General features: G+C 50.4%; 48 protein-coding genes, 2 tRNA genes and 2 pseudogenes (1 of these 52 only partly in view). 20 read left to right on the top strand and 32 right to left on the bottom strand.

Annotated features, from left to right (window positions below):
• Together ACX9GT_RS09425 and ACX9GT_RS09420 are read right to left on the bottom strand one after the other, a co-directional pair.
• On the bottom strand, positions 1–3,233 hold the 5' portion of the coding sequence (locus tag ACX9GT_RS09425) for an FKBP-type peptidyl-prolyl cis-trans isomerase N-terminal domain-containing protein (RefSeq protein WP_473190828.1). 388 nt of this gene lie to the left of the window's left edge; the window shows 3,233 of its 3,621 coding nt (coding positions 1–3,233); the start codon lies at positions 3,231–3,233; the stop codon falls past the left edge of the window.
• Positions 3,230–3,670, bottom strand: coding sequence for a hypothetical protein (locus tag ACX9GT_RS09420; protein ID WP_473190827.1), 441 nt, complete (start codon positions 3,668–3,670; stop codon positions 3,230–3,232). Before ACX9GT_RS09420 ends, ACX9GT_RS09425 begins: the two co-directional genes overlap by 4 nt.
• Before the next feature lie 1,051 nt (positions 3,671–4,721).
• Here ACX9GT_RS09420 and ACX9GT_RS09415 point away from each other — a divergent pair.
• Positions 4,722–4,797 (top strand) — tRNA-Asn (locus tag ACX9GT_RS09415).
• A 48-nt stretch (positions 4,798–4,845) separates the two neighbouring features.
• On the opposite strand, the gene ACX9GT_RS09410 is transcribed toward ACX9GT_RS09415, so the two are convergent.
• Positions 4,846–5,406, bottom strand: a complete 561-nt coding sequence (locus ACX9GT_RS09410) for a histidine phosphatase family protein (protein WP_473190826.1) — start codon at positions 5,404–5,406, stop codon at positions 4,846–4,848.
• A gap of 18 nt (positions 5,407–5,424) precedes the next feature.
• Complete coding sequence (locus ACX9GT_RS09405) at positions 5,425–6,435, bottom strand: zinc-dependent alcohol dehydrogenase family protein (protein WP_473190825.1); 1,011 nt, start codon at positions 6,433–6,435, stop codon at positions 5,425–5,427.
• 142 nt (positions 6,436–6,577) lie between these two features.
• Between ACX9GT_RS09405 and ACX9GT_RS09400 the strand changes: the two genes are divergently transcribed.
• The 3 genes from ACX9GT_RS09400 to ACX9GT_RS09390 all read left to right on the top strand — a co-directional run bounded on the left by ACX9GT_RS09400 (position 6,578) and on the right by ACX9GT_RS09390 (position 9,856).
• Entirely contained in the window at positions 6,578–7,474 is an 897-nt protein-coding gene (locus ACX9GT_RS09400; protein ID WP_473190824.1) for a LysR family transcriptional regulator, read from the top strand.
• Positions 7,475–7,718: 244 nt separating this feature from the next.
• On the top strand, positions 7,719–8,891 hold the full coding sequence (locus ACX9GT_RS09395) for a p-hydroxyphenylacetate 3-hydroxylase oxygenase component (protein ID WP_473190823.1): 1,173 nt from the start codon (positions 7,719–7,721) through the stop codon (positions 8,889–8,891).
• A 20-nt stretch (positions 8,892–8,911) separates the two neighbouring features.
• Positions 8,912–9,856: a p-hydroxyphenylacetate 3-hydroxylase reductase component gene (locus ACX9GT_RS09390; protein WP_473190822.1), complete on the top strand. Its 945-nt coding sequence runs from the start codon at positions 8,912–8,914 to the stop codon at positions 9,854–9,856.
• A 71-nt stretch (positions 9,857–9,927) separates the two neighbouring features.
• Here the strand turns inward: ACX9GT_RS09390 and ACX9GT_RS09385 are convergent, their stop codons facing one another.
• Complete coding sequence (locus ACX9GT_RS09385) at positions 9,928–11,163, bottom strand: Bcr/CflA family multidrug efflux MFS transporter (protein ID WP_473190821.1); 1,236 nt, start codon at positions 11,161–11,163, stop codon at positions 9,928–9,930.
• A 275-nt stretch (positions 11,164–11,438) separates the two neighbouring features.
• Between ACX9GT_RS09385 and ACX9GT_RS09380 the strand changes: the two genes are divergently transcribed.
• A complete protein-coding gene (locus ACX9GT_RS09380; RefSeq protein WP_473190820.1) occupies positions 11,439–14,132 on the top strand; it encodes an AAA domain-containing protein in 2,694 nt (897 codons plus the stop codon).
• A 67-nt stretch (positions 14,133–14,199) separates the two neighbouring features.
• Here the strand turns inward: ACX9GT_RS09380 and ACX9GT_RS09375 are convergent, their stop codons facing one another.
• From ACX9GT_RS09375 to ACX9GT_RS09325, 11 genes and pseudogenes are all read right to left on the bottom strand, one after another.
• Entirely contained in the window at positions 14,200–14,484 is a 285-nt protein-coding gene (locus ACX9GT_RS09375; protein ID WP_473191546.1) for a FimD/PapC C-terminal domain-containing protein, read from the bottom strand.
• 51 nt (positions 14,485–14,535) lie between these two features.
• A pseudogene (locus tag ACX9GT_RS09370) lies at positions 14,536–16,631 on the bottom strand (fimbria/pilus outer membrane usher protein); the annotation flags it as partial.
• Positions 16,632–17,103: 472 nt separating this feature from the next.
• Positions 17,104–18,690 carry an IS66 family transposase gene (gene tnpC, locus ACX9GT_RS09365; protein WP_473191545.1) on the bottom strand — a complete coding sequence of 529 codons (1,587 nt, stop codon included), beginning with the start codon at positions 18,688–18,690 and terminating at the stop codon, positions 17,104–17,106.
• A gap of 42 nt (positions 18,691–18,732) precedes the next feature.
• Positions 18,733–19,113 (bottom strand): IS66 family insertion sequence element accessory protein TnpB, encoded by a 381-nt coding sequence (tnpB, locus tag ACX9GT_RS09360; protein WP_473189059.1) that lies wholly within the window; start codon positions 19,111–19,113, stop codon positions 18,733–18,735.
• Complete coding sequence (gene tnpA / locus ACX9GT_RS09355) at positions 19,100–19,432, bottom strand: IS66 family insertion sequence element accessory protein TnpA (RefSeq protein WP_473189060.1); 333 nt, start codon at positions 19,430–19,432, stop codon at positions 19,100–19,102. The genes tnpB and tnpA overlap by 14 nt, the downstream gene beginning before the upstream one ends.
• A 71-nt stretch (positions 19,433–19,503) precedes the next feature.
• Complete coding sequence (locus ACX9GT_RS09350; protein WP_473190819.1) at positions 19,504–20,235, bottom strand: fimbrial biogenesis chaperone; 732 nt, start codon at positions 20,233–20,235, stop codon at positions 19,504–19,506.
• 66 nt (positions 20,236–20,301) lie between these two features.
• Complete coding sequence (locus ACX9GT_RS09345; RefSeq protein ID WP_473190818.1) at positions 20,302–20,829, bottom strand: fimbrial protein; 528 nt, start codon at positions 20,827–20,829, stop codon at positions 20,302–20,304.
• A gap of 83 nt (positions 20,830–20,912) precedes the next feature.
• Positions 20,913–22,000, bottom strand: a protein-coding gene (locus ACX9GT_RS09340; RefSeq protein WP_473189156.1) for an IS3 family transposase whose coding sequence is annotated in 2 segments (ribosomal slippage) — positions 20,913–21,748 and positions 21,748–22,000 — 1,089 coding nt in all. Because the reading frame shifts where the segments join, the coding sequence is not laid out codon by codon here.
• A 268-nt stretch (positions 22,001–22,268) separates the two neighbouring features.
• Entirely contained in the window at positions 22,269–22,796 is a 528-nt protein-coding gene (locus ACX9GT_RS09335) for a fimbrial protein (protein ID WP_473190817.1), read from the bottom strand.
• A gap of 601 nt (positions 22,797–23,397) precedes the next feature.
• The gene (locus ACX9GT_RS09330; RefSeq protein WP_473190816.1) at positions 23,398–23,700 is read right to left on the bottom strand and encodes a monooxygenase; all 303 of its coding nucleotides are present in this window, start codon (positions 23,698–23,700) and stop codon (positions 23,398–23,400) included.
• A 44-nt stretch (positions 23,701–23,744) separates the two neighbouring features.
• Positions 23,745–24,479 carry a DsbA family protein gene (locus tag ACX9GT_RS09325; RefSeq protein ID WP_473190815.1) on the bottom strand — a complete coding sequence of 245 codons (735 nt, stop codon included), beginning with the start codon at positions 24,477–24,479 and terminating at the stop codon, positions 23,745–23,747.
• Positions 24,480–24,624: 145 nt separating this feature from the next.
• Here ACX9GT_RS09325 and ACX9GT_RS09320 point away from each other — a divergent pair, with 145 nt between their 5' ends.
• From ACX9GT_RS09320 to ACX9GT_RS09295, 6 genes are all read left to right on the top strand, one after another.
• Positions 24,625–25,560, top strand: a complete 936-nt coding sequence (locus tag ACX9GT_RS09320; RefSeq protein ID WP_473190814.1) for a LysR family transcriptional regulator — start codon at positions 24,625–24,627, stop codon at positions 25,558–25,560.
• A 636-nt stretch (positions 25,561–26,196) separates the two neighbouring features.
• Complete coding sequence (locus tag ACX9GT_RS09315; RefSeq protein ID WP_473190813.1) at positions 26,197–26,721, top strand: fimbrial protein; 525 nt, start codon at positions 26,197–26,199, stop codon at positions 26,719–26,721.
• A gap of 54 nt (positions 26,722–26,775) precedes the next feature.
• A complete protein-coding gene (locus tag ACX9GT_RS09310; RefSeq protein ID WP_473190812.1) occupies positions 26,776–27,516 on the top strand; it encodes a fimbrial biogenesis chaperone in 741 nt (246 codons plus the stop codon).
• 52 nt (positions 27,517–27,568) lie between these two features.
• Positions 27,569–30,184: a fimbria/pilus outer membrane usher protein gene (locus ACX9GT_RS09305; protein ID WP_473190811.1), complete on the top strand. Its 2,616-nt coding sequence runs from the start codon at positions 27,569–27,571 to the stop codon at positions 30,182–30,184.
• The gene (locus tag ACX9GT_RS09300; protein WP_473190810.1) at positions 30,169–31,560 is read left to right on the top strand and encodes a fimbrial protein; all 1,392 of its coding nucleotides are present in this window, start codon (positions 30,169–30,171) and stop codon (positions 31,558–31,560) included. The genes ACX9GT_RS09305 and ACX9GT_RS09300 overlap by 16 nt, the downstream gene beginning before the upstream one ends.
• Complete coding sequence (locus ACX9GT_RS09295; protein WP_473190809.1) at positions 31,557–32,288, top strand: fimbrial biogenesis chaperone; 732 nt, start codon at positions 31,557–31,559, stop codon at positions 32,286–32,288. Before ACX9GT_RS09300 ends, ACX9GT_RS09295 begins: the two co-directional genes overlap by 4 nt.
• A 72-nt stretch (positions 32,289–32,360) precedes the next feature.
• Here the strand turns inward: ACX9GT_RS09295 and ACX9GT_RS09290 are convergent, their stop codons facing one another.
• Complete coding sequence (locus ACX9GT_RS09290) at positions 32,361–33,548, bottom strand: sugar transporter (RefSeq protein ID WP_473190808.1); 1,188 nt, start codon at positions 33,546–33,548, stop codon at positions 32,361–32,363.
• Between the two features lie 218 nt (positions 33,549–33,766).
• Entirely contained in the window at positions 33,767–34,180 is a 414-nt protein-coding gene (locus ACX9GT_RS09285) for a hypothetical protein (RefSeq protein WP_473190807.1), read from the bottom strand.
• A 374-nt stretch (positions 34,181–34,554) separates the two neighbouring features.
• On the opposite strand from ACX9GT_RS09285, the gene ACX9GT_RS09280 reads away from it, so the two are divergent.
• Positions 34,555–34,630: transfer RNA gene (locus tag ACX9GT_RS09280), tRNA-Asn, on the top strand.
• A gap of 131 nt (positions 34,631–34,761) precedes the next feature.
• On the opposite strand, the gene ACX9GT_RS09275 is transcribed toward ACX9GT_RS09280, so the two are convergent.
• The gene (locus ACX9GT_RS09275; protein ID WP_473190806.1) at positions 34,762–35,400 is read right to left on the bottom strand and encodes a YybH family protein; all 639 of its coding nucleotides are present in this window, start codon (positions 35,398–35,400) and stop codon (positions 34,762–34,764) included.
• A gap of 130 nt (positions 35,401–35,530) precedes the next feature.
• Between ACX9GT_RS09275 and ACX9GT_RS09270 the strand changes: the two genes are divergently transcribed.
• On the top strand, positions 35,531–36,682 hold the full coding sequence (locus ACX9GT_RS09270; RefSeq protein WP_473190805.1) for a porin: 1,152 nt from the start codon (positions 35,531–35,533) through the stop codon (positions 36,680–36,682).
• Between the two features lie 81 nt (positions 36,683–36,763).
• Here ACX9GT_RS09270 and ACX9GT_RS09265 read toward each other — a convergent pair whose 3' ends face one another.
• The 6 genes from ACX9GT_RS09265 to ACX9GT_RS09240 all read right to left on the bottom strand — a co-directional run bounded on the left by ACX9GT_RS09265 (position 36,764) and on the right by ACX9GT_RS09240 (position 42,205).
• The gene (locus tag ACX9GT_RS09265; protein WP_473190804.1) at positions 36,764–37,414 is read right to left on the bottom strand and encodes an ABC-type transport auxiliary lipoprotein family protein; all 651 of its coding nucleotides are present in this window, start codon (positions 37,412–37,414) and stop codon (positions 36,764–36,766) included.
• A complete protein-coding gene (locus ACX9GT_RS09260; RefSeq protein ID WP_473190803.1) occupies positions 37,411–38,352 on the bottom strand; it encodes an MlaD family protein in 942 nt (313 codons plus the stop codon). The genes ACX9GT_RS09265 and ACX9GT_RS09260 overlap by 4 nt, the downstream gene beginning before the upstream one ends.
• A gap of 3 nt (positions 38,353–38,355) precedes the next feature.
• Entirely contained in the window at positions 38,356–39,156 is an 801-nt protein-coding gene (locus ACX9GT_RS09255; RefSeq protein ID WP_459399099.1) for an ABC transporter ATP-binding protein, read from the bottom strand.
• Positions 39,150–40,295 carry an MlaE family ABC transporter permease gene (locus ACX9GT_RS09250; RefSeq protein ID WP_473190802.1) on the bottom strand — a complete coding sequence of 382 codons (1,146 nt, stop codon included), beginning with the start codon at positions 40,293–40,295 and terminating at the stop codon, positions 39,150–39,152. Before ACX9GT_RS09250 ends, ACX9GT_RS09255 begins: the two co-directional genes overlap by 7 nt.
• A 372-nt stretch (positions 40,296–40,667) precedes the next feature.
• Complete coding sequence (gene tmaR, locus ACX9GT_RS09245) at positions 40,668–40,985, bottom strand: PTS system regulator TmaR (protein ID WP_473190801.1); 318 nt, start codon at positions 40,983–40,985, stop codon at positions 40,668–40,670.
• Positions 40,986–41,146: 161 nt separating this feature from the next.
• Positions 41,147–42,205 (bottom strand): FUSC family protein, encoded by a 1,059-nt coding sequence (locus ACX9GT_RS09240; protein WP_473190800.1) that lies wholly within the window; start codon positions 42,203–42,205, stop codon positions 41,147–41,149.
• 192 nt (positions 42,206–42,397) lie between these two features.
• On the opposite strand from ACX9GT_RS09240, the gene ACX9GT_RS09235 reads away from it, so the two are divergent.
• The gene (locus ACX9GT_RS09235; RefSeq protein ID WP_473190799.1) at positions 42,398–43,144 is read left to right on the top strand and encodes a S24 family peptidase; all 747 of its coding nucleotides are present in this window, start codon (positions 42,398–42,400) and stop codon (positions 43,142–43,144) included.
• Between the two features lie 32 nt (positions 43,145–43,176).
• Here ACX9GT_RS09235 and ACX9GT_RS09230 read toward each other — a convergent pair whose 3' ends face one another.
• A complete protein-coding gene (locus tag ACX9GT_RS09230) occupies positions 43,177–44,286 on the bottom strand; it encodes an SDR family oxidoreductase (protein ID WP_473190798.1) in 1,110 nt (369 codons plus the stop codon).
• Positions 44,287–44,611: 325 nt separating this feature from the next.
• On the opposite strand from ACX9GT_RS09230, the gene ACX9GT_RS09225 reads away from it, so the two are divergent.
• Both ACX9GT_RS09225 and sbcB read left to right on the top strand, forming a co-directional pair.
• Positions 44,612–44,800, top strand: a complete 189-nt coding sequence (locus tag ACX9GT_RS09225) for a DNA polymerase III subunit theta (RefSeq protein WP_473190797.1) — start codon at positions 44,612–44,614, stop codon at positions 44,798–44,800.
• 100 nt (positions 44,801–44,900) lie between these two features.
• Positions 44,901–46,328: an exodeoxyribonuclease I gene (sbcB, locus tag ACX9GT_RS09220; RefSeq protein WP_473190796.1), complete on the top strand. Its 1,428-nt coding sequence runs from the start codon at positions 44,901–44,903 to the stop codon at positions 46,326–46,328.
• 59 nt (positions 46,329–46,387) lie between these two features.
• Here the strand turns inward: sbcB and ACX9GT_RS09215 are convergent, their stop codons facing one another.
• The 3 genes from ACX9GT_RS09215 to ACX9GT_RS09205 all read right to left on the bottom strand — a co-directional run bounded on the left by ACX9GT_RS09215 (position 46,388) and on the right by ACX9GT_RS09205 (position 50,008).
• Positions 46,388–47,758 carry an APC family permease gene (locus ACX9GT_RS09215; RefSeq protein WP_473190795.1) on the bottom strand — a complete coding sequence of 457 codons (1,371 nt, stop codon included), beginning with the start codon at positions 47,756–47,758 and terminating at the stop codon, positions 46,388–46,390.
• Between the two features lie 488 nt (positions 47,759–48,246).
• On the bottom strand, positions 48,247–49,665 hold the full coding sequence (locus ACX9GT_RS09210; RefSeq protein WP_473190794.1) for a glutamine synthetase family protein: 1,419 nt from the start codon (positions 49,663–49,665) through the stop codon (positions 48,247–48,249).
• A 172-nt stretch (positions 49,666–49,837) separates the two neighbouring features.
• A complete protein-coding gene (locus ACX9GT_RS09205; protein ID WP_473190793.1) occupies positions 49,838–50,008 on the bottom strand; it encodes a hypothetical protein in 171 nt (56 codons plus the stop codon).
• 53 nt (positions 50,009–50,061) lie between these two features.
• Between ACX9GT_RS09205 and puuR the strand changes: the two genes are divergently transcribed.
• Positions 50,062–50,619, top strand: coding sequence for an HTH-type transcriptional regulator PuuR (gene puuR, locus ACX9GT_RS09200; RefSeq protein WP_473190792.1), 558 nt, complete (start codon positions 50,062–50,064; stop codon positions 50,617–50,619).
• Between the two features lie 320 nt (positions 50,620–50,939).
• Positions 50,940–52,925 carry a ligand-gated channel protein gene (locus ACX9GT_RS09195; RefSeq protein ID WP_473190791.1) on the top strand — a complete coding sequence of 662 codons (1,986 nt, stop codon included), beginning with the start codon at positions 50,940–50,942 and terminating at the stop codon, positions 52,923–52,925.
• A gap of 203 nt (positions 52,926–53,128) precedes the next feature.
• Here the strand turns inward: ACX9GT_RS09195 and ACX9GT_RS09190 are convergent, their stop codons facing one another.
• Both ACX9GT_RS09190 and ACX9GT_RS09185 read right to left on the bottom strand, forming a co-directional pair.
• Complete coding sequence (locus ACX9GT_RS09190; RefSeq protein WP_473191544.1) at positions 53,129–53,314, bottom strand: DUF6201 family protein; 186 nt, start codon at positions 53,312–53,314, stop codon at positions 53,129–53,131.
• Between the two features lie 51 nt (positions 53,315–53,365).
• A complete protein-coding gene (locus ACX9GT_RS09185) occupies positions 53,366–53,986 on the bottom strand; it encodes a DUF6402 family protein (RefSeq protein ID WP_473190790.1) in 621 nt (206 codons plus the stop codon).
• Positions 53,987–54,403: 417 nt separating this feature from the next.
• Between ACX9GT_RS09185 and ACX9GT_RS09180 the strand changes: the two are divergent.
• Positions 54,404–55,436 (top strand): annotated as a pseudogene (locus ACX9GT_RS09180) (IS630 family transposase).
• Between the two features lie 68 nt (positions 55,437–55,504).
• Positions 55,505–56,536 carry an IS630 family transposase gene (locus ACX9GT_RS09175; protein WP_473187389.1) on the top strand — a complete coding sequence of 344 codons (1,032 nt, stop codon included), beginning with the start codon at positions 55,505–55,507 and terminating at the stop codon, positions 56,534–56,536.
• Positions 56,537–56,608: 72 nt separating this feature from the next.
• Here the strand turns inward: ACX9GT_RS09175 and ACX9GT_RS09170 are convergent, their stop codons facing one another.
• A complete protein-coding gene (locus ACX9GT_RS09170; RefSeq protein ID WP_473190789.1) occupies positions 56,609–56,983 on the bottom strand; it encodes a DUF3289 family protein in 375 nt (124 codons plus the stop codon).
• Between the last annotated feature and the right edge of the window lie 688 nt (positions 56,984–57,671).

The following is a 57,671-nucleotide window of genomic DNA, read 5'->3' as shown; positions in this document are numbered from 1 at the left end:
ATATATTTTTTGCCTGCTTGTTCATTCTTTGTTTTCACTTGCTTGTGCTGGGTATTTAACTCCAACTCACTTTCATACAGCGCTTTAGCGATTTGCTCTTTATTCATTTTAATCTGACCACTGAGCGTATCGGCAACGCCCGCCAACGCCAATTGCCGATCAACATCAACACCCTGCGACTTTTTGCTCTCAAGCAAACTCACAATGTCGTTACCCAATGAAGTACCGATAGCATAATCACGTTTTTCCTGATCGGTTTTAGGCTCCGATAAGGTAGCTACGCTTGCAGGCGGCGTTTTCTGCTCACCATTTTTGCTCTGTGCCGTCAGTTGCTCTTGCAACTTGGCACTCGCCTGCTGGCTTTCCTGCACGGTTTGTTGCAACTGTGCCAACTGCTGTGCTTTCTGTTCGCTGTCTTTGGTTTGTGCCGTCAACTGTTCTTGCAACTTGGCACTCGCCTGCTGGCTTTCCTGCACGGTTTGTTGCAGCTGTGCCAACTGCTGTGCTTTCTGTTCGCTGTCTTTGGTTTGTGCCGCCAGTTGCTCTTGCAGTTTGGCGCTCGCCTGTTGGTTTTCCTGTAGCGTTTGTTGCTGCTGTTTCACCTGCTGCGCTTTCTGATCGCTGTCTTTAACCTGAGCGGCAAACTGCTCCTGTACTTTAGCTAGCGACTGCTGGTTTTCCTGCAACGTTTGCTGCAATTGTTTCACCAACTGAGTTTTCTGATCACTGTCTTTGGTTTGCGCAGCGAACTGCTCTTGTAACTTAGCCAACGCCTGTTGGCCCTGTTGCAGTTGTTGCACCTGCTGAGTCTTCTGCTCATTATCCTTGACTTGCGCGGCCAGTTGTTCTTGTAGCTTGGCGCTCGCCTGCTGATTTTCCTGTACAGTTTGCTGTAGTTGTTTCACCTGCAATGCTTTCTGTTCGCTGTCTTTGGTTTGCACCGTCAGTTGATCTTGCAGCTTGGCCAATGACTGTTGACCTTGTTGCAACTGTTGTACCTGCTGAGTCTTCTGCTCATTATCCTTGGTCTGCGCGGCCAGTTGCTCCTGAAGTTTGGCGCTCGCCTGTTGGTTTTCCTGTAGCGTTTGCTGCAACTGTTTCAATTGCTGGGCTTTCTGTTCGCTGTCTTTGGTCTGCATGGCAACCTGCTCTTGCAACTTGGCCAGCGCCTGTTGACCCTGTTGCAGCTGTTGCACCTGCTGAGTCTTCTGCTCATTATCCTTGGTCTGCGCAGCCAGTTGCTCCTGAAGTTTGGCGCTCGTCTGCTGATTTTCCTGCAACGTTTGCTGCAACTGTTTCAGTTGCTGAGCTTTCTGCTCACTGCCCTTGGTTTGTGCCATCAGTTGCTCTTGCAGCTTGGCCAATGACTGTTGACCTTGTTGCAACTGTTGTACCTGCTGGTTTTTTTGCTCGTTATCCTTGGTCTGCGCGACCAGTTGTTCTTGCAGTTTGGCCCTCGCCTGTTGGTTTTCCTGTAGCGTTTGCTGCAACTGTTTCAGTTGCTGCACTTTCTGCTCACTGTCCTTGGTTTGTGCCATCAGTTGCTCTTGCAGCTTGGCCAGCGCCTGTTGGCCCTGTTGCAGTTGTTGTACCTGCTGGTTTTTTTGCTCGTTATCCTTGGTCTGCGCGACCAGCTGTTCTTGCAGTTTGGCGCTCGCCTGCTGACTTTCCTGCAACGTTTGCTGCAACTGTTTCAGTTGCTGCACTTTCTGCTCGCTGTCTTTGGTTTGCGCCGTCAGTTGCTCTTGCAGCTTGGCCAATGACTGTTGGCCCTGTCGCAGTTGTTGCACCTGTTGAGCTTTCTGCTCGTTATCCTTGGTCTGCGCGGCCAGCTGTTCTTGCAGCTTGGCGCTCGCCTGCTGACTTTCCTGCAACGTTTGTTGCAACTGTTTCAGTTGCTGCGCTTTCTGATCGCTGTCTTTGGTTCGCGCGGCGAACTGCTCCTGCAACTTGACCAGCGCCTGTTGGCCCTGTTGCAATTGTTTCACCTGCTGCGTCTTCTGCTCGTTATCTTTGATCTGCGCAGCGAGTTGATCTTGCAACTTAGTCAGCGCCTGCTGATTCTTTTGCTCGCTATCCTTGGCCTGTGCGACCAAGTTTCCCTGCAGCTTGGTATTGGCCTGTTGGCTTTCCTGTAGTGTCTGTTGCAGTTGCTTGACCAGCAGCGCTTTTTGCTCGCTGTCTTTGGTCTGTGTCGCCAATTGTTCTTGCAGCTTGGCCAACGATTGCTGACTTTGTTGCAGTTGCTTCACCTGCTGGGTTTTCTGATCGTTATCTTTGGTTTGCGCCGTCAACTGCTCTTGCAGCTTCGCGCTGGTTTGCTGTTTTTCTTGCAACGCTTGTTGTAACTGTTTTAACTGCTGCGCTTTTTGATCGTTATCTTTAGATTGCGCCGCCAATTGTTCCTGTAGCTTGGTTAGCGCCTGCTGATTTTGTTGCAGTTGTTTCACCTGCTGGATTTTCTGATCGTTATCTTTGGTTTGCGCCACCAATTGTTCCTGGAGCTTGGCACTCGCCTGTTGCTTTTCCTGCAATGCTTGCTGCAACTGTTTCAGTTGCTGGGTTTTCTGCTCGCTGTCTTTGGTCTGTACCGCCAACTGCTCTTGCAGCTTAACCAGCGACTGCTGATTTTGTTGCAGTTGTTTCACCTGCTGAGTTTGCCGATCGTTCTCTTTGATTTGTACTGCCAATTGTTCTTGCAACTTGACAATGGTCTGCTGATTTTGTTGCAGCTGTTTTATCTGCTGGTTTTTTTGCTCACTCTCTTTGATTTGTGCTGCAAGCTGCTGCTGTAATTGAGCATTTTCCTGTTGGCTTTGCTTTATCTCCTGCTTCAACTGCGAGAGTTCTGCGGCAGATGATTGTTGCTGGGATTGTGCATTGCGCAAATGCTCAAGAGTCGCTTCCTGCCCACTGATCTTTGCCTTTAATTGGTTGATCGTGGCCTGCAATGCCTTCATTTCGCGGATGCGCCCACCACTACTTTCACTCGGCGATTTTGCCAGCACATTCGGTTTGCTGGCATCTTCATTTCTCGTTCTCGCAGGTTCTGCTTTCTCTATCTGCGAAGGCGTCAGAAACAGCAGTGCCGGTGCTTCATCCACCTGGCGTGTAATAGTGTCCAGTGAATTTAGCGTATTGGCCTCAGAAGCACCCGCTTCTTCCGCCTGCACCACCCCCAGCGGTAACGCCAGGGTCAGCAAGGCACTGCAATAGATCCTGCGCTTTCTCATTTCACGCTTTCTCCTCGTTGGATCAAGCCTTGTAGGACGTCACGCTCAATATCGGCACAAAGCTGGTTGGTTTTATATTTATACAAGGCATCGAGGGTTTCTTTGGTATCCGTGTTCACATCACCACGCACGGCGCTATAAACGGAGGCGTTGCTCACCAGGCGATCAAACAGGGCTTTCTTGGCGGCGTAGGCTCTAGGGCTGACTTGTCTCAGTGAAGCCAATTCGCTCTGGCACAAACCAATTTTGTTCGTTTTGGTTTCAGGTGGGGCTGGCGGTGGCGACACGCTAATCTGTTGAGGAGGAGCCTGTACGTTTGTAACTGGCGGTTGATTCTGTGATACCGTTCTTTTTGCCTGATTATTCTGGCAACCCGCCAGCAACAGGCCGCTACATAGTAACACACCTAAACAAAGGCTCTTTTGGCTGCTTATCATCAAAAATTCCTTTCAAAAAATTCCGTTATCGGTATGTCGAAGCAGACGCTACCGGATATGACCCTGATGAATATGCTGTAAATTTTTCAACGCTGATGGACAAGACATTGAGTGGCGATAGCACTTCAGTAAAGTATCCCCTGGAATGATACTTAGAGTGTTTTTCGCTCAGTTGAGTCGAATTCCCGCTATGTTTGTTACCGTTTATTGACTCAATGGATGAATCATCCAATCCTTGCCGACACTCAACGATGATTGGATAAATAGTCCCAAACATCGGTTCCACAGCATACAACGGTTAGAAGAGCGAAATAATACTGATATTTTTGATATCCAGCAACCATCCGGGAGCACTTACCTACTGAAATGACGTATAAAAAACGGTACTCTCTCGATAGAAAAATTGATATCTAAAATCCAGAGGGTGGGTTCTCAATCATTTCTCATTGCCGCAAAATAAACTGCCCCAACCGGTATTAATCAAAATAAAACCTTTTATTACAGTTAGATAAAAAAACCTTCCTGAAGCCAGTGAGTTATCTCTATTCTCCGTATCATTCTACCCCGAAGCGGCGCTCATAAAGGATCATGTATAGATATTTATTTCTCCATAGCTATAATTAATAGTGATTAATTCCATAACAGGCACGTTAACCTATACGAATGGTATAGATTAGCCAAGAAACATCTGATAATTTTCCACGATATGGCAAAATAATGCCCTACCAACAATTTGATTATATTTGGCTTATTTTATCTAATTAAGATAATCACAAAAAATAACTAGATTTATCCTAATCAATATTCTTAATTTGTCCAATACGCTTTTCTGGCTTTCCCTAAAGCGATTTTTACGCGTTACGTACAAATAACGGTGGCAAAGCGCTGCTAAATTGCCTCAGCCAATGGGAGTAGAGTCAGGATTTGAGATGAGTCTAACCTGCTAGAAAACAAGACGATTTGTTCATTACATCGGCAATCGAAACATTTACACACTTTCATACTTTACAAGGCCTATAGGCACCGTTATTATTCGCCCCGTTCACACGATTCCTCTGTAGTTCAGTCGGTAGAACGGCGGACTGTTAATCCGTATGTCACTGGTTCGAGTCCAGTCAGAGGAGCCAAATTTAGAAAAGCCCGCTTAGGCAACTAAGCGGGCTTTTTGCATTATGCTATTGGAAGTGAAAAATAGTGTGTTCCCAATACTTTCTGGGTGGTTTTCCTGAACATCGCCACCCCATTTTTTTGAGTTCTCTGGCAATGAACCAGTTTAATGTGCCATGCCCAACAAACAATACGGCACCATGAGAGGAAGCCATTCTGGCCAGATGCTCGGCACAACGGTGCGCCCTCTCTTTAGCGGTTTTAAATGACTCTACATTTGCTGAATACCCCAATCCCCAGGCAAGCCGAAAAAATGCCGACCACAATGGTATCGAGAGTTTTGGGAAACGCCATGCTGCATGGGGCATTTCCATCTCACGGAACATCGCGTCACAAACATCTATACGCTCGGCACCCAGAATTTTCGCTGACTCCAACGAGCGTACAAGGTTGCTGCACACGGTAAATGCGCATTGTTCGATCTGCTCAACGGCTGTCTGTGGTGGTGCGTACTTCTTATTGATACTCGCAATATTGTATTTCTCAACCCAAACGCCGAACTCTGCAGCATTCAATGTGCTTTGCCTGTCAATTTGAGGCTTTCCATGTCTCATCAGAACGATTTTCAATCAAGATCTCCCGCTATGTTAATGACTGATAACAACTTTTCCCACCTGCTGGCGTGAATTAAAACGCTGCCAGGCCAGTTTCGCTTCGGCAAACGGAAAGACGCTATCAATGACGGGTATGATTTTATGCTGCGTCAGCGCCCGGTTCATCTGTTCAAAATCTTCACGCGAGCCCACGCTGATCACCCGAAAGCGAGCGGCGCTTTTAAACAGGCTGAAAAAGTCTATGGCAACCGCGTCCTGAGCGACAAATCCAATCAGCGCCAGTTCGCCACCCATACCGATGGAGAGAATGGACTGATTCAACGTGCCCGGCCCCCCGACTTCGATCACCCGCTTAACCCTTTTTCCAGCGGTTAAGCGTAGAACCTCCTGACTCCAGTCAGGGTATTGGACATAGCTGATAACCTCATCAGCACCCAGCGCCTTTAACTGTGCGGCTTTGGCTCCGCTAGAGGTGGTGGCAATAACTCTGGCCCCCATTGCTTTTGCCAGTTGGATTGCAAACAGTGAAACGCCACCAGAGCCTAAAGTTAATACCGTTTCACCGGCTTTAATCGGTCGATCACCGTTCAGTGCCGCCCAAGCGGTGACTGCGGCACAGGGAAGGGTTGCGCCCTGTTCGAAGCTAAGATAGTCGGGTAACAATAACAGTGACTCCTCGCTGACGACTTTATATTCCGTCAGCCAGCCGTCGCGGTCACTACCGTAAAGTTCATCGCGGGCTGAAGCCTGAAAATCTCCACCAAACCAGCGCGGCATAAAGGTATTCACTACCCGATCGCCGACCTTAAAGCGCTCAACCCGTTTGCCTACCTGTATCACTTCACCGGCGGCATCGGATAACGGGATATTTCCAGGGCTGGCTGGTAACGTGTATTGACCGTTGATAATGGCCAGATCGCGATAGTTAAGCGATGTGGCGCGCACCCGAACCAGCACTTCTCGCGCCTGAGGTACCGGCATCTCTTCCTGATGAAGCGTTAAGTGTTCAAGATTGCCAAACTGTTCGAAACGATAACTTTGCATGATGATGTTTCCTATTGCGGTAAATGTTGTACCCATACTCCGGCGGGAAAATACGTTCATAACGGCGAGAGAGAAAGTCTAGACAAGGCTGATTAATGAAACTAGATTGAAAAATATAATCTTAAATTCCGAATATGAAATCATGCTGGATGAATTAGCGCTATTTGTGAGCATTGTAGAAACAGGCAGTCTGCGGGCAGCGGCGGAAAAAGCGTCGATTCCGGCACCTACGCTGACGCGTCGCTTGCAGAAGTTAGAGCAGCACCTGGGTTGCCGCCTGCTGCACCGTAGCGCCCGCCGGATGACACCAACCCGTGAAGGCTGGCAATACTACGAACAGTGCCGCCCGCTGGTACATTCTCTGCAACAGGCAACGGCGAAGCTGAATGTGACGCTGCATCAGGTCAGCGGCCTGATCCGGGTACTGGCTCCGGCAGATTTAGCCAACGACAATCTGGCTCCGGCCTGGATGTCGTTTTTGACGCAGTACCCGGAAATCCGGCTTGAGCTGGAACTGAACAATTACACGCAGGATCTGATCGGCAGCGGCGCAGATGTGGCGATCCGCGTGGGCGCTCAGCCTGATTCATTACTCAATATGCGAAAACTGGGGCAAAGCCAGGAAGTGATGCTGGTGGCCTCTCCTGATTATCTGGCGAAGAACGGCATGCCTGAATCGATGGAAGCGCTGAGGCTGCGGGATTTAGTGGTCAGCGCGCCGTTATCAACCTGGGCGATCCGACACAGCCAGAGTGGGGAAACCGTATGCTGGCAACCACAGGGGAAATTTTGTGTTAACGGCGTTTATCTGGCACTGCAAGCAACGCTGGCAGGATTAGGGATTCTGTTTTGCCCTGCCAGTTTGTGTCATAACCCACTACAGCGTGGTGAACTCGTCCAGGTATTACCGGAATGGCAGGGTGCCCAACGGGAAATTTATGCAGTATGGGCGCAGCAGCGGTATGTTCCAGCCAGAGTCAGGGCGCTGATTGAGCATCTGGCGGATTTTTGTCGACAGCATCCCCAGTTGATGATGTGAGTCTTTTGCAAAGCGAGACTCGACAACGTCAATAGCGCAGGTGTTGCCAGATCACGCTTTCGATATTTAACATGAAAAGTACAATTTTTTACCTGAATGTTACATTCCATTAAAATATCTTTATCGCATACTCGTCGAATGACCGCCATATGGGCTTAACACCTTATCCCGTTTCCTGAGCAGCTTTACAGGACGGTTGATGAAGGATCAGTTGCCGTATATCTGCCATTCCTGAGGGAGTTCGATGATGAAAACGCCTAACCCAATGCTGGAAAAATTACTGCCCATTCTGCCACTGATCGCTGCCAATGCCGCAGAGGCAGAAAGAGAGCGAAAAGTGCCTGACGAAAATATCCGGTTATTAAAAGGAATAGGTATGCACCGTGTTTTCCAGCCGAAACAATACGGTGGGCTGGAAATATCCCTGCCGGAGTTTACCGATTGTGTCGCCGCACTGGCTGGTGCCTGCGGCGGCACCGCCTGGGCTTTCAGCTTGTTGTGTACCCACAGCCATCAGTTGGCGATGTTTTCCGCCAAGCTACAGCAAGAGGTTTGGGGAGAAAACGCGGACGCCACCGCCAGCAGCAGCATTGCCCCTTTTGGCCGGATTGAGGAAGCCGAGGGCGGCGTTTATCTGAGTGGCGAAATGGGCTGGAGCAGCGGCTGCGATCATGCCGAATGGGCGATTGTCGGCTTTCGCCGCAAGAATGCCGCCGGTGAACCCATCTATAGCTTTGGCGTGATCCCACGTAGCGATTACGAAATCCGTGATGACTGGTATGCGGTAGGCATGCGCGGCAGCGGCTCCAAAACGTTGATTATCAACCAGGCCTTCATTCCCAATCACCGCATTGAGGCCGCTCAAGACATGATGCAGGGGCGTTCTTCGGGTTATGATCTCTATCCTGACAGCAATATTTTCTACACGCCTTATCGCCCCTATTTTGCCTGCGGTTTTGCCGCTATCAGCCTGGGCGTCGCCGAGCGCATGCTGGTGGCATTTAAAGAGAAAACTCAAAACCGTGTGCGCGCTTACACCGGAGCCAGCGTAGGCACGGCCACCCCGGCGCTGATGCGCCTGGCAGAGTCGACCCATCAGGTTGCCGCTGCCCGTGCCTTCTTGGAGAAAACCTGGGAAGAACATGCCGAGCACGGCAAACGCCATCAATATCCTACTCACAACACCTTGACTTACTGGCGTACCAATCAGGCTTATGCGGTGAAAATGTGTATTGCGGCAGTGGATCGCTTGTTCAGCGCAGCAGGAGCCACCAGTTGGATGGAAAACAATGAAATTCAGCGTCTGTTCCGCGACTCGCATATGACCGGGGCACACGCTTATACCGATTACGATGTCTGTGCGCAGATCCTGGGCCGCGAACTGATGGGGTTAGAACCCGATCCAACCATGGTGTAACAAGCCGGAGAACCTATTTGATGACACATCACACAGACAATGCCCTGGATCCCCGCGCATTTCGCCGTGCGCTGGGTAACTTTGCCACCGGTGTGACGGTCGTGACCGCTGCAACCCCGGATGGCACCCGCGTAGGCATGACAGCCAACAGTTTTAACTCAGTGTCGTTGGATCCGCCGCTGGTGCTGTGGAGTATTGATAAACGCTCCGGCAGCTATTCAGTCTTTGAGCAAGCCAGCCACTTTGCCATTAACATCCTGGCCGCCGATCAGGTGGATTTGTCCAATCGGTTTGCCCGCCCCAGCGAGGATAAATTTGCTGGCGTAGAGGCTGAGATCGGTGCAGGCGGTGCGCCTTTGCTGGCCGACTGTGCCGCACGTTTTCAGTGTGAAAAATACCAGCAAGTTGACGGCGGCGATCACTGGATCCTCATCGGCAAGGTGGTAGCGTTTGACGATCTGGGCCGTGCTCCGCTGGTGTATCACCAGGGGGCTTATTCCATGGTACTGCCTTATCAGCAAGTGTCGGAACGCGCTGCGGATAACCCGGTGGGTAGCGCCAGGCAGGAGCGTCTTAATCAAAATGTCTACTATTTACTTACGCAGGCAGTGCGCAGCTACCAGGCCAGTTACCAGCCCAAGCAACTCTCTACCGGACTGCGTATCAGCGAAGCCAGAATGCTGCTGGTGCTGGACAGCGATGCCTGCCTTGATATGACGGGCCTGATGGCGGAAGTGGCCATGTCGAGCAGGGAGATCGAAGAGGCACAGGAAACCTTGCGTCGTAAAGGGCTGATATCGAGCACTGAGAACGGCTATCACCTAACCGCCGCCGGTGAACGTCAGGCCAATGTGTTAAGAGATATCGCCGCCAAGCAGCAGGAACAGATGTTGGCCGCTTTCTCTGCCGATGAAGTCGAAGTCTTGAAAAAACTGTTGCGCGGGATCATTGCCAGCGCCAATTAAAAACACCGGGCTATGCCATCATTCGTCCTAACCAGCACGGCGAATGATGGCGCGATCGTCACCAATCCCTGTCACTTACCCTCTTTTTCAGCACTGACCGAATGCACTTGCGGGCGTAAGCGAGCCACAGACAATCGTTGCCCTATCCAGCCAAGCGCGGCGCAGACTGCCATCACCAGCGTCATGGCAAACGGCGTGTCATCCTGTAACCAGGAAACCGCCAGGCTCGCTAACGCCCCCATGCCAAACTGTAGCGAAATCGCCAATGCGCTGGCGCTCCCCGCCTGTTGACCACGCTGTTGCAGCAATAACGACAGGCTGTTGGTGCCAATAGCATTCACCAGCGACATAAACAGGACAATCAGGATCACCAGAACCGTCAAACTCTGTTGATGGAATACCAGTAACAGCAGGCCAAACAGAACCTGAGCACTGCTCTGGATCATCAATAAGCGTGGCAGGCTGTAAACTTTCAGCATCCGCACGTTGAGCAACAGCACGGCGATCATGCCGATAATATTGCAGCCAAACAGCAGCCCGTAATATTGCGCGGGAATATGAAAATAGCTGATGTAGACAAAGGGGGAACCACTGATAAAAGCAAACATACCCGCAAAGGAAAACGCCAGGGTGGCGATAATGCCCATCGCCTCTCGATCCCTCACTAGCAGGCAGTAACTGTGAAACGCCTTCAGGATGTTGCCTGAATGCTCGGGTCGGGCTTTTAATGTTTCAGGCAATACCCATAACACCAGTAAGCCACTGATACAGCCAACCACCGCCAACAACATAAAGATGGCTTGCCAGTCAAAAAACGTCAGCAAAGCGCCACCCAGCAACGGGGCCAGCAATGGCGCAATCATGGTGACGAGCGTCATTAACGATAGGACGCGCGGTAGTTCGTCGTGGGTGTAAACATCCCTGGCAATGGCACGCGCCATGACTACGGCGGCCCCGCTGCCAAAGGCCTGTAAAGCGCGTAAAGCCACCAGTTGCTCAACCTGCGTCACCTGCGTCACCTGCGTACACAGCACGCTGGCAATCACAAACAGCAACATGCCACTCAACAGCAATTTCCGCCGCCCCAGCCAATCGCTAAGCGGCCCATACAGCAACATACCGACGCAAAAACCGGCGAAAAACGCCCCCAGCGTATATTGCATCTGCCCTTGCGTTGCCTGTAACTGTTGCCCCATAGCGGGTAAGGCGGGCAAATACATATCGATCGACAGCGGGCCAAAAGCCACCAGCGATCCGAGCAGCGGGATCAGCCAGCGTGGTGGTCGACTAGCGAAGGCAGACGGCATAGCCATTCCTCATCATATACAACCCCTTATAACCTAATGATATAGTTTAGAAAGATAGTTTGTTAATATATTAACAATCTATCTACACAATAAATACCTTTTGATCAAATCGCAAGATTCCATTCGCGCATCTATAACAATATTTTTACCAATCAATCCGTCATTCATTCTGTGCCGGTACGCAGCCTGGATGGTTTATTACCGTATAACTTTTAAGCAGCATAGCCATTGGGTATAGTAGCCAAGCGTTAAAATAACTTATGGATAAGAGAGTTATGGTTTCTGTATACATGAACGGCGAGAACAAAACCGGGAAGATGGCTAAGTGGACACTCAGGTATGACGATCAGCAGAATGAATTACTGCTGACTTGCCATTTTCATTCCCGCAAGACCTATACCCAGCCAATAACAGAATGTGAAGTTATCCCCACAGAGAAAGAGCACGGAAACCTTCTGGTTAGAAAGGGAAACGCTGTGGTGAGCACCATCGAACAGGCAACAACCTATGGCAAAAAATACACCGTCGTGTATTACCCCGGCAATCCTAAGCCCTATGTCATGAAAACCAATGGCATAGAGCTTCTCTCTGCAACCGATATCAAAGATGGCGCAATCTTTAACTATTTCTTCTCCGTGGCAGAAGCTCGCATAGCACATTCAGCAGGGAACGATAAAAACATCGCCATAAATGTGCTGCGCCAACTGAAAAAGGTGATTCCCCACCCGGATACCGCGCTACAGGCTTACTGTTTAGGACAAAACCACTCACGGAAACCTGCACCACATTTTATTTATCCGTTTGGTACTAATGCAAGCCAACTGAAAGCGGTAGAACAAGCCTTCTCTTCGCAAATCAGCCTGATTGAGGGGCCGCCAGGCACCGGGAAAACCCAAACAATATTAAACATTATTGCCAACGCCTTATTACAGCAGAAAACGGTGGCCATTTTGTCCAACAACAATGCGGCAGTGGATAATGTTTATGAAAAATTAGGCGAAGCGGGGCTGGATTACCTGGTTGCTAAACTGGGGAGTTCGGATAATCGAAAACAATTTTTTGCCCAAGCCGCAGGTGCGCCATCTGAGCAACCCATATCCGTGCCCGATATTCAGCATATCAATGCCACATTACAAAAGTTGAAAACGCATCTTTATGCCCAAAATCAGGTAGCACTACTGCAAGCCGAGATCGATGAGCTAGCCATAGAGCAAAAATATCTCTTGCAGTGGCAACGCGAAAATATAGCCACAACGCCTCAACCGCTCGAAAGATATAAGTTATCGCCACAGAAAATCACCGATTTGATGGCTTACTTAAGCTATCTGACGACCAAGCGTATCGCACTGAGGGATAGAATCGAACTGTTACTGCACTTTAAGATCCTGCGGGTAAAACCCATGGATGATTGGGAAAAACGCAAGTCTCTGATTTATTCTCTGCAACTTCACTATTATGAAAAAACGTTGCTGCACAAAAGAGCATCGCTGGCGGCGTATCAGCAAGAATTGCAGGATAACCAATTCAATACGCTATTGAAAAACCTGACCAGTGCATCAATGAGCTACCTGAAAAACCATCTTTATCAGCATATTCCGCGTCAGGAAAAATTTGATGAAAACAATTACCCTAATAAATTCGATACGTTTATAAAGCGTTATCCGATTATTGGCAGCAGTACGCACTCAATTATCAATTCGATTGCCAAAGGCGCACTGCTTGATTATGTGATCATTGATGAGTCATCGCAGCAGGATATTGTTCCCGGCATACTGGGGCTGGGGTGTGCTAGAAACCTGGTGATCGTCGGCGACCGAAAACAGCTTCCGCATGTTCCCAGCGAGCTTGATATTACGCCCCCCAGCGAATATTACGACTGCGTTAAATACAGTTTATTGGACTCGTTTGTCGGCGTATTCAAGGATAGGATCCCGATGACGTTGCTGAAAGAGCACTACCGCTGCCACCCTAAAATCATCCAGTTCTGCAATAAGCAGTTTTACAAAAATCAGCTCATCCCTATGACACAGGATAAAGGGGAAGAGGCGCTATCGCTGATTATCACGGCCAAGGGAAATCACACCCGTAAGTTCTCTAATCTCAGAGAGTTGGAGTCCTTGGGGCCACTCGCTTGGGATGAGCAACTGAATCGGGGATTTATTGCGCCTTACAATGCTCAGGTGAACCTTTCACAGGCACATCTTCCTGAGAATTTTATCAAAGCCACGGTGCATAAATTTCAAGGAAGAGAGTGTGACGAGATTGTTTTCTCCACCGTATTAGATAAGAAATGGAGCAGTCAAAAAAATGTGGATTTTGTCGATGACCCCAATCTGGTTAATGTGGCGGTTTCCCGCGCCAAAAAGAAGTTTACGCTGGTGACGGGTGACAATGCTTTTGCTAAAAATAATAAACATATCGCGGCGTTAATTCGCTATATCGAATATTATGCGGATGATGAGCAGATTCATCGGAGCCCGGTAATTTCTGCTTTTGATCTGCTCTATAAGGAATACGATCAATCCTTGCAGAGGCTCAATGCCAGATTAAACCCGAACGATTCCAGATTTAAGTCAGAGCAGATTGCCGCCCGATTGCTGCGTGACATTTTGTCCCAAGATGCCTACCAAGCAATCACCTTTTATTCGCAGGTCGCCCTTATCCAGCTGGTTTCATTAAAAAACGGCAGCTTTACACCGCGCGAACTGACATTTATGAAACATCGCGCCAGCTGTGATTTTGTTCTCTATTTCAACGTGGGAAAAACGCCGCTGGGAGTGATTGAAGTCGATGGAGGCCATCATGATACGGAGCAGCAAACTGAGCGTGATGAGGTAAAAAATAATATTCTGCGCAAAAGTGGTATTCCTTTACTCAGATTAAAAACGATAGACAGCAATATTGCGGGTAAAATCGAGGTGTTTTTAGCCGATAGTCTTAACCGCGTTACCGATCTCAACGCTATATGATCTGCTCTGCGGTAAATAAGGAGCCCAATTCGGCCGCTACTGAATCCCATGGCGGCCGAATGTTGCGTCACGGCCTGGTGCACGGCAATTCCAGCCGATGCAACGACTGTTTCATATCCTGGCCGCGTAAATCATAGCTCAGGGTACACTGCTCGCTGGCAGAATCGCCCCATTTCACCAGCAGTTGCCCCTGCATCCCGCTCGCGCGAGCATAAATCTGATTCCCCTGCCCCACCAGCCCGATGACGGTGTTATTACTGTCATAAACGTTGCTGCCCAACGGCAAACCATCATTTTGTTCATCACGAACTTTGATCAGCAAGGCATAACCTTCCAGCGTTTTGAAGCGCACTTTAACCACCGAACCGGCGTAAGGTGCTACGCGCTGCTGGTTCTCGGTCAGTTCGGCACTCGAGTTTTCTATTCCCTTGGCGTTCAGGCTGACATCGTTGTAGCGGTAAGGAACTAACGAAGGAACAATAGCATAGCCAAAGCGATTCACCTTCGACCCAGTTCCGTTCATCACTTCAGCGCCTTTTACCCCTTCAGCTTCGATCAGCCCAAAGGTATCGCCCAGATAAGGACCAAACGTCACACCACCGCTGTGCAACACCGCAGCACCACGGGCACTGGCTCCCCCCTGGGTGTAGGTTCTGCCTTGTGAAAAGCTGCCACCCACGGTGACCACTGGCAGCTGTTTAGTCATATTCGCCCCTAGGCTGGCTCCCTCACCGCCGGAGTTAAAGGCTCCGTTAACGCTGTAACTCAGGCTTTGGTTCTCACCGAGTGTTCCAGCAATTGCCGTCTGGTAGTTAGTGTTACCGCCGGTTTCATGCGTGACGCCCACAGAGATCAGCGGTGAACGGGAACCCGCCCCCCACGGCACAGAGACCGAAAACATGATGACGTTCTGCGTGCGGCCATTATCCACCTCGTTTTCTGCTACCACCCCGGTTGGCGTGCGGCCGGTCTGCTGGCGGCCCAGTGACAGGTTATAGCTGACGCTGTTGTAACTATGCGAATACGCCATCTGGTATTGAGTATCTCGCCCACGTCCACCGTGGTAAGTGCTGGTTGAACCGGAAAAATAAACCTGACCATATTCCCCCAGGCTCTGACTGACGGTGAGCACCAGCTGATTACTCTGCTGATAGGTGTTGGATAACCACACTTCATTGCTGTCACTGGCCTCACGCAAACCCAACACATCGCTCAGATCGCGATAGCCCTCGTAGAATAGCGATAACCGGCCAGTGCCAGCGTAGTCGCCGTTGGGGCAAAGGTACGGCTGTAAGTGGCCCCGACACGCCACCCATTAAGGTTTTTGCCCCACATATCCGCCCGTGAATAGGTGGCATTGACGCCCAAGGCGCCCAGTTGGCTAGCAAGCACGGCACCACCAAGCAACGCCTGGTAGCCCTCGGAAATACGCACTCCCGTATTCGCCGTAATAGCGTTGGTCACCCCGGTCTGATAGGTGAGATCGCTAAATGCTGCATTGCTGTTACCGATGTTGCGGACCTGCCCGGCAGAAAAGCTCACGCGTGAGTGCCCTGGCCGCATCGAATCGGACACGGCAGAGAACGGTACGGTAAAGGAAGAAACGCGGCCGTCGGCTTCCAGCACCTCCACCACCAGATCGCCCTGATAGCTGGTCGGATACAGGTCATCAATCACAAACGCACCGGGTGCCACCGTGGTCTGGTAGATCTGCACGCCTGATTGGCGCACGCTGACTTTGGCTGTCGTTGCCGCCACGCCACGAATAGTCGGCGCGTAACCCCGTTGCGATTCCGGCAGCATACGATCGTCGGTTTCCAGTTGAATACCACGGAACCCCATACTGCTGAACAGACTGCCGGAGGTAAAGCTATCGCCCAGCGTCAACTGACTGCCGATCGACGGCAGCGGGCGCTGCACATAATTGCGAATTGAGTTCCATTGGCTGTTACTTGGGCTATTGTCGCTGGTATAACGCGTAAAACTCGATTGCTGGCGGAATTGCCACAGGCCAAGATTGATACCCGAGTTTAGCCCCAGGTAAGTAGATTCGGTGGTATTACCGGAAGCCTGCGTCCGGTAATAGTTGGTATCGTAATTGGCAAACGCCACGGTTTCACCCACAGATAAATCTTTGGTCGAGACCGAACCGCGCGCTTCACGCTGTATCAATGCCTGTGGCACAAACAGATCAAAGCGCAAACGCGCGAAATCGAAGCGGCTGGACGCCCCTTCAACCTGTTGTTCCAGATTTAAACATGGTGAAGTATCACCGGCTTTCGCTTTGATCTCAGTAGGTAAAATACCCGCCTCAATCATGCCGTCCCTTGTCAGACAGGCAGAAACCACTCCTTTCTCTCCGGCAGCAAAGAGCAGTGATTGGCGGGAAAGGAAATTACCGTTGATGAAGATATCGACTTGATAAGTGCCAGGCTCAATGGTGTTAGCCTGGTTGAAACGGGCAATACTCTTTTGTTCTTTGGCACTGCCCACCAGCATGTTGTCATCAAACTCAAACGCGCTATTGACCGTTTCCGCATAAACCTGAGGCATCAACAGCCATAGCAACAGTGCCAGCGGTCTTAATCTGGCCACGTTCACCGGGATGCTGTCGCCCCCCGCCATCCGCTGGCGCTGTTCTAAAGCATTTGGAGTAATTTTTATATCCATTTTTTCAGTCCCTTAACTGAGGGATACTGACCGCCAACGAATACGGCGTCCTGGTCAATTCAAACTGGCTTCGGCGCGAGTGTGCCGTGTGCTTCCGGTGAACCCGTATTGACAGGTTTATGAGACCTGCATCTGGTTTACAGGAGGCCGTTCGTCAGGTGGTGAAGTGCTGAGTGTGGTGTTGGGGGGCTTTGGCACAGGGGCTGAGTCCGTTGTCGCTGCCGTTGAAGCCATGTGGGACGCGGGCTCCCGATATTTACGGTGTCAGCGCCGCAAGTCCTTAGTGCGGGAAGTCACGGGATTACTGGCAGGCGTCGCTCCCCGCGAAGGTGAACCCCGGCAGCGGCAACAACTCCTCCAGACGCGCTTCTGGCCAGCCCGGCAGACGCCGCAAAACATCCGTCAGCCAGGCATGCGGCTCCAGGCCATTCATCTTTGCCGTTTCCAGCAGACTCATGATTTTCGCCGCGCGTTCGCCTGCTGCAACCGAACCTGCGAACAACCATGATTTTCTGCCCATGACCACCGGTTTGATCGCCCGCTCGCAGACATTGTTGTCCAGCGGCAACCCGCCATCGTCCAGGAAGCGACTGAGGGCAACCCGACGTTTCAGCGCGTACGTGATCGCTTTGCCCAGCGCAGAGTTCTCCGGGCACGCATTTTTCTGCTGTTCCAGCCAGTGCCAAAGTTTTTCCAGTGCCGGTCGCGCATAACGCTGTCGCCACTGGCGGACCTTTTCTACTGGCCGGTGCCGGATCTTCTTTTCCAGCCGGTACAGGCTGGCTATCTGTCTTATCGCCGTGGCTGCACGCGGATCTTTACCCGCTTTATACAGGTCCGCGAAGTTTCTGCGGGCATGAGCCCAGCACCCCGACAGGATTATCCCGTTGTGCTGGTTTGCCAGCGTTTCATACGCCGGGTACCCGTCAACCACCAGGCTCCCGGCCCAGTCTTTCAGGTATCCCGCCGGATATTGGCTGCTTCTGCCGGGTTGACAGTCGAAGCACACCACTGGCGGGCCACTTCGTTCACCACTGACGTAGCACCAGAGATAACCGGCGCGGGATTTGCCCCCTTTTCTCGTGTCGAGGAGTTGCAGGGGCGTTTCATCGGCGTGTACCACATCCCGTGTCAGCAACATCCGGTGCAACGTCTCTGCCAGTGGCGTCAGTACGGTGCCCGCACGCCCGACCATATCCGCCATCGTGCTGACGGGCAGACTGATGTCTGACCGGGCCAGCACCGACTGCTGACGATACAGCGGCATATGGTCACAGTGTTTACTTATCACCAGTTGCGCGATGAGTGACGGTTCAGCCACACTTTTCGGGATAATGTGCGCGGGCATGTCACCGCTGACCACACACTGGCAGCAGTTGCAGCCGTACTGCGGGCGAACATACCGGTTAACCACGATGCGGGCCGGGATGTACTCCAGTTTTTCGCTCACTTCATCGCGGATGTGGTGCAGCATTCCAGGGCATTCGGGGTCAAGGCAGCTTTCCGTTGATGCGGGAACGATAACGATCTCTTTTCGCGGAAGATGTGCCGGAAGCGGTTTACGTGCCGGACTTTTGCCGGGGGGCGTTTCTTCTGGGGGAAGCAATGTATCCAGTTGCGCTTCAACGGCGGCGATATCGGCATCCATATCCTCTTCGAACAGGGAGCGTTGCATCCCGGCCAGGGTCTCACTTTTTTTCCCGAAGCGCTGTTGGCGGGCCAGTTTCAGCATTTCTTCCAGGAGTTCGATACGCTGTTGAAGCCCGGTATTTTGCTGACGAAGTTTTTCTTTTTCTGCATTCTCAGACATTGCATTTTGCACCATGGCAAGTGCCAGAGTGCGAAGCTGTTCGATGTCACTGATGGTGGTGAGAACGGAGATATCCATGCGGATCATTATACCACTCCCGACATGGATAATCATTATTCTTCATGAGGTTATCATGTTCTGCGAGCCATATTCAGACTCGCCACGGAAGACCCATTTTTCGAGGTCGTGGCCTCTCACCTGCTGCCAGTCAACACCACTGACGAGCCAGTTGAACTCATCGGGCGTGAGTGACCAGGCAACCTCATTTGCCCGGGGCCAGCGGAAGTTTCCTTTGTGCAGACGACGAACGCACAACCAGACGCCGTGCTTATCCCAGCGCAGCACCTTAATGCGGGAGCGAGCCTTGTTGGTGAAGACGAAGGCGGCACCTTCGTGCCAGGACGCCTGCAGTTCATCTTGCACGTACTGCGTAAGCGTGTCGATCCCGCGCCGCATATCAACGGGTTTCACGGCGAGAAAGACATTTTCAGGCGTCAGCATGCTTGAGCGCCTTGAAGACATCGGTCAGTTGTGAAGGATGGCAGCACATCCGTATTCCGCCGGGCAGGAATAGCGTAACGGGTTCATTCGCCACAGATGAAAAGGGTTCAGAAGGTGGAGCGGATTGGACGATATGAACGGGCAAAACAGTAGGTTTGCTTGCACGTCGTTGAGCTTTTGCGACATCTTGGGGCCATTCACGAAAGGAGGTAAAAGGAATATCGTTGAGCTCACAATACTGCCGGCGGGTAAGGCCGCTGGCGCGCCAACTGGCGACGTGTTGTTTTTTCTGGTCAATGAACCATCGTTGTTTTTGCATCGGTAAACACCCTTGTGTCAGTGGAGGATGGTGCCGATCTTACCTGCTGAAATTATTATGAAAATACGAGTTCACCGGAAGTACACAGTGTGCCCACCATAATCATTGACCAGAGTAAATTTCACTTTCTGTGCGCCTGCGGGCGACGCCGCGCCTTTCTCTAATTTCCAGCTTGCCTGAGACTTCGGTGCTACCATCTCAGCCTTGAATGGCACTTCTTTATTGCCCACCACGGCGGCGGCGTTGATAAAAGAAGCATAGAAACCGGAATCATTCTTCGCCGTCAGCACCCATTGCCCTGCCTGTTGCTTCAGTGAGAAATGCAGTTGCTCAGTGATTTTTTCCGGGCTACCGGTAATCCCTTTAGGACGATAGAAGATTTTTATCCGGTTACGCAGCACCACTAGCATCTGGTTTTCTGCTGCCCCAGCCACATTTTTAGGCGGGATTTGTACGCTATTGAGGTAAAACACCGATTCGCGATCCTGCGGCAAATCCTTACCGGTAAAGACCAGACGGACGGACTGACCGGTTTTCGGCTCAATACGGAACAGGGCGGGCACCACGACAAAGGGCCCATCCGCCTTATCTGGCGTTGAAGAGGGGTTATTGATGTCTGACCACATCTGTACCACATAGGGGATGTTGTCATTATTAGTGAGTTGAACAGTTTGCGACTGTGAACCTGACGGATAAATAACCCGGGTGTTGAGCATCACCACGCTGGCTAGCGCGTGTTCAGAAATGAACAAGAACAGGAGGGATAAAGCACTAATGACGATACCGGAACATTTGGTTTTCACACGAAACATCCTCGTTCAATGCCCTGACAAAATCCCCCTCCCACCGCAGTGAAAGGGGATGCCTTATTATTGGTAAGACACAGAGTACTGCACGCTACCCAGCACAGAACCGGCGGTCGCGCCACCTTCAGAATAATACTCCACCGCAAAATCATGCGCCGCAGAAGTGGCCTCTGCTGCCAGCGTCAGGCCTGCTGCACCGTTTTGGCCGGTCAGATCCAGTGGCGTAGCTGGCGCTGTCGGGTCAACCAACCGCAGGGAGACATTGCTGGCGGTGCCGGTGTTACCCATGCGGCCATTGGCGGTCAGGTTGTTACCCACAAACACGGTCTTGATGGCGGTAGCACTGTCAGAAGCCGTACAGCCGGTCAGGCTAATGGTGAACGGCGTTTGCCCAGCAGTAGTCCCCGAGTTAACCAGTGACGTAGCCGCAACCGTTGGCAACAGGATCAGTGGCGTTGATGCGCTGCCGTTGATATTGATGTCACAAGTCTGGTCAGCGACTTCCCCTTGGAACTTAATGGTGTTATCAGCCAATGCAGCGGTAGACAAAACCAAACCAGCAACCATGAGTGCAACTTTATTTATTTTCATACTCTGTATTTACCTTCAGATTCAGTATAGGCGAACTGTTCAACTGGTAATCCCCCCATATTTAACGGAGGTAATAAGTAGAGTCAGGCCATGCGTTGTCTATGCTGCATCGGTGTGTAGCCATTCAACGCCATATTGGGCCGTTCGTGATTATAAAACCATTGCCACTGCGTGGCATAGTTCTGCAATTCATCCAGCGATGAAAACAGGTGCTGTCCCAACCAATCATAGCGCACCGTTCGGTTGTAACGTTCGATATAGGCATTTTGCTGCGGATTACCAGGCTGGATGAAGTTAATCTGGATCCCTTGCTTACAAGCCCATGATAGTAATGTCTTACTGGTATATTCCGGCCCATTATCACACCGTATTGCTGCTGGCTTACCTTTCCATTCAATGAGATGTTCCAACGTTCTCACGACCCGATTTGCGGGCAGGGAAAAATCCACCTCAATGGCCAGTGCCTCACGATTAAAATCGTCAATTATATTCAGTAAACGCACTGAACGACCATCTGATAACTGATCGTGCATAAAGTCCATTGACCAGCATTCATTGCTGTTTGCAGGCACGGTCAGTGGTTCGGGTTTATCCCGTTTCAGGCGTTTTTTGGGCTTGATCCGCATGTTCAATGACAGCTCGCAGTAAATTCGATATACCCGTTTGTGGTTGAAACGAAAGCCTTTTACGTTACGCAGATATAAAAAACACAGGCCAAACCCCCAGTTACGTTGGCTATCCGTAATACGGAGCAGCCAGTCGGCAATGGCGTCATTTTCTTCACTCAATTTAGCCTGATAGCGGTAGCAACTTTCGCTGACAGCAAATAGCTGGCAAGCAAAGCGAATGCTGATGTTTCGGCTCCTGACAGCGTTCTGAGCCATCTGCTTTCGACACGATGGCTTCACCACTTTTTTGCCATGGCTTCCTGAATAATTTCGGCTTTAAGTCGCTCTTCGGCATACATCTTTTTGAGGCGGCGGTTTTCGTCTTCCAGCTCTTTCAGACGGGCCATCATGGAGACATCCATGCCGCCAAAGCGTGAACGCCATTTGTAGAAACTGGCATTGCTCATGCCATGTTCGCGACACAATTCAGCCACTGGCGTTCCAGCCTCGGCTTGCTTAAGGATGGCCATGATTTGGCTATCGGTAAAACGCGATTTTTTCATAGAAATCTCCTCCGTTCAGATTACGAGAAAATTCTACTTATGAACACACCGCTTTTTCGGGGGGATTACCAACTCAGCACTGTTATTCGCCCACGACAACGTTAATACGTTCTCTATTGATTTTATTGCCAGATCTCTCCTCAACCGGGGGATATTTACCCCCAGTCACCAGCGAAATCTCAATGTGTTATTGGTATATCAACCAGCCAATCTTGGGAAATGCGTCAGGTGCATTTATTGATCAGCCTGCTTGAACAGGAATGTTTTATTACTGATAAGATATAGAGTACTGCACGCTACCCAGTACAGAACCTGCGGTCGCGCCGCCTTCAGAATAGTATTCCACCGCGAAGTCATGCGACGCAGTAGTGGCGCTCGCCGCCAGAGACAGGCCCGCTGCCCCGGTTTGGCCCGTCAGATCCAGTGGGGTGGTTGGCGCTGCTGGGTCAACCAAGCGCAGTGACACACCACCAGCAGAACCGGTGTTACCCATACGGCCATTAGCGGTCAGGTTGTTACCCACAAATACGGTCTTGATGGCGGTGGCGCTACCAGAAAGCGTACAGCCGGTCAGGCTGATGGTGAACGGCGTCCGCCCAGCGGTAGTGCCTGATGTAGCCAGTGATGTGGCCGCCACCGTTGGCAGCAGGATCAGTGGTGTTGAAGCGTTGCCATTGATATTGATGTCACAAGTCTGGTCGGCGACTTCACCCTGAAATTTAATGGTGTTATCAGCCAGTGCAGCAGTAGAAAAAACCAGGCCAGCAGCAACAATCGCAATTTTGTTCATTTTCATACTCTGTATTCAACCTTCATATTCAGTGGTAAAGGGACGAACAACTCGCTGTTCTGATTCCCCAATGGCAACGTCAGTACGTTCTCTCTATCGGCCTTAATGTGCAGATTGCTCTTTAACCTTCATGTGAGGAATTCCCTCCACATAAGAACAATCTGACATCACCGATTGTGTGCCAGCCAGCCAATCCCTGAAAATGCACGAAATGCGTTTATTGATTAGCCTGATTTGACGAGAGCCATTCTACACAATAGCCACCACAATAGAATCATTAACCACTGAATGATAAATGTTAAGAATTAAAATCTAAATTTTATATTTTTATTCATTAATTTAATACAAAAATGCCAAAATAACCATCGTGATAAGATAGTTCTCAATGATCATTCCAGGTTGATATTTACGAGAATTATCTTAATTTTGTGGTGGGAGAATGGTCAGACCTATGCCCCTGGCGATCTGAACGCGCTACGAACCCTCTATGCGCGCTCGATGGGAACGGTTGTTTTCTATCCGATATCTGACTGCTATCAGGGGAGGTGATCCCCTCCCCTGCAGTTCGTGGCCCAAAAGCGTTAAGCTAACTAAATAGCCTTCATTATCAGAAAGGGGCGTGATTAAGCCGAGATAAGGCTTCGTTAACCGAAAAAATTTTGCCGTTGACGCTAGGGATGCCGAAGCCTTTTAACCTACTGGCGTGTTTTTTCAAATACGCCGCCGCAGAACGTTCGTCACTGAACAGATAAATCCCCCCAGCCTCATTCTCTTGCTGATTCTCTGTCCAATATTTCCAGATGAAACCGGGCTCTTCGGAAATCGAACGGGCAAGTTCCTCCATGGCTTGGTGCATAGCGGCTCCCCATGGCCCTGAGTAGGGAAAATCAACTTGAAGAATGTAGTACATCGGTAATCCTCCTAAGACTTATTAAGGTTTCATGACCAGCCGCTTTAAACGATATCTGATCCCACTTGAGTTTTTATTTGCGCAATGATCGGCTCCGCTGTGGCATAGCCGGTGCTCAAAGGGCTCATTGCGCCATGATTCTCCAACAGCAAGGTGGGGAAAGAACGTACCCCCCACTGACGGCATTTTACAAAATCCTGATAGACCTCTTTTTTGGCTGCGCTGGAGTTAAATTCATGGCTGAACAACGCAAAATCCAAACCGCTCGGTGCACAAAGTTGACGGTAAAACTCGGTTTCTTTCGGATCGCCACCTTCAACATAGAACTTCCGCTGAACAGCAGCAAAGAAAGCCAATAGTTCGCGCGGTGTCTGGTTACTTTGCCGCATTAGCTGTTTGGCGACCACAACCGCCCGGCAAGCCGGTTCGGTGTCATAGTCGAAGTGGCTGGCCTGCAACAGGTCAAAACCAAACGGCTGGCCCGTGACTTGGGCAATGTGGCTCCACTCCTTGCGTAAAAAATGCTTGAAGGCCTCGTTCCAAGGATCTCCGCCACCGGCACGTAATCCCCCGGTCGTGATGGCAAAGCTGATTCCCATCTGCTGACAGAAATCAGCAATCTGACTAACAACCGGTGAAATTCCCCAGCACCAGGAACACATGGGATCGCCAATATAGTGGACGGTCACTCCCTCTATCTGTGGCACAATAGCCAGCGCCGAAGCATATTCTGACCCGTTCAAGGTACAGTGTCCTGCATCAGGATCGCATTTCATCATTAGGTTTCTCCGGTAAATACTCTGTCTGACTGGCCGATTCCATAAGCCCTACGCCAACAGGAAGGTAAGGGAAAATAGAATAATGGGTTTCAACTTGATGAAAAATACGCTTTAAATGAAATAGCTGTTCAACTTTTGAGAACAAATGGACAAACTCACCGCAATGCTCACTTTCGTCCGGGTGGTTGAAACCGGCAGCTTCACGCGTGCAGCAGAAGCCCTGGAATTGCCCAAAGCCAGAGTATCGCAGAGGATTACCGACCTTGAACACCTTCTGGGTATCAGGCTCCTGCACCGTACTACCCGCACGATGGGCCTGACAGAAGAGGGAACCGCCTACTATGAGCGCTGCCTTGAGATTCTCAGCGAGATAGAAGAGTTGGAAGGTTCGCTCAAAGGCAAGGCAGAAAATCCGCAGGGCAAGGTACGGGTCGAAGTGCTGGCATCGATTGCTCGCTACCTGCTCGCTCCGCGATTACCCGAATTCAAGGCGAAATTTCCGGATATTTCACTGCGGTTTGGTTGCAGTGACAGAATTAGCAATCTTTTTGAAGAAGGGATCGATTGCGCTATCCGAGGTGGGCACCTGGAAGATTCCAGCCTGATTGCGAAGCACATCTGTAATGTTCATCTTGGGCTTTACGCCGCCCCTGATTACCTTCTGGCTAATGGCCCCATCAACACGCCCGACGAACTGTTAGCACACCAGAAAATCAGTTGGTTCAGTAGCCGAAACCATCGTCCACTGATCTGGCAACTGCAATCAGCCCAAGAGAGCCGGGAGATCGACGGGCCCTATGATTGGTTATTCGATGATAACGAGGTTTCGATTGCCGCCTGTGTGGCTGGCGTTGGCATCTGCCCTGCGGCTCCTTTCGCCGTCGAATCGTTGGTGCATGCAGGCGCGCTCTGCCCGGTCTTGCCGAACTGGAGTTTTCCGCCCCGACAGCTCAATATCATTTACCCCAGCACTAAACACTTGTCCGTACGGGTCAGAAGCTTTGTGGACTGGGCATTCAACATTCTGCAAGCGCATCCTTCCCTGAGCCTAAAGCCATGGGAACTGCCCAAGCGCGGTTGAACGAAGTATCTCTTGTGAAAACGCGTTAAGGCTTTAACACTAATGCTTGATGGAAACAGAGATATACTAGGATAATCCCCCCAGATCTGAGAGTTACGTTCAAAAGTGTTATTTTCTTAGTAAATGTAAGAATAAATTTAAAAAAACATCCCCTGCAATATCAGCCGTACCATCAATGCAATATTTGACCTGCATCAATCTCCCCCCTACTCGATATAAGATGTTTCTCAGATTAAAACGTTAGGAAAATACTTAGTGAAATATCCTATCTCAGAAATCAGTGCGATACTTACTCATTAAATAGCTTAAATAAAACATTAAATGCAAAATATTAAACTTAAAATACATCATTTAATAGTTAATGATTCCAATTAAAGCCGGTTGGAGTAGGATATATCTCGTCAACAGCAGGCTAATCAATAAACGCATTTAGCGCATTTTCATAGATTGGCTGGCTGACACATGGAGACAGTGTTATCGGACTCCTCTCGAATAAACGATGTAAATCGGTTGCTTGTTACATGTTGTATTCAGGAAATATCCGAAAATCAGGTCAATAAAAACATAGTGCTGTAAACACAGGAAACGGCGAAGTTAGCAATTCGCCAATGACTTAACCTAAGGGAAATTTTTAACATGAAAATGAACAAAATCGCGATCGTTGCTGCTGGCCTGGTTTTATCCACCGCTGCACTGGCTGACAATACTATTAAGTTCCAGGGTGAAGTGGCTGACCAGACTTGTGACATTAGCATCAACAACACTTCAACGCCGCTGATCCTGCTGCCAACGGTTGCGGCTGCCACACTGGGTACTCAAGGTGCTACCGCAGGGCAAACGCCGTTCACCATCAGCCTGACCGGTTGCACAGCTTCTGTAGGTACCACCGCAATTAAAACCGTGTTTGTGGGCAACAACCTGACTTCAACTGGCAATATGGGCAACACCGGTTCCGCCACCAATGTGTCCCTGCAGTTGGTTGACCCTGCAACACCAGCAACTCCTCTGGATCTGACCGGCCAAACCGGTGCTAATGGTCTGTCACTGGCAAATGGTGCAACTTCTGCATCCCATGACTTTGCCGTGCGCTATTATGCTGAAGACGCCGCCACCGCAGGTTCTGTGTTGGGTAGCGTGCAATACGCAGTGTCTTATCAGTAATAAGTGTTCCCCCTTCCACTCAGGTGGAAGGGGCATTCCGAGAGGATACTTCGTGTGACGATCAAATATCCAGGGATCGTGCTTGGCGCGTTCTCCGCATTCCTTATGTTACTTTCTGCCCCTCTGACCGCCAGCGTAGTCATGCTCAACACCAGGATCATCTACCCAGCGGATACCCAATCACAGACGATACAACTCACCAATAATGACAGTATTCCGTATGTGATGCAGATGTGGTCAGACATCAACAGTCCCACCTCAACACCTGACAGTGCTGATGGGCCTTTTGTCGTGGTACCCGCCCTGTTCCGTATTGAGCCAAAAACCGGTCAGTCAGTCCGCCTGGTCTTTACCGGCAAGGGTTTGCCGCAGGATCGCGAATCGGTGTTTTACCTGAACAGTGTGCAGATCCCACCAAAAAATATGGCCAATAATGCAGATAACCAGATGCTGGTGGTGCTGCGTAACCGGCTCAAAATTTTCTATCGCCCTAAAAATATCGTCGGTAGCCCAGAGAAAGTTGCAGAACAAATCCAGTTTTCACTGAAACAACAAGCAGGACAATGGGTGCTGACGGCCAATAACAACTCTGGCTATTACGCTTCCGTTATCAAAGCCGCCGCAGTGGTGGGCAATAAAGAAGTGCCATTCAAGGCTGAGATGGTAGCACCGAAGTCTCAGGCAAGCTGGAAGTTAGAAAAAGGTGCCCTGTCCCCTGCGGGTGCACAGAAGATTAAATTTACGTTGATCAATGACTACGGTGGTCACACCAGCCAAGAAAGCCGTCTCAACTGATCGACCGCATTAATTCGCAATACCAGGATTTCGCGTTTTAGGGACTAAAGGAATGCACACAAAAATAACCATTTCCCCACGCTATTCCGATATTCGCCAAGGGAAGGCAGTGTTGGTCAATTCACCGATAAATGGGGCTCGGCTCAAGCCGTTAGCGCTTTTGCTGGGGCTGCTGATACCGCAAGCCTTCGCAGCCACAACCAACAGCCAGTTTGAATTCGATGACAGCATGTTGGTGGGCAGTGCCAAAGAACAAAAGAACATCGCCCGTTTTAATCAGGCTAACACCATCGAACCCGGAACTTATCAGGTTGATATCTTCGTCAACGGTGATTTCTTTACCCGAAAGCCCCTACAGTTCGCCGCTGGGGAGCAAGGTCAGGTTTCGGCCTGCCTGTCAGAGGATATGCTGCTTGATGCGGGTATCTTGCCTAGCGCAATAAAAACCAAAGCGGAGAATGTGCCCAATTGCTTGAACCTGGAACAACAGGTTGATGGTGCCTCCAGCCGCTTTGATTTTGCACGCCTGCGTCTCGATCTTTCCGTGCCACAACTGTTGATGAAGCGTGAAGCGCGCGGTGCCGTGCCGACCAGCGATCTCTCTTCGGGTGAAACCGTGGCGTTCACCAATTACGACACCAACTACTATCAGACCAAAGCATCAGGCAATACCACGGACTCAACCTATCTGGGCCTGAACTCGGGTATCAACCTTGGCCTGTGGCAATTCCGCCAACAGTCGAGTTTTACGCGTTATAACAGCGATAAAGGCACAAACAGCAGCCAGTGGAATTCGATACGCACCTACGTACAGCGCCCACTGCCATCAATCAGGGGGCAGTTGACGCTGGGTGAAAGTTTCACTTCGGGCAGCCTGTTCAGCAGCCTGGGTTTTCGCGGCATCTTGTTTGAAACCGACGATCGTATGCTGCCAGAATCACAACGGGGTTACGCGCCGACCATTCGCGGCGTGGCCTCTACCACGGCTAAGGTCAGCGTGCGCCAATCAGGGGTCCAGATTTATCAGACCACCGTCGCACCTGGGGCGTTCATCATTGATGACCTGTATCCGACCAGTTTCCAAGGCGATCTGGTGGTGGAAATACAGGAAGCCGATGGCCGCATTTCCTCCTTCACTGTGCCGTTTTCTGCCGTCCCAGACTCGATGCGACCAGGGCATTCAAACCTGAGCATCGCTGCCGGGCAGGTCCGCAACATCGGTGACAGCAATGCGACATTTGCCGATTTGACCTATCAGGCCGGTTTAACCAACGCTATCACTACCAATTCAGGTATCCGTGTTTCTGACGGCTACCAGGCATTGCTCGGTGGGGCCGTGTTCAGCAGTCAGCTTGGTGCGGTAGGCGTTAATGCGGTGTACTCACGGGCAGACATGTTTGGCAATACGCTTGATGGTTGGCGTTTGGGCACCACTTACAGCCGCACCTTTATACCAACCTCTACCACGCTGGCGCTGGCCGGGTATCGCTATTCGACCCAAGGCTATCGCGACTTGAATGACGTTCTGGGATTACGCAATGCGTATGAAAACAATAACGTCTGGTCATCCAGCACTTATCAGCAAAGCAACCAGTTTGTCGCTACGGTTAGCCAAAGTTTAGGGGAATACGGTCAGCTCTATTTTTCTGGTTCCACCAGCACTTACCGCGGAAACCGTGGACGTGACACCCAGTACCAGATGGCCTATTCGCACAGCTATAAGAATATTAGCTATAACCTATCGCTCAGCCGTCAGCAGACGGGCAGCACACGCTATGGTGTCCAGTCAGCGGGAGATGCAGCCAACGGCAGCACGCAGAATATGGTTATGTTCTCGGTTTCCATCCCGCTGGGTGCAGGCTCACGCTCGCCGATCCTGTCGTCAGGCATAAGCCATGCCACCGGTAAGAACGGCAATACTAACTACCAAAGCGCATTGGCCGGGACGCTCGGGGAAGATCAGAGCCTAAGCTATACTGTTAATGGGGCTTTCGACTCCAGCGGTACGGGGGCCAGTTTTGGCACCAACGTGACCAAGCAGATGTCGATGGCCACCTTAGGCGGCAGCTTCTCACAGGGTAAAAATTATACTCAAGGTGGAGCCAGCGCTCGTGGAGCGGCCGTCTTGCACAGCGGTGGTGTGACGTTTGGCCCTTATCTGGGGGATACCTTTGCCCTGGTTGAAGCCGATGGTGTCAAAGGCGCAGAGGTCATTAACGGTATGGGGGCGAAAATTAATAACTCCGGTTATGCCGTTGTCCCATCGCTGGTGCCCTATCGTTATAACGATATCAGCCTGGATGCCAAAGGGATCGAAAACGCGAGTGTCGAACTCACCGAGAACCAGCAGCGTATAGCGCCTTACGCCGGTTCGGTAGTCAAAGTCCACTTTAAAACGCTGGAAGGTTATGCCTTGCTGATCAAGTTACTTGGTGCTCAAAGCGGCAATTTGCCATTAGGTAGCAACGTGTATGACAGTAATAACGCCGTAGTCGGCTTGGTCGGCCAAGGCAACCAGATTTATGCCCGCGCCTCAGGTAAGCAAGGAACATTGCGGGTGAAGTGGGGCGAGTCTGCCAGCGAGCAATGCACCCTGAATTACGATTTACGCGGTCAGGACATGACACAGTCACTGTATCGTCTGGAGTTACCATGCAACAGCCACTGACGCTCAACGCAAAACGTGAGATAACGACTATGCGCAAAACCTTTACTGCTGCATTGCTGGCGCTGGCGGGTATCACGCTGGCAACGCCGAGTTGGGCGGAGTGTTACAAAATCACGGCCATCAACAATACGTCGAGTTCACCTTATTATACCGAAGCGGGCAAAGGCACGGCAGCCAATTGGGACGGTTCCATTGATGCGGCAGGTTCTTTGGGTACCTTACAGACCGTTATCAATGTCAACAGCAGCACCTTTCAGCCGAATGGCACCTTGATTGCCAGCGGTATCGTTGACTTCCTACAATCTGGGGCTCAAACATACAGTTCAGATCAAATCCTATTCCGCTGCACCGCCAGCGAAGCTGGAAAGCTGTACGAGTACTATGCCACCAACGGAGACTCAACCTACGCAGGCTATGTAGAGGTAGGCTCTGCCTATGGCTTACCAGAGTCTTATCAAACTATTATCGATGGCGTAGCCCTGAGAGCGACTAATCTGGTTACTGGCGAATATTATTCTCGTTACTGGAAAGCGCGCCCCTTGACCAACCTGGATACGGACTCACAGGGGTGGATACTGGTCAAGGCCAAAAACTTTAGCAATACCAAAGTAGAGCTATTTCGCCTGAGTAACTCCGTAGGTTCGACCACTACCGGCGTTGTCAATTGGACACAACCCAACACTTATATCGCTTTCAAGGGAGGAACCCTTTCCTCCAATCTAAGCATTGGCGCAGACTCCTTATCAATATACGGTGGTTGGTACGCTTATTGGCCGGGCGCGGTCAACCTGCATAACCGCATTTATGTCCGCCGGGCGGCGAGCTGTTCGGTCACTAACGTGACCCCTACGGTTGTTTTCCCGCTGATTACGGTAGCGGAACTGAAATCCGGCGTGACACGCCAGATGCCGATAACAATTCAGTTTGCCTGCCAGACGGGGGCCCCTGCCAATGCTGGCCTAGTGGCATTGGCCAGCGGAGTGGCTGCCAACCAGACAGCAATGGGGATTTTGGTACAACCCGCCAATGCAGCGGCAGCGGTATCCGCTGGATTTGGTACCGCCGGTTCAGGCGTCAGCTATCTTTTATCCGATGGTTATGGCACCAATCCCAACATCGCCACTGGCGTAGGCATTCAAATTTCACGTACCAATGGTACGGTATTGAATCTGCTCAGTACGTTGAGTGGCTCGGTGCTGGGGGGCAACAATGCAGGTTGGTACCCAGTATTGACGGATGCAACCGCAGGGAGCGTCGTCAGCGGTGTCACTACCTATACTAAAACGCTTAATGCGACGCTAAAAGCCCTACCAGGCAAAACGGTTACCGCGGGCAAAGTAAGCGCGACGGCGCAGGTTATTATTCAGGTGCAATGATGCGAAAATTAACCGGATTATGTATTGCAGGCGCACTGTTGTTCAGCAGTTGGACACAGGCAGGCGTGATTATTGAATCATCGCGGGTGGTGTTTTCTGCGGCCGATCGCGAACGTTCGCTGCTGTTGTCGAACGGCAATCCTTATCCGGTGATTGTGCAGACCTGGATTGATGATGGAGCACCAGAAGGGACACCGGAAACGGCGGGAGACGTGCCGGTGTTACCCCTACCGGGGATTTTCCGGCTGGAACCGGGGGAGAAAAAAAACCTGCGCCTGCTGGCCACCCAAATCAAACAACCGCAGGATCGTGAGTCGTTATACTGGCTGAATATTTACGAGATCCCGCCCACCGATGCCAACTTGCCGCCTGGTGTTTCTGCGGTGAAAGTGGCATTACGCCTACAGTTGAAGATGTTTTATCGCCCGCAAAACCTGAAGCCGAATGTCGATAAGCTGACAGAACAGCAGCAGTTCAGCCTGATCAGGCTGCCTGGTGTGCTGAAACTTAAAGTCGAAAACACCTCACCTTATTACGCCACCTTCAGTGCAGCCAAACTCATGGGGGGGAGTAAATCCTACCCGGCAGACATTGGTATGTTGGCCCCTTTTTCCAGCAAGACGCTGGAGCTCAGTGGCGAAGCCAACTGGCAACCGGACAGTATCAGTTATATTTTGATCAATGATGATGGTAACGGCGTTGAAGGCAAAAAATCCCTTAAGCGGTAACCAAGTCATCTAGAACAACCCAAGGTTCAAGAGTTTCAAGGCAGGAAACTGGCCCTGTGGGGCCAATTCTTATCAAACCCGCTGCTGCTGTAAGCGCTCGCTGCGGTAAAAACTCAGCACGCACCAACCGAGAGCGATCAGCGCCAACGGCGCGCCGACAAAACCGATATTCGACATCCCCAAATGCAGGCTGACCTGGTTACCCAGCAGCGCACCTGCGCCGATACCAAAGTTATACAGGCCAGAGTAGATCGACATGGCAACATCGGTGGCATCCGGAGCCAGGCGCAATACGTTGGCCTGCATCGAGAGGCCAATCGCCATAATCGCCATGCCCCACACCACGCACAGCAGCGTCAAAGCCGTTTCGCTCCCCGAAGCGGGCAACAGCAGCAACAGGCTGACGGCCAACAGCCCAATCGCGCCAATAAAGAAACCCGAGGGAAAACGTTCACTGTAGCGGCTAAACAGCAGGCTGCCGAGAATACCGGCCGCCCCGAACAGCAGCAACATCATCGTGGTAAAGTTTGCCGTCAGCGCCGCCACGTTCTGAATAAAGGGTTCAATATAGCTGTAAGCGGTGAAATGTGCCGTCACCACAATAATGGTCAGCATAAACAGGCTGACTAACGCCGGGCGTTTAAACAACACCGGTACGCTGGAGAGCGAACCGGAATGCTCGCTTTTCAGCACCGGCAGCAGACGCCACAACATCACCAGCGCCAGAGTGGCGCAAATGGCAATACCGATAAAGGTCATGCGCCAACCGAGCAGTTGCCCAACCACCCGGCCTAACGGCAGCCCGAGCACCATCGCCAACGCAGTGCCTCCTGCCAGCATGCTCAACGCCTGTGCTTTTTTGCCCGCAGGCGCAACGCGGATCGCCAACGACGCGGTGATCGACCAGAACACCGAGTGCGCCAGCGCCACACCGGCGCGGGAAATTACCAGCGTAGTGAAGTTCCACGCCACTGCGGTAAGCACATGGCTGGCAATAAACAGGACAAATACTCCGATCAGCAGCTTGCGCCGTTCAATCTTACTGGTCAGCAGCATGCAAATCAGCGATGCGGTGGCAACGATCCAGGCATAAATGGTGATAATCAGGCCAACCTGTTCGGTTTGCATCTCAAAGCTCTGGGCAATGTCACTCAATAATCCGACCGGGATAAATTCGGTAGTATTAAAGATAAATGCTGAAACGGCGAGAACAACCACGCGCATCCAGGCGGTTGAGCGGGAAGGACTGATTTCTTCCATTAAGGTATTCCATAGCAGGGGCAGGCAATAGCGCTATGTTAGCCAACCAGCAATAAAAATGCGATATAGATCACATTTTATTTCGCTGTTTTTTTCAACAGTATCGCCGCTGGCGACGGCAGGGATAAAAACAAAAACGCTCCCAAATGAGAGCGTTTCTACTGCAAGAACACGTATGCCAAGAAATCTTGAATACGGTCTACCCCTAAAGAGAGGCTTTACGAACCAACAACGCGCTGAACCAGTGCTTTGGTCAGGTCGGTTCGGATCTGATTGCAGGTTTTTGAAATGCGGAATTTATAAGCGGCATCCATGATTTGATGGATATCAGTGCTTACGTTGTCACGAACCCGCATATACAGTTTGGCTTCCGACAGAATATGGTTCAATTCGATGCTGCGTGTCTGATACATCGCTTGATTAACCTGCTGCAACGCATTCAGCTCTTTCATGCATGAACCGACCAATGTCTCTGTGCTTTCAGAAATTACAGGCTGTACCACCGGTTGAGTCACAGCGGCCGGGCGCGGCGTTGCCACCGGGGCAGCAGTGTTGGCTTTTGGGCGTTGATTCATATTCTGGCACCCTGCCAACAACACACACACTGCGGCTACCGCGATTGTTTTTTTCATTACTGGGAAACTCCGGGAAACAAAGGAACGGTGTGGTTTACCGCCATAAAAATGACTTTGCGTAGCATAGAGTAATAGGCACAACCCTGACAAGGCCCGCAAAGGTCACAATAGCCTTATCATCACAGAACACCTTCCAGAATAGCATAGAATAATCTTAAAAATAATCCATGCGGAACATAAAGAATAATAACATCGAATTGATAAATATCATTACCTTAAAAGATTCGTAGGCTATTTTTTCTATGTTTGATCAAGAAAAGTGCTGAAAAACAAGCCAGGATGCTCAATCTGCCAGCAAACACACTTTTTTCTCACTTTAGTGCTTTGACAAACCCATAGCTCGCCGTTATGATGCGCCCCGTTCACACGATTCCTCTGTAGTTCAGTCGGTAGAACGGCGGACTGTTAATCCGTATGTCACTGGTTCGAGTCCAGTCAGAGGAGCCAAATTTAACGCCACGGATTTCTTACCAGTCCGTGGCGTTTTTCATTTCAGCACCGTGAAAAACGTTTGCCGTGAGGCAGCATCTCCGTTTGACACCATGATTCACCTTTTGGGCGAGTGTTTTTTGGGCTAATTAATCAGGCAGTTTGTTATAAGGGTTATCGATTAAATAAACCCATTTACCCTGCGCATTTTTACGAAATACCTCGCTGGCAAACCACTCTTCGTGCACCTTTCCATTAATATCGACTAACTGCCAGCGGCCGCTGCGTAAAATAATATCGCCATTCTGCACGGTGGTTGATGAATCAGGAACGCTCCGGACACGCCTATTTTTGTCCGCCAGTATTTCGCGGAATCCTTCTTTGATCTCGGCTCGTCCTTTAGCAAGGGAACCGTCTTGCTTGACCAGAATGCCTTTTTCATCAAAAAACTGCGCAATACTTTCTACATCCCGCGCTGCCATGGCTTGGCCAAAAGCAGTACGAGTAGTATCCAGATCGTCTGTGGCATGGGCACTCCCCATGACTGTAAACAAGAGCATAACAATGACTTTTTTGTAGCCGACTGTAAGCATGGTGCATACCTCGTGGTGGGGTGAAGAACCTGACTCTGATGAGAAACCGCAGGGTAACATGCTGTTCATATTATAAAAATAACGATTAGCGGTTAGAAAATCTTCACGCACAGCCACCTTTTCCCTGTCTCTTGGCATCACTTGCTCGACAGGTTGAGAATTAGTTAGCAAGAAAAGTAAAATTTTACTTAGCACGCTATGTTATACCTGCCCCCCATTTCAGCAACACCGAAAACCTATGGAAATGCGCAGAAAACGGTCTTTCTGAGCAAAGGGGTACTTGCGCAGCGGCGCAAGTGATTATGGTAAGTATGGTCAGGTAAAAATGATAAGAAAATTGCACTCTTTAACCCAGGCTATCGGCTTGGCGCTGGTCGTTGGCAGTGTTTCCTTCGCCGCCCAAGCTGAAATCACGCTGCTAAAACAAGATCCACAGGCAGGTAATCCACTGAGCCGCCTCAATTTTACCGTTGGTGGCAGTATCCGCCCGCAGGTCAATATCATGACCGGCGATGGCGATAACGGTTCTTACAAACGTAATGGCTTTGATGGCGGCACCCGCTTCCGCTTTGCCGCTGATTACTACCTTTTTGACGATATCAGTTGGATCAGTTATTACGAGCTTGGCGTGAATATTCCCGCGTTGTTCAATTGGGACAACCACCATGCCGAGGATGCCAACAATACCACCCGCCGCATGCTGTACACCGGCCTGAAAAGCAAAACCTGGGGCCAATTGACCTTCGGCCAACAGAACAGCGTGTATTACGACGTGGTGGGCATCAAAACCGATCTCTGGGATTACGACATGCTGGCCCAGGCGCCAGGCAATGGGATCAACGGTGATTACGACGGTTCCTACCGTTCGCGCAAAATGCTGAAGTACAAAAACACCTTCGATAATGCGGACGTCTATGTGTCATACCTGTTCAACGACGACGAATACCTGCCGGGCAAAAGCCTACGCTACAAGCGTAAAGGCGGCGGCTCTCTGGGTGTGGATTATCACCTGACGCAGAATCTGACCTGGGGTACGGCGTGGAACTACACCAATGCTGAAATGCGCAGCCCTGCGGACGGCAGCAGCACCACTTACGATCAGAATATCATCGGGACGGCACTGAGCTGGAAACCGGATAACTGGACCCTGAGTTTTGGCGGCGGTTGGTACAACAACTTCCTCACCACTAAAAAGCAATCAGAAACCAACTACTTTGCGGGTGATGCCTGGGGGATTGAGTATCTGGCAGGTTATAGCGTGCCGATTGGCCAGTATGCCGTGAAGTCGGTGATGCCTTACTTTATGGGGGATCGCCTGGAGTACGTCAACGATCGCGATTATCAGCGCATCGACAATGGACTCGGGGTTGCGATGCAGCTGGATTACGGCTTCCGCGTTGACGTAGAACACGTACTCACCTCCAGCACCGATAATCTCGGTGACATGACGGTAGTGCGTATGCGTTACGATTTCTAACCACGGCCTGACTCCAAATTACAGATAACAGCGCCCGATAGGCATCTACCGGGCGTTTTATGCGAACTGGTTTTCAAACCATTATCTTGCCGGAAAGTTTGCCGCCTGTTGGTGCGTCCAACTCAGCATCTGGGCCGCCAGCCTATCGCTGGCCAAACCGAATGCTTGCACCACCTTGTCCATCGATCTGCCGCTTACTGGCTGCCGAACTTCAAAGCTGCGGCTGGCGATCACCCGGCGATCGGCAGTGCGTACCAAACGCGCGTCAAAACGAATCACCACTTCACCGCTATCACCGCTGTACACGCCCTGGAATGACAACAGCTCACCGTTCAGTTCAATATCGGCCTGCACGTTGTCTTCATCACTGCTCACCGAAAGGAAGCGGCCATCGGTACGGAACTCCTGAATCAAGCGATTACGCAGCAATAGCGGTGTCGGATCGCTCCAGCGCGAACCGGAGAAAGAAGTGATCTCGGCCCCCTGAGGCTGAACGGCAATGCGTGAGCTATTCAGGAACTGGTTGGAGGTCGGCTGGACGATACGCAACGATTGTCCAGACACCTGCCCGCTACCAGAACCGGTAGCAGGCTGAGCAGGCAACAAATAAACCTGCAACACCGGGCTTTCCGGCAAAATAGTGCAGGCCGCCAGCGGCATAAACAGTATCAGGGCTAACAGCCGTAAGACGTTGCGGCGGTAGCGGGCATAGATAACGCTGAAGTCAGTCATTGTGGTCTAAACTCCTTGGTACGTTCACGGCCTCTGAGCAAGGCTGACGGGTTTTCTTCCAGGCGATTCATGGCGCTGCGCAAGGCCACCAGCGTTCTGCGCAATTCATCAACCGCCGGGCCGAGATCGTTGAACCCTTGCATCCCATTACTCAGCGAGCTTTGGTTTTCACTGATTAGCTTATTCAGCAGAGCGCTGGTCTGCTCCAGCGATGCCATGGTTTTGGCCGCGTTACTGACCAGCAGCTTGCCCTGCCCATCGAGCAGGCCATTAGCATTGCGCACCAAACGATTGGTTTGCACCAGCGTGTCATTGCCCTGTTTGGTGAGCAGCGCCAGCTGTTGTATTACCGTACGAATATCTTCACGTTCCCCGGCCACGGTGCCGGTGATCTTCTCCAGATTATCCAACGTGTTAACCAAACGTTGCTGGTTATCCGGCGTCAGTACCTGGTTGAGGCGCACCAACACTTCATTGATATTGGTGACCACATCTTCACCGTTAGTAAGCAATTGGCTCAGCGGTGACGGGGTGGCAATAATCACCGGAACTTCACCATCTTGGCCTTCCAGCAGCGGGCTGGCCTCAGTGCCGCTGCTGAGTTGGATATTGGAAGTCCCGGTGATGCCTGCAACGGCCAGCCGGGCCTGAGTATCCTGGCGGATTGGTGCCGAAGCCGCCACCCGGATACGTGCCCAGACTTTGCTCGGCACATCTTTGTCCAACCGCAGTTGAACCACTTCCCCCACGCGGATCCCGCTGTAATTCACCGTGCTGCCCTGTGAAAGGCCACTGACGGCTTCGTTGAACACAATATCGTACAGTTTGAACTGACGATCGCTACCGGCCTTGGTCAACCACAGGCTGAACAACAGCACGGCGCTGAAAATAATGAGAGTAAACAGACCAATGAGTACATGGTGAGCACGGGTTTCCATTTCTTATTGCCTCTCTCGAATGTTCGTTACGGCCTGTTGCGCAGCCCGCCCACGCGGGCCATGGAAGTACTCTTGGATCCAGGCATCATCGGTGGCGGCCACAACGTCCAGCGAATCCACCACCAGCACCTTTTTCTGCGAAAGCACGGCAACCCGGTCACAGATAGTATAGAGAGTGTCCAGATCGTGGGTGACCAGGAACACCGTCAGCCCCAGCGCATCACGCAGCGTACGGATCAGGCTGTCAAAAGCCGCCGCACCGATCGGATCCAGCCCGGCAGTAGGTTCGTCCAAAAACAGAATTTCCGGATCCAGCGCCAAGGCTCTGGCCAGTGCGGCACGTTTCACCATGCCCCCGGAAAGTGATGCCGGGTATTTATTGCCCGCGGTGGCTGGCAAACCCGCTAGCGCCAGTTTTACCTGGGCCAGTTGTTCCGCATCGCTGCGTTGTAATCCGGCGTATTCAATCAGCGGCAATGCCACGTTTTCGGTGACGGTCAGCGAACTGAACAGTGCACCGCGCTGAAACAAGACGCCAAATCGCCTTTCCAGCGTGGAGCGGTGTAAGCCAGAAAGCGCCATCAGATCTTCGCCAAAAACATGGATCTGCCCCGCCGTTGGCCGACGTAGTCCAACGATACTGCGCAGCAGCACGGATTTACCGGTGCCAGAGCCGCCGACCACGCCCAGGATTTCACCACGCCGGACATCAAGATCAAGATCCTCGTGAACACACTGCTTGCCAAAACAGTTACGCAATTTACGAATGCGAATAATGGCTTCAGGGGCTGCTTGGTTCACCATCCCATCTCCATGAAAAACAGTGCGGCAACGGCATCAAGCAGGATCACCACAAAGATTGAATGTACGACACTGGAAGTGGTGTGCGCCCCTACCGAAGCCGCGCTGCCAGTGACTTTAAACCCTTCTAGGCAGCCGATAATAGCGATCAGAAAGGCAAAGACCGGCGCTTTACTCATCCCCACCAGGAAATGCTGCAATCCCCCACTGCCCTGCATGATGGTCAAAAACATGGTGGGCGAGATATCCAGCGTTAACACACACACCACCGCACCACCGAAGATCCCGCTGATCATGCCGACAAAGGTCAGCATCGGCAGCGCAATCAGCAGTGCCAGTACGCGCGGCAGCACCAGCATTTCTACCGGATTCAGCCCCAGCGCCTGGATCGCGTCGATTTCCTCATTGGCTTTCATCAGGCCAATCTGGGCGGTAAACGCACTGGCGGTTCGGCCCGCCATTAATATTGCGGTGAGTAATACGGCAAATTCACGCAGGAAGGAAAACACCACCAGATGGACGGTAAAAATACCGGCACCGAAGGTAGCCAACACCGTTGAGCCCAGGAAAGCGATAACCGCACCAACCAGGAAGGTCAGCAGCATAATGATGGGCACCGCGTTGAGGCCGATTTGTTGAATATTGGCCACCAGTGAGGTGAGCCGCCAACGTGAAGGACGCAGCAGACTACCAAACAGGGCTTGCAGGGTCAGGCCAATGAATCCCAGCAGATCGATAAAGTTTTGCCAGAAACTGACCATGGACTGGCCGATATTAGCCAACAGTTCGACCAGTAAACTCGGTGGATTTTCTGCCTCCGGTAGCTCAAACCCTTGCAGAGAACGGCCAACGGTTTCCAGCAGAACGCGGCGTTCAGCAGGTAGCGAAGGCGCGGTCTGGCTGAGATTGAGTATCCGTTCGATGCCAAGAAGATCGACTAGCAGTTTGGCCCCGGCGGTATCCAGAACGCCCAGTTGGCTGAGATCAAACGCCGCATTATCGGGCAACCGAGTCTGCAATTGTCTGACGCCAGGCTCCAGCAGGCGGTAGTGTGCGAGCACCCAATCACCACGTGCCAACACGCGGGGTGGATGAACAGTGTCGTCCAGATTGAGCAATGCGCTAAGCTGTTGTTCTGTCATAAAAAGAACCTGTTACCCTTTACCGGGCTACGTCATCGCAACATAGCTAAAATTAGTGGCTCATCTATGAGTAAAGTACCATTTTTATTATTCATGAAAATTATGAATATCAGACTGATTTACACTTCATTGTTTAAAAACAGCGGCAACATGGATTAAGCCACCGCACTGCGTCAAAACAATCACCTGAAGGTTTGCTGCAAGACGATACTCTAAGCGTAGCGGGTCCAGGCTGATTTGCTATGTCAGCTTAGAAAATCAATGCGTAACACGATAATTCAGAATGGGTTTTGTAGCAGAAATGCAGGCAGCGCAAGAGGATTCAGCAGGAACATGCAGGGCTGGAAAGTGCCAGCCCTGCCGGTAGAAAATTTACTTCACGTCGCCCATGGCTTTCAGCTTTTTGGACAAATCACGGCGTTCTTTAGACAGGTCAGCATTCTTGATGATGTAGTCGTCAACGCGATCTTCATAATCGCTGCGCATGTTGGCAATAATGCCCTGAATATCTTCAATGCTCATACCTGGTTTGATGTACTCACTCAGGTTGTCGAGCAGCAGCACACGCTTCTGGTTGTCACGAACTTTCTTTTCGTTGTCGGTAATTTCACGCTGTAGCTTGTTTTTACGGCGGAACATACGCACAAACTCCAGTACGTCCTGAAAACTCGGCTTATTTGCATTATCCATCTTCATACCCTTGCTTTAGTAATACACAGATTCATTTGCTGACGGCCACAATCTCTTTAAGATACAGGTTTGTGCCCGTCAGGCACAACTCTCATTGGCCTATCTTACCCACTTTAGCGCCCCAGCCAAAACCCGAAGCGCCGCCTTCATGATCTGACACCCTATTCCCGCACGCTTGACGTACATACCTTGAGCAAATCACTCAATTCCTCAAGCTGTTGCACCAGTTCCATACTCAGCCACATATAACCGCAGATCGAGGCATCACAAGGCTGCTCAGCGCTGGCTTCCTGCATCAGGGCTTTGAGTTCGCAGGCGGTCTCACTCAGATCCCCTGACTCCGTCCGCGCTTTACCATAGCGCATCATATCCGCCAGCGATTCGATCGAGCGCAGCGTCAGCAATTGCGCACTGCGCAGGGTTTTGGCATTCAGCAGAATAAAGCGGGCTTCTCGCGAGGCCCAGTAAGCCCCGACCAGCAACTCCAGCGTACACACCAGATTGCGGGTCAGGGTTTGCACCGCTTCGAATACCTGTGCGGGAATCGGAGTTTCTTCGCTGGCAGGCAAAAGCAGCCCGCGTAGCTTGACCACCTCGGCCAGCAGCAGCTTCATCCGCGTTTCCAGGCGTGGGCGCTCCAGCATATTCGGCGACAGATAAGCGCCGTAGATCTGGCCAACAGACTGCAAACAATCGGCCATCTGCATACGCCAGAACATGTAAGCATGTTGCGGATAGATACTGGTAAACAGCAGCGCCAGTATCGAGCCTAAAATCACATCACCACCACGCCACAGAGCAAGCGGCATATTTTCCGCCCCGGCACCGCACATCGCCGCCAGCGTAATACCGATCAACAACGCCATAAAAGGCCGTTTACCCAGCGTCAGATAACCACAGAAGAACATCACGATGCCGCACCAGATCAACATCAGCGGCAGCGAATGAAATTCAAGATAAAGCGCAATCAGGCCAGAAACTGCCCCTATAAGCATGCCGGAGACACGTTGCAGCGCACGTTGCAATACATTGCCCCAGAAAGAAATCGGCCCCATCACCACGACCAGCGTGATCAGCGGCCAGACGCCTTCCGGCACCCTGAGCAAGCGCAACAAAAGGAAAGTAATGATAAACGCCAGCCCGATCCGCACACCATGAACAATGCGGTAATTGCGATAGAGCAGGCGTTCAAAAGAAGAAATTTCTCGGTCTAAACGCACGTTGTTATCACCGACGATGCCATAAAATTTTATTCTAGTGGAGGAAGAACGCTTACGTATAACGTTGAATGTACAAAGATGTTTCCCACCTTGCGAGAAGCTCTATGGGCATTTAGCTCAACGCTAAATACAAACGCCCTGTTTTGTCGCCTAAGGATTTACCTTTTTGCTAAAGGATGCGATCATCGACCAATGGAAACTAAAGAAATTAGGCGCAATAATCTGCGCGATCTGATGGCGCATTACGCCCGCCAAGGCACCAACCAGAATGAATTTGCCATGCTGGTGGACTCTTCTGCGCCAACGCTGAGCCAGATCACCGGTGAGAAATCCTCCCGCAATCTGGGCGATAACCTCGCCCGGCGTATTGAAGCCAAGCTGAACTTGCCGAAAGGCTGGTTTGATGTGTTTCATGAGAAAGCCTTGGAACATCCCTTTGCCGACGTTGCGGCGGAATCCGATTTCCAACCCGCGCGACTCAGGCCCGTCGTCTGGGAAGACACCGATCAGGACCAAGAAGAATTTGTGGAGATCCCATTGCTGGATATCGATTTTTCTGCCGGTGACGGTTGCTATGAAATCGTTGATTGTGAAGAGTTTTCGCTGATATTCCGCCGTTACTACCTGCATAAAATGGGTATACCGATCAATGCGGCGCGTATTATCCGCATTTCCGGCTCCAGTATGGAACCGCGCCTGCAAGATGGCGATGTGGTGGGCATCAATACCGCCGATATCCGTATCCGCGAAGGGAAAACCTACGCCATTCGCCATGGCAATCTGTTGCGGGTCAAAGTCCTGATCGAACAACCCGACGGCGGCGTTGTTATCCGCTCACTGAATCGGGAAGAATATCAGGATGAGCATCTCAGCTATCCACAGCGCAAAGACCAACTGGTAGTGCTGGGCCGCGTCTTCTGGTCATCCTCATCCTGGTAGCAAACGGGGCATCGCTGCGGATGCCCTGTCTGTTATTTAAAATCCACCACCATTTGTTGCGGTATCGACAGCCCACGAGTCGACCGCACGCAGCAGGCAATGTAATCGGTAAAGCGCGGCGGCTTCGGCATGCCCAGCTTGAGGATTTTTTCATTGCTGAACCGCACGTTGAGCATGGCGAATGAGCCATACAGGCGCATCGCTTTCAGCATCAGGCGCTCATTGCACGGCCCGAAGATATCCTTCAGCTGTCTGCGCATTTGCAGCAGAGCCTCGTAACTGACCTGCGCATAGTGATCGCCAACCGGTGGTTTCTCCAGCGCTGCCGCGATGGCGTGATCGATATCCGCAAAGCTGACGCTGCTCTCTTCCCCGGCAGAGATATGATAAACGTCGTTATCCAGCGTATCGCGGTTCAGCAACATCACCAGCGCGTCGGCACAATAGTCCACCGGGATCACGTCGATATTGTCCTGCAACGAGCACATGAACTTACGCAGCATCAGCGCCATGCTGAATACCCAGAAAATGCTGCTGGAAGGCTGACAACCCAGGCGTGTATGGCCAACCACGATCGAAGGCCGCGCAATCACCAGTGGCAACTGTGGGCAAGTCTGCCGCATCAGTTGCTCAATCGTCGATTTGGAGCGGGTGTACTCCACCAGATGCTCGGCGGTTTCCTCAAATTCAGCGCTTTCTGCCACCAACGAACCGGGTTCAGGAGCGCAGGACATCGCCGTGCCTACGTGCAGAAAACGTTTTAATCCTTTAACCTGCGCCATTCTTTGCGCAAAAGCCAAAGTTCCTTCAACGTTAACTTTCCAAATAAGCGGATTATTACCGAATGAAGCCACGGCGGCACAGTTAACCACGTGAGTGACATTGTTAATACGTGTGTCTGATAAAAAATGATCGGGCTCGCTTAAATCACCCAGCAAAATATTTTCTGCTGTGAGTTTATCCAAAATATTTTTATCAATATTAAACTTTTCCATATTACTGCAAATACGGTTCAAACCCTGTTGTTTATCCTCGGCACGCACCAGAAAAAGATAGTTAATATCTTGATTTTCACTCAGTAATTTCTCGAGCACCGCGCCACCGAGAAACCCCGTAGCACCGGTTAACAAAAGCATTTTCATACTGGATACCCATATTGGCATTGAATGTGCTGGATTGTATGCCTGAATATGTAAACGAAAATTAAATAGGAATTAAGTGGGCGGGAAATTAATTTTCTTAATGTTATCTTAAGGAATATTTTGAAACATCCACGTGACGTTTAGTCACATCTGCTGTTCATATTAATAATAGTTGTTTATATAACATTGATGCTAAGTCTGATTTAATTCCCTGATATAGTCTATTGAGCCAGAATCGTTCTGCGTTGCAAGCGTCCTCCCTAAATGGGGTAGCGACAAACTCGCCCTGCGATCCTATGATGCTTTATCGTTCAAGGAGAAAGATATGGTGCGAAAACTGGATAACTTGCCCGAGCAAGAACGCGAAAAGATCCACACCGATCTGTTAGCCCTAAGCGTTATTTATAATGAACGCTACGGGCATGCTTCGGGGTTAGAAAGTGCCGAGGAAAGCGTGCCCGTTCATCTGCTCAACTACTTTCACCAACGCCTGATCTACTATCGCAATGCGTAATCACCCGCATTTCTTCGTTTAAACTAAACCACTGCTTGGCATCGTTCATGGCACCGTTACAATAGGGGCATATTACCTACGCCAATAAAGAGATGCGATTTTGAGCAGCAAGGCACCGCCTACATTTTATATCCACGATTACGAAACCTTCGGCAAAAGCCCATCAATGGATCGCCCAGCGCAGTTCGCTGGCGTGCGTACCGATATGGATTTCAATATCATCGAAGAGCCGCTGGTTATCTATTGTGCCCCGGCCGATGACTACCTGCCCGATCCGGAAGCGGTGATGATCACCGGTATCACGCCGCAACAGGCTCTGGCCAAAGGGGTGAATGAGGCCGAATTTGCCCGGCAGATCCACCAAGCGTTCAGCGTGCCTGGCACCTGTATTCTCGGCTACAACAATATTCGTTTTGATGATGAAGTCAGCCGCAACATCTTCTATCGCAGCTTTTATGATCCCTACGCTTACAGTTGGCAAAACGGCAATTCGCGCTGGGATCTGCTCGATGTGATGCGTGCCTGCTATGCATTGCGTCCTGAAGGTATCCACTGGCCGGAAAATGAAGAGGGTTTCCCCAGCTTCCGCTTAGAACACCTGACGCGCGCCAACGGCATAGAACACGAGAATGCCCACGATGCGATGGCCGACGTTTACGCTACCATTGCCATGGCCAAGCTGGTCAAGCAGGCGCAACCCCGGCTGTTTGACTATCTGTTACAGCACCGCAATAAGCACAAGCTGAATGCGCTGATCGACATCGCCGAAATGACCCCGTTAGTGCACGTTTCCGGCATGTTTGGTGCCACACGCGGCAATACCAGTTGGGTTTCGCCGCTGGCCTGGCACCCAGAGAATAAAAACGCGATCATCATGTGCGATTTAGCCGGTGACATCACGCCACTGCTGGAACTGAGTGCCGACGAACTGCGTGAGCGTCTCTATACCCGGCGCGATCGGCTGGGCGCCTATCAGGCACCGGTGCCGATTAAACTGGTGCATATCAACAAATGCCCGGTGCTGGCACCGGCCAAAACGCTGCTGCCGGAAAATGCTGAACGATTGGGTATCGATCGCCAAGCCTGCCTGCAAAACTTGCAGGTGCTGCGCCAACACCCGGAAATCAGGGAAAAGGTGGTGGTTCTGTTTGCCGAGGCTGAACCCTTTACTCCGATCGACGATGTGGATGCCAAACTGTATGACGGCTTTTTCAGCGATGCCGACAGGGCTGCCATGAAAATTATCCAGCAAACCAAACCGCAGAATCTGCCCGCGCTGGATTTAACCTTTAATGATGGCCGGGTGAAAGAACTGCTGTTCCGCTACCGGGCGCGCAATTATCCAAACACGCTGGATGATGCCGAGCAGCGTCGCTGGTTGCAGCATCGCCAAACCATGCTCAACGCCGAGCGGGTGCAAAACTATCTGTTGCAGTTAGAAGCCTTGTATAACCTGCATGAGGGGGATCAAGAGAAGACCGCGCTATTGAAAGCGTTGTTTGATTACGGTAAGCAGTTGGTGGGCTAACAGAAACAACAAAGGGCGCAGATTGCGCCCTTTGTCATGTGGTTAACAGACAGTTTCAGTTAAGCCACGTCTTCACTCGCCTGCGGCACCGGCAAACGGAAACTGCGGGTGACAAACGCCAGATAGATCAGGCCAATCGCAGCCCAAATCAGGCCCAGCGTCATTGAGCTGGACTCCAGGTTAATCCACAGCGCGCCCACGGTCAGAGCGCCCAACACCGGCAGGACCAGGTAATTGAACTTCTCTTTCAGGGTGCGGTTCAACTTATCGCGGATGTAGAACTGCGAAATCACCGACAGGTTTACGAAGGTAAACGCCACCAGCGCACCGAAGTTGATCAACGCCGTCGCGGTTACCAGATCGAACGACACCGCAGACAGCGCAATCACACCCACCAGCAGCACGTTCAACGCCGGAGTACGCCATTTCGGGTGCACATAGCCGAAGAAACGCTCAGGGAATACGCCGTCACGCCCCATCACGTACATCAGGCGTGATACGCCCGCATGAGAAGCCATACCGGAAGCCAGTACGGTCACGCAGGAGAATACCAGGATCACCGACTGGAAGAACTTGCCAGCCACATACAGCATGATTTCAGGCTGTGAGGCATCCGGCTCCTTGAAGCGTGAAATGTCTGGGAAGTACAGCTGTACAAAGTAAGACACCACGATAAAGATAATGCCGCCGATCAGCGCCGTCAGGAAGATGGCTTTCGGGATCACATTCTCTGCATCTTTGGTTTCTTCCGACAACGAACTGATGCCGTCAAAGCCAAGAAACGAGAAGCACAGGATGGTCGCACCGGTAATCATCGGCACCACATGGGCATTATCAGACCAGAACGGACGGCTGCTGACCAGCGTCCCCGCCCCTTCGCCGTTGGAAATCCCATGGATGACCAGGCCAAGGAACACGATCATGATCGCCACCTGCACCACCACGATAATGGAGTTCAGGTTGGCGACCAACTTGATGCCGCGCAGGTTGAAAGCCGTCATCAGCGCAACCAGCACCGCGACGAAGATCCATGAAGGCACGCCGGGGAAGATCGCTTCCAGGTAAATTTTTGCCAGCAGGATATTGATCATCGGCATGAAGAGGTAGTCCAGCAACGATGACCAGCCCACCATAAAGCCAACGTGTGGGCTGATGGCTTTCTGAGCATAGGTATAGGCAGAACCCGCAGACGGGAACTTGCGTACCAGTTTGCCGTAGCTCAGCGCGGTAAACAGGATCGCCAGCAGAGCAAAGGCATAGGCGGTAGCGACGTGACCATCGGTCAGGCCAGAGACGATGCCAAAGGTATCAAAGATAGTCATCGGCTGGAGATACGCCAAGCCCATCATGACAACCGGAACCAAAGTGAGAGTTTTGCGCAGCTGAGCGCGCTGGCCGGCTGGTGCGGCGCTGATGATGTTATCGGACATCGCGCAGCCCCCCCTTACCTTCTGCCTTGCGGATAAGAGACACGCCAAGACTTAAGGTTGCGGGGAAACTTCGCAACGTGCGACTGAATTCTAAAAGGGGGATGAGGGAAGCTGGATAACCAGTCGATACTGCCTTGACGGCTCCATAATCGCTGCGGCCGCAGCGGAAACCGGCGGGCACCGGTGCTAAAGTGAAAAATTGCCCCATCTTTCTTAATCCTCATGAGTCACGACCATAGAGTTTTGGTTGATCGCGACGAACCTATTTATCTATCCGGCTCGATGTCCGGCCTCGCTTGGTGTGTGAAATTCACAGTTTGTAGAACGTAAATGCAAAAAAATAACCGACGCGTTAAAACGTCGGCTATCTTCATGGGGATATTTTGCCCTAGAAAACTACCGGAAGACAAGCTCCAGAAACCTTCTTACACAAATTCTTTTGCCGATCGAACGGAAAACCCTCTTATCGGCGAATGTTGCCTACCCATTCAGGCATTTTTCAACATCCAGTCGATCTCGGTTTCCGTCACCAACCGTTCAAACTGCATCAGTTCATCCATCTTGCAGGCGTGATAAACGTGCGAGAAACGTTCCCCAAGATGCCGGGTCAGTTCATGCTGATGTTCAAATTCATACAACGCATCGCTCTGGCGGATCGGGAATGGCACCCCTTCCTGCTCAAGGCCGTTGCCGGTTACCGGCTCAGGCAGCGGTAATTCGGTATCCAACCCATAGAGTATGCCCGCCAGGATCGCCGCTACCACCAGATAAGGGTTGGCATCAGCCCCGGCCACCCGATACTCCACGCGATGGTTATCCACATCGCTACAGGGAATACGCAGCGCCACGGTACGGTTATTGTGCCCCCAGGAAGCCTGGACCGGCACATACATGCCCGGTTGAAAACGGCGAAACGCATTGATGTTAGGGGCCAACAGCGCCATGGAGGCGGGCATCAGGGTGATCATCCCGGCCAAGGCGCGTTTCAGCAGCGCCGAGTCGGCACCGTCCGGCTCAGCGAACAGATTTTTGCCCGCGCTGTCCACCATGCTGATATGCACGTGCATCCCGCTGCCCGCATAATCCTCATACGGCTTGGCCATAAAGGTGGCATGCATATGATGGTTTTCTGCCACCTGCCGCACCAGGCGTTTTAACGCCAGCGCATGGTCGCAGGCCTGCAACACATTGTCGGTATGGTTCAGGTTCACTTCGAACTGGCCTGGCGACGCCTCCGCCACCGCGCCATCGGCCGGTAAGCCCTGCATCTGTGCCAGTGCGTCGATGTCGTTCAACACCCCGGCAAAGTGGTTGAGATTATCCAGCGAATAGACCTGGCTCTGTACGTTGCGCTCCTGCGTTCCGGGCGCACACGGCGGTTGCAGATAGCCTTCAGAATCCCGCTGTCGATCGATGAGATAAAACTCCAGCTCTACCGCTACCACCGGGAATAATCCACGCTGGCGCAACGTCTGCCATATTCGATTCAGGACATTGCGGGGTTCAACGTCAAAGGGAGTACCATCTTCATCCAGCATGGTCAGCAATACCTGGCCGATATGCTCGGGATCTGCCGCTGATGGCGTTAACGTTCCCGGCACCGGGATACAGACCCGGTCAGGTTCGCCCAGTTCCTGGCCCAAACCGGCCTCTTCCACCACGTTGCCAAGAATATCCATGGCAAATACGGATGCGGGGAAATAGCAGCCTTTTTCTATTTTTTTCAGCCCGGAGATGGGAATACGTTTGCCGCGGAAGGAACCATTCAAATCATTGAGAAGGATATCGATATACTGTGTGGCAGGATGGCGTTCCAAATAGTGAGCAACCTCACTTTGGAACGCGCTACTTCGCCTGTCTTCACTATGCTGTGCAAAATTTTCAACTGCTGCGCTATTGGTTTGCATACATCACCCGCCGTTGTGCTTTTGGGAATGCTCGCGCATTCGCTTGCCGATCGATTCAACACATGGTCTGAATTCTCTAGTAGAGTGCGCCGGGCTGGCGCTCGAAATAACACCCATTAAATGAAACATAGCCTTAACAGAATTGCTTTGCAAATGTTACAATCGCGTTTGATTATTCGTCACGGGCTGCTAAATTGATAAAATATTGACCGAAAAGGCGTTGTTTGGCATTTTTGTGTACATTATTTCTTCCGCCAGAGCCACGGTGAATATGGGCAATATATTTTCCAATAGCTGCCCAACTACCGATATCATATTGTGTCGATATCACTCCGACAGACACCCGGCTCCGGGTATTACCTCAGCCTGTCGCCCCTATCAGAAGGAACTACCGCTATGAGCGAAGTCAGCTTGGCACCAGGCAAGCGCCTGTCGCAGATCCGTCAACACTTGGGTTTGTCGCAGCGCAGGGTCGCCGAACTGTCCGGATTAACCCACAGTGCCATCAGCACCATTGAGCAGGACAAAGTCAGCCCTGCCATCAGTACGTTGCAGAAGCTGCTAAAGGTCTATGGATTATCACTGTCTGAATTTTTTGCCGAACCCGAACGGCAGGATGAACCCAAAGTGGTCATCGAACCGGAAGATCTGATTGAGATCGGCAGCCAGGGCGTATCCATGAAGCTGGTGCATAACGGCAACCCGACGCGCAACCTGGCCATGATGCTGGAAACCTATCAACCCGGCACCACCACCGGCGAGAAGATCAAGCATCAGGGGGAAGAGATCGGCACCCTGCTGGAAGGCGAAATCATGCTGACGGTCAACGGCCAGAGCTACCCACTGACGGCGGGCCAGAGCTATGCCATCAACACTGGAATGCCCCACAGTTTCAGCAATACGTCGACGCGCGTCTGCCGCATCATCAGCGCGCACACCCCCACCACCTTCTGACACGCCAAGACCGAGGGGCAATAGCGCACAGCCTGTTGCCCTCACTACATCGGTTTCTGACCATCCCTGGAGCCATTGAGGTTCTGACCACGGTTGCAACATATTAGCGCCAGTATTTTATCTTTCGCCTTTCTCTGCCATATCACGACACTGCGAAATTACACATGCGAATGATAAGGATTATCATTTGCATTTACATCCTTGTTAATTTCCTTACAATAGCCCGAGGCTTCACCCACAGAGCGGAAAACCGTCGCGGTAGAAGCTGCATCTCATTTAAATCAATCAATTAACAACCTAGGGCCAGGAACCTTTATCTCATGGGAAAGCCAAGCTATAACCGACTGACTGCATTAATCCTCGCTTCACTCGCCAGCAGCACGGCACTGGCGGAATCACAGGACACCATGGTGGTCACCGCCTCCGGTTTCCAGCAAAGAATTCAAGACTCAGCGGCCTCTATTTCAGTCATCTCCCGCCAGCAGCTTGAAACCAGGGCTTATCGTGATGTGACCGATGCATTGAAAGATGTCCCCGGCGTTGTCGTCACCGGTGGAGCCAGCAGCAGCGATATCAGCATTCGCGGCATGTCCTCCAAGTACACGCTGATTTTGGTTGATGGCAAACGTGTTGATACCCGAGGCACTCGGCCTAACAGCGACGGTGCCGGTATTGAACAAGGTTGGTTGCCACCGCTACAGGCGATTGAGCGCATCGAAGTGGTGCGCGGGCCCATGTCTTCTCTTTACGGCTCAGATGCCATGGGCGGCGTCATCAACATCATTACGCGTAAAACCTCCACCACTCAGGCATGGAAGGGTTCTCTGCATGGCGATGCCACCTTTCAGGAAGATCGCCATTCCGGTGATATCTTCCAGACCAACGCCTTTGCCTCTGGCCCACTGATCGACGGCCTGTTGGGGCTACGGGTTAACGGGTTGCTTTCGCGCCGTGCCGAAGACCAGATTATCAACGGCTACAACGAACAGCGGATGCGCAGTGGCACGGCGGTGTTCAGCCTGACCCCGGATGAAAAAAACGGCGTTGACGTTGAGATTGGCCGCTCATTGCAGGATCGCGACAGCACACCGGGCGTATCAATGGCGGCAGAGAACTGCCGCAACGGCAAATGCACGCCGAACAGTGCCAGCAACAGCCGCTACGAGCGCACCCACTATTCGATCACCCACAACGGCTATTACGATTTCGGTAACACCAACAGCTATATTCAACGCGAAGAGACCAACAACCCTGGCCGCAAAATGAAGCTGAACAACACCATCTTCAATACGCAGACGCAATTTGATCTCGGCGATCACCTGCTTAATCTGGGTGGGCAATACCGTTATGAAGATCTGCATGATGAAGGCAACCAGCTTGCCGCCGCCGACGGCCTGAACAACCTGACGCGCTGGAGTTGGGCACTGTTTGCCGAAGATGAGTGGTCAATAACTAACGATTTTGCCCTGACCAGCGGTGTCCGTATGGATCAGGATCAGAACTATGGCAACCACTGGACGCCGCGCCTGTACGGCGTGTGGCATCTGGCGGAGCAATGGACGCTGAAAGGCGGTGTTTCTGCCGGTTACCGCTCACCCGATCTGCGCCAGTCTTCCGCCAACTGGGGGCAGATCACCGGGGGTGGCCGAACTTCAATCATCATTGGCAACCCCGATCTGAAGCCGGAAAAGAGCCTGAGCCAGGAGATCGGCCTGCTGTGGGACGATCAACAGGGAATGAATGCCGGTGTCACCCTGTTTAATACCGACTTCAAAGACAAAATCACCGAGGTTCGCCGTTGCGATAGCGGCAATGGCTCACCGGAATGCTTCATCGGTAACACCGCTTATTACTTTATCAGCGATCGCATCAACGTGGATGAAGCCAATATGCGCGGTGTTGAAGCCACTCTGGGTTGGGAAATCAGCAAAGACTGGGACCTGACGGCCAACTACACCTTTACCCAATCGGAACAGAAAAGCGGATCGCAGCAAGGTAAACCCCTGAATCAGATGCCGAAGCATATGTTCAATACCACGCTGGACTGGAAAGCCACGCAGGACGTCAGCCTGTGGTCACGTCTCAACTTCCGTAGCAGAACCTCTGAATACCTGAGCCGCACGTCGATGGCTACAGGAACACCGTCTTATACCTTCGTGGATACCGGCTTGAGCTATCAGGCCAACAAACATCTGACGGTGACCGGCGGGGTATACAATATTTTCGACAAAACCGTCGATTACGATCATTACAACACCGTGCTGGATGGCCGCCGTTATACCGTTGGCATGACCTATAACTTCTGATAGCGGGAAAACGCGGCAGCAAACTGCCGCGTCGAAAACTGTGTGTGCCCTAATGTTTGACCCACTACAGTGCTTATATTGTTAACTATGAGGACTATCACTTATGTTAATCAGGCTGCTTAGATTTATTTCTCACAAAAAACATCATCACATTCGTGTGTAAGCGGTATCCATTCATCAATGATTTTCTTACTATTTCTCAGCTACATTTTCTTCATGTGCAATGAAAAAACGGCGCATCTATTTATCACTGACTGATAAAGTGATATTGGAGTTGTAGGCAGAACTGTGTATGCAACAATCTTATATTTCCCTTCTGGACTTATCTCTTCATGAACTTTGTTGAATTCACCATAGAAAGCCACCGGCGACAAGACTATCCAAATCATGAACAGAGCAAAGAAAAAAGATAACTTAATGAATTTTCCTTTTTTCACAATTCAATCTTCCTGTCCTTCTCTAAAAGCGGCAACCATAAACATCAGAAAAAACAAAAAAATCGCCGCGGAATGGTATTTTCTCTGCCATTCGTTAAAATCTGCATTAAAAACCGGTACGAAACCAGAATAATGACTGGCTAACCGTCCAAAAAATCCTGATGTATAACTAGATATATATATTGCTGTTTCGGCTTTAGTGAATATACTTTTCTTTCTCCATACACCCAGCAACTCAGGAATGTCGAGCCCAAGTTTATTATCATCCAGAAAGTCATAAGTATCTTTCAGATAGAAACCAAGACTATCAACTTTAAGAATGTGTTTTCCACTTAACGTGGACGTATAACCTTTTAAGCATATTTTAAGGTTACAGTTACCCATTGCTCCATACCAATCATTTATCGTATCAGCCTTACTACCGATACGCATGAAGTTAACTTGAGCAGTTGCATCCAACGTCTTTACATCATCATAATTACCAATAAAAATACATTTTTTCTCATAGTTACCTAACACCTGCAACCTCTTCCTTAATACTTCTCTTCTATTCAAATTATTCCATCCCGCTGTCAATGCCTTTATTCCAGATGAAATTTTTTCAAAGTTCTTGGCCCATTTCATTGTTACTATACTGTCGTTTACTTTGGATCCATCAATTGTTCGAGCATCAGCATCATTAAGAAAAAATTATGATTTTAAAAATATAGCCAAGTTTTATATTCTTATATAAAACACCCAATATTCTTACTCATACAATTAATCTGTCATACCGTTAGAATCTGAAATGTGCTTCGATTAATTTTTTCATGATAAAAACAACTAAGTATGAAAAAACACCAGACATTGCGATTAATATTACTCTATATGGATTGCCAGAAAACCATAGCCAGAAAAGACAGAGTAAAACAAGAGTGGCAAGAATAACTCCCACTCTAAAAGAAGTAAAGGGGATAACAAAAAGCGATGTGCAAATAATATATACCTGTCATCATTGAAGATGCTTGATTTTGTTGATGAAGAGGATCATGCTTTCATCCCATGAAGATATTTATCACCGCTGAGCAAAAAATCGAACTCGAACGCCGGCATGATTCCAGCCGGGACAAACACGTTTGCGATCGTATTAAAGCCGTCCTTCTCGCCTCCGAAGGTTGGAGTTCGGTCATGATTGCTCAGGCTCTGCGCCTGCATCAGACCACTGTTGACCACCATATCAGTGAATATCTGAATAAAGGGAAATTGAAACCCGAAAATGGTGTCTTCTGATGGCATGCTCAGCGCAGAAAAAACCGAACAGCTTATCAGCCACTTAACTCAACATTTATTCCATCATACTGTCCAGATTGTGGCCTACGTGGCACAAAAATGGGGTGTCATATACAGCGTCCCAGGAATGAACAAATGGCTGCACCGGCACGGCTTCAGCTATAAGAAACCCTCAGGCGTACCCCATAAATTCAGCGAAGAGAAACAGCAACAGTTCATTGAATATTATGAAGAATTAAAAGTTGCCACGAGAGGTGAACCGATCCTTTTTCTGGATGCAGTACATCCGACTCAGGCGACAAAACTGAGCTTCGGCTGGATAAAAAAGGGGGGAAAAAAGACTGTTGAAACAACAGGAAGCCGTACTCGGATGAACATTCTGGGCGCTCTGGATCTGAATGATGCTGCCCATCCAGTCATTCATGATTACGAAACGATTAATGAATACACTATCTGTCTATTTTTCAATGAGATAAGAACATATTATCCCGACTATAATCAACCAATTCATATTATTCTGGATGGAGCGGGGTATAACAAAACAAACCTGGTCAAAGATTGGGCATTTGTCTGCAATATAAAATTGCATTCCCTGCCACCTTACAGCCCCAATCTAAATCCCATAGAACGGTTATGGAAGTTGATGCACGAATGTGCAAGGAACAACCGTTACTTTGCCAGTAAGCCTGATTTCCGAACGGCTATTTTTAACTTTTTTACGACAACGCTCCCTGAGATGGCGGATTCATTATCGTCCCGGCTGAATGACAATTTTCAGGTGCTAAAGCAAGCGTCTTCAAGTTAATCGGGTATATACCCGTGATCATTGAAGATGCTTGATTTTGTTGATGAAGAGGATCATGCTTTCATCCCATGAAGATATTTATCACCGCTGAGCAAAAAATCGAACTCGAACGCCGGCATGATTCCAGCCGGGACAAACACGTTTGCGATCGTATTAAAGCCGTACTTCTCGCCTCCGAAGGTTGGAGTTCGGTCATGATTGCTCAGGCTCTGCGCCTGCATCAGACCACTGTTGACCACCATATCAGCGAATATCTGAATAAAGGGAAGTTGAAACCCGAAAATGGTGGCTCTGATGGCATGCTCAGCACAGAAAAAACCGAACAGCTTATCAGCCACTTAACTCAACATTTATTCCATCATACTGTCCAGATTGTGGCCTACGTGGCACAAAAATGGGGTGTCATATACAGCGTCCCAGGAATGAACAAATGGCTGCACCGGCATGGCTTCAGCTATAAGAAACCCTCAGGCGTACCCCATAAATTCAGTGAAGAGAAACAGCAACAGTTCATTGAATATTATGAAGAATTAAAAGTTGCCACGAGAGGTGAACCGATCCTTTTTCTGGATGCAGTGCATCCGACTCAGGCGACAAAACTGAGCTTCGGCTGGATAAAAAAAGGGGAAAAAAAGACTGTTGAAACAACAGGAAGCCGTACTCGGATGAACATTCTGGGCGCGCTGGATCTGAATGATGCTGCCCATCCAGTCATTCATGATTACGAAACGATTAATGAATACACTATCTGTCAATTTTTCAATGAGATAAGAACATGTTATCCCGACTATAAGCAGCCAATTCATATTATTCTGGATGGCGCGGGGTATAACAAAACAAACCTGGTCAAAGATTGGGCATTTGTCTGCAATATAAAATTGCATTCCCTGCCACCTTACAGCCCCAACTTGAATCCCATAGAACGGTTATGGAAGCTGATGCACGAATGTGCAAGGAACAACCGTTACTTTGCCAGTAAGCCTGATTTCCGAACGGCTATATTTAACTTTTTTACGACAACGCTCCCTGAGATGGCGGGTTCATTATCGTCCCGGCTGAATGACAATTTTCAGGTGCTAAAGCAAGCGTCTTCAAGTTAATCGGGTATATACAAAAAATATATCGCACCCAAAATGAAAAGTGCAATAAAAACCCTTAAGCTCTTCATGCCCTCATCCTTCTATAACAACATTGAAAATAGCCTCATTAATGAATGGGTTACAACCATACCACTTATAACGCTGAAGGATAAACCATGAGCAAAACCAAGGGGAATTTTCAAAACCTTTACCATTCAAATCCCCAACATCTAATCCAAAGTGATCCTGTATTTTAAAAAATACACTCGCCTTAAATTTATCACCAGAAATAGAAATATAATCTAGGAAAGTAGCTATTGAATATGTATCATGAATAGTTATTCCCAAACCATTAAACCAATCATGCTCATCAAACTTTAATGGAGAATTTTGACCAAAGTAGTTTCTACTTGCATCAAATAACACAAGAAATAAATCACTATTCATCATCGATTGATAAAGTGACATTCGAGTTGTTGGCAGGACTGTATATGCAACATACCTTATATTTTCCTTCTAAACTCACCTCTTCATGAACTTTGTTGAATTCACCATAAAAAACTACCGGCGACAATACTATCCAAGCCGTGAATAGATCAAAAAGCAAAGATAACTTAATGAGCTTTGCATTTTTTATAGTCCCTTACCTCCTGTAATTAACAACAAAGCATATCACACATAAATCATTACAAGCATTACCTTCATCACGACATTAATATATAAAAAATAGCCGAATCAACACCCAAAACCATCAATACTCACTCCAAAAAAAATATATCCGAACCAATCATTAATTCAGATACATATCAAATAACCGAATGAAATCACAAACCAAATTTCAATTAAGACCGGCGTATTATTTAATTAACTCCGCGCTGAGTTTCTTATTAATCATATGGCAAATTAAAAATATGAAAATGTAATATACAATACTCAGAGCCACCATTAACATGCCTTTGTACGGCAAAGTAGGGAACCAATAGAAATACATATAAATCACTGTAAAAAATGCAATTAAAATACCAACTTTAGGTCTTGTAAAAACAACCAAAAAGAAAGTAAAAGAGAAAATAATTACCACAGAATTAATTGTAATCCCTGATGATATGTCATGCTTAATGGGGCCGAAATACATTTGGTATATATATATAGCTAA

It is taken from the genome of Serratia sp. YWN4, from assembly GCF_055790845.1.
This window is presented reverse-complemented; position numbering and strand designations above follow the sequence as displayed.

Coding starts and splice junctions, on each gene's coding strand:
- ACX9GT_RS09190 (WP_473191544.1), bottom strand. CDS start 53,314: ATGATTTGGATAGTCTTGTCGCCGGTGGCTTTCTATGGTGAATTCAAC.
- ACX9GT_RS09260 (WP_473190803.1), bottom strand. CDS start 38,352: ATGGAAACCCGTGCTCACCATGTACTCATTGGTCTGTTTACTCTCATT.
- ACX9GT_RS09385 (WP_473190821.1), bottom strand. CDS start 11,163: ATGCCGTCTGCCTTCGCTAGTCGACCACCACGCTGGCTGATCCCGCTG.
- ACX9GT_RS09405 (WP_473190825.1), bottom strand. CDS start 6,435: ATGCAAAGTTATCGTTTCGAACAGTTTGGCAATCTTGAACACTTAACG.
- ACX9GT_RS09185 (WP_473190790.1), bottom strand. CDS start 53,986: ATGAAATGGGCCAAGAACTTTGAAAAAATTTCATCTGGAATAAAGGCA.
- tnpC (WP_473191545.1), bottom strand. CDS start 18,690: ATGGATATCTCCGTTCTCACCACCATCAGTGACATCGAACAGCTTCGC.
- ACX9GT_RS09300 (WP_473190810.1), top strand. CDS start 30,169: ATGCAACAGCCACTGACGCTCAACGCAAAACGTGAGATAACGACTATG.
- ACX9GT_RS09170 (WP_473190789.1), bottom strand. CDS start 56,983: ATGTCACTTTATCAATCGATGATGAATAGTGATTTATTTCTTGTGTTA.
- ACX9GT_RS09290 (WP_473190808.1), bottom strand. CDS start 33,548: ATGGAAGAAATCAGTCCTTCCCGCTCAACCGCCTGGATGCGCGTGGTT.
- ACX9GT_RS09215 (WP_473190795.1), bottom strand. CDS start 47,758: ATGTCCGATAACATCATCAGCGCCGCACCAGCCGGCCAGCGCGCTCAG.
- ACX9GT_RS09305 (WP_473190811.1), top strand. CDS start 27,569: ATGCACACAAAAATAACCATTTCCCCACGCTATTCCGATATTCGCCAA.
- tnpB (WP_473189059.1), bottom strand. CDS start 19,113: ATGCTGACGCCTGAAAATGTCTTTCTCGCCGTGAAACCCGTTGATATG.
- ACX9GT_RS09285 (WP_473190807.1), bottom strand. CDS start 34,180: ATGAAAAAAACAATCGCGGTAGCCGCAGTGTGTGTGTTGTTGGCAGGG.
- ACX9GT_RS09265 (WP_473190804.1), bottom strand. CDS start 37,414: ATGACTGACTTCAGCGTTATCTATGCCCGCTACCGCCGCAACGTCTTA.
- ACX9GT_RS09210 (WP_473190794.1), bottom strand. CDS start 49,665: ATGCAAACCAATAGCGCAGCAGTTGAAAATTTTGCACAGCATAGTGAA.
- ACX9GT_RS09390 (WP_473190822.1), top strand. CDS start 8,912: ATGACACATCACACAGACAATGCCCTGGATCCCCGCGCATTTCGCCGT.
- ACX9GT_RS09195 (WP_473190791.1), top strand. CDS start 50,940: ATGGGAAAGCCAAGCTATAACCGACTGACTGCATTAATCCTCGCTTCA.
- ACX9GT_RS09320 (WP_473190814.1), top strand. CDS start 24,625: ATGGACAAACTCACCGCAATGCTCACTTTCGTCCGGGTGGTTGAAACC.
- ACX9GT_RS09175 (WP_473187389.1), top strand. CDS start 55,505: ATGAAGATATTTATCACCGCTGAGCAAAAAATCGAACTCGAACGCCGG.
- ACX9GT_RS09400 (WP_473190824.1), top strand. CDS start 6,578: ATGCTGGATGAATTAGCGCTATTTGTGAGCATTGTAGAAACAGGCAGT.
- ACX9GT_RS09395 (WP_473190823.1), top strand. CDS start 7,719: ATGATGAAAACGCCTAACCCAATGCTGGAAAAATTACTGCCCATTCTG.
- tnpA (WP_473189060.1), bottom strand. CDS start 19,432: ATGCAAAAACAACGATGGTTCATTGACCAGAAAAAACAACACGTCGCC.
- ACX9GT_RS09255 (WP_459399099.1), bottom strand. CDS start 39,156: ATGGTGAACCAAGCAGCCCCTGAAGCCATTATTCGCATTCGTAAATTG.
- puuR (WP_473190792.1), top strand. CDS start 50,062: ATGAGCGAAGTCAGCTTGGCACCAGGCAAGCGCCTGTCGCAGATCCGT.
- ACX9GT_RS09315 (WP_473190813.1), top strand. CDS start 26,197: ATGAAAATGAACAAAATCGCGATCGTTGCTGCTGGCCTGGTTTTATCC.
- ACX9GT_RS09380 (WP_473190820.1), top strand. CDS start 11,439: ATGGTTTCTGTATACATGAACGGCGAGAACAAAACCGGGAAGATGGCT.
- ACX9GT_RS09225 (WP_473190797.1), top strand. CDS start 44,612: ATGGTGCGAAAACTGGATAACTTGCCCGAGCAAGAACGCGAAAAGATC.
- ACX9GT_RS09325 (WP_473190815.1), bottom strand. CDS start 24,479: ATGATGAAATGCGATCCTGATGCAGGACACTGTACCTTGAACGGGTCA.
- tmaR (WP_473190801.1), bottom strand. CDS start 40,985: ATGGATAATGCAAATAAGCCGAGTTTTCAGGACGTACTGGAGTTTGTG.
- ACX9GT_RS09295 (WP_473190809.1), top strand. CDS start 31,557: ATGATGCGAAAATTAACCGGATTATGTATTGCAGGCGCACTGTTGTTC.
- ACX9GT_RS09235 (WP_473190799.1), top strand. CDS start 42,398: ATGGAAACTAAAGAAATTAGGCGCAATAATCTGCGCGATCTGATGGCG.
- ACX9GT_RS09230 (WP_473190798.1), bottom strand. CDS start 44,286: ATGAAAATGCTTTTGTTAACCGGTGCTACGGGGTTTCTCGGTGGCGCG.
- ACX9GT_RS09420 (WP_473190827.1), bottom strand. CDS start 3,670: ATGATAAGCAGCCAAAAGAGCCTTTGTTTAGGTGTGTTACTATGTAGC.
- ACX9GT_RS09250 (WP_473190802.1), bottom strand. CDS start 40,295: ATGACAGAACAACAGCTTAGCGCATTGCTCAATCTGGACGACACTGTT.
- ACX9GT_RS09345 (WP_473190818.1), bottom strand. CDS start 20,829: ATGAAAATAAATAAAGTTGCACTCATGGTTGCTGGTTTGGTTTTGTCT.
- ACX9GT_RS09270 (WP_473190805.1), top strand. CDS start 35,531: ATGATAAGAAAATTGCACTCTTTAACCCAGGCTATCGGCTTGGCGCTG.
- ACX9GT_RS09330 (WP_473190816.1), bottom strand. CDS start 23,700: ATGTACTACATTCTTCAAGTTGATTTTCCCTACTCAGGGCCATGGGGA.
- ACX9GT_RS09335 (WP_473190817.1), bottom strand. CDS start 22,796: ATGAAAATGAACAAAATTGCGATTGTTGCTGCTGGCCTGGTTTTTTCT.